The 57,671-nt window shown below is 56.3% G+C and carries 43 protein-coding genes and 1 pseudogene (2 of these 44 running past the window's edge); 21 read left to right on the top strand and 23 right to left on the bottom strand.

Annotated features, from left to right (window positions below; genetic code table 11):
• Both ACOSDR_RS01825 and ACOSDR_RS01820 read right to left on the bottom strand, forming a co-directional pair.
• Nucleotides 1-18,047 carry the 5' portion of a DUF5801 repeats-in-toxin domain-containing protein gene (locus ACOSDR_RS01825; protein WP_420730224.1) on the bottom strand. Its footprint begins 9,724 nt before the window's first position, so the window shows 18,047 of its 27,771 coding nt (coding positions 1-18,047); the start codon lies at nt 18,045-18,047; its stop codon lies beyond the left edge, outside the window.
• A 689-nt stretch (nt 18,048-18,736) separates the two neighbouring features.
• A complete protein-coding gene (locus tag ACOSDR_RS01820; RefSeq protein WP_420723118.1) occupies nt 18,737-20,617 on the bottom strand; it encodes a TolC family outer membrane protein in 1,881 nt (626 codons plus the stop codon).
• 564 nt (nt 20,618-21,181) lie between these two features.
• On the opposite strand from ACOSDR_RS01820, the gene ACOSDR_RS01815 reads away from it, so the two are divergent.
• The 5 genes from ACOSDR_RS01815 (at nt 21,182) to ACOSDR_RS01795 (ending at nt 24,993) form a co-directional block, all read left to right on the top strand.
• The gene (locus ACOSDR_RS01815) at nt 21,182-21,958 is read left to right on the top strand and encodes an ABC transporter ATP-binding protein (RefSeq protein WP_420723117.1); all 777 of its coding nucleotides are present in this window, start codon (nt 21,182-21,184) and stop codon (nt 21,956-21,958) included.
• Between the two features lie 152 nt (nt 21,959-22,110).
• Nucleotides 22,111-22,872, top strand: a complete 762-nt coding sequence (locus ACOSDR_RS01810) for an ABC transporter substrate-binding protein (protein WP_420723130.1) — start codon at nt 22,111-22,113, stop codon at nt 22,870-22,872.
• An 85-nt stretch (nt 22,873-22,957) separates the two neighbouring features.
• Entirely contained in the window at nt 22,958-23,650 is a 693-nt protein-coding gene (locus tag ACOSDR_RS01805) for an ABC transporter permease (RefSeq protein WP_420723116.1), read from the top strand.
• A gap of 9 nt (nt 23,651-23,659) precedes the next feature.
• On the top strand, nt 23,660-24,376 hold the full coding sequence (locus ACOSDR_RS01800; protein ID WP_420723115.1) for an ABC transporter permease: 717 nt from the start codon (nt 23,660-23,662) through the stop codon (nt 24,374-24,376).
• A 260-nt stretch (nt 24,377-24,636) separates the two neighbouring features.
• On the top strand, nt 24,637-24,993 hold the full coding sequence (locus tag ACOSDR_RS01795; RefSeq protein WP_420723114.1) for a hypothetical protein: 357 nt from the start codon (nt 24,637-24,639) through the stop codon (nt 24,991-24,993).
• Nucleotide 24,994: 1 nt separating this feature from the next.
• Here the strand turns inward: ACOSDR_RS01795 and ACOSDR_RS01790 are convergent, their stop codons facing one another.
• From ACOSDR_RS01790 to ACOSDR_RS01780, 3 genes are all read right to left on the bottom strand, one after another.
• Nucleotides 24,995-26,176 (bottom strand): MFS transporter, encoded by a 1,182-nt coding sequence (locus ACOSDR_RS01790; RefSeq protein ID WP_420730223.1) that lies wholly within the window; start codon nt 26,174-26,176, stop codon nt 24,995-24,997.
• 39 nt (nt 26,177-26,215) lie between these two features.
• Entirely contained in the window at nt 26,216-26,926 is a 711-nt protein-coding gene (locus tag ACOSDR_RS01785; RefSeq protein WP_420730222.1) for a FadR/GntR family transcriptional regulator, read from the bottom strand.
• Nucleotides 26,927-27,020: 94 nt separating this feature from the next.
• Nucleotides 27,021-27,572, bottom strand: coding sequence for a hypothetical protein (locus tag ACOSDR_RS01780; RefSeq protein WP_420723111.1), 552 nt, complete (start codon nt 27,570-27,572; stop codon nt 27,021-27,023).
• Between the two features lie 108 nt (nt 27,573-27,680).
• On the opposite strand from ACOSDR_RS01780, the gene ACOSDR_RS01775 reads away from it, so the two are divergent.
• The 3 genes from ACOSDR_RS01775 (at nt 27,681) to ACOSDR_RS01765 (ending at nt 30,319) form a co-directional block, all read left to right on the top strand.
• On the top strand, nt 27,681-28,499 hold the full coding sequence (locus ACOSDR_RS01775; protein ID WP_420730221.1) for an N-formylglutamate amidohydrolase: 819 nt from the start codon (nt 27,681-27,683) through the stop codon (nt 28,497-28,499).
• Nucleotides 28,500-28,512: 13 nt separating this feature from the next.
• Nucleotides 28,513-29,670, top strand: a complete 1,158-nt coding sequence (locus ACOSDR_RS01770; protein ID WP_420730220.1) for a carboxylate-amine ligase — start codon at nt 28,513-28,515, stop codon at nt 29,668-29,670.
• Nucleotides 29,671-30,022: 352 nt separating this feature from the next.
• Nucleotides 30,023-30,319 carry a DUF1244 domain-containing protein gene (locus ACOSDR_RS01765; RefSeq protein WP_420730480.1) on the top strand — a complete coding sequence of 99 codons (297 nt, stop codon included), beginning with the start codon at nt 30,023-30,025 and terminating at the stop codon, nt 30,317-30,319.
• Between the two features lie 10 nt (nt 30,320-30,329).
• Here the strand turns inward: ACOSDR_RS01765 and ACOSDR_RS01760 are convergent, their stop codons facing one another.
• The 3 genes from ACOSDR_RS01760 to ACOSDR_RS01750 all read right to left on the bottom strand — a co-directional run bounded on the left by ACOSDR_RS01760 (nt 30,330) and on the right by ACOSDR_RS01750 (nt 33,668).
• A complete protein-coding gene (locus ACOSDR_RS01760) occupies nt 30,330-31,649 on the bottom strand; it encodes an MFS transporter (protein WP_420730219.1) in 1,320 nt (439 codons plus the stop codon).
• Between the two features lie 105 nt (nt 31,650-31,754).
• On the bottom strand, nt 31,755-33,200 hold the full coding sequence (locus ACOSDR_RS01755; RefSeq protein ID WP_420730218.1) for an aldehyde dehydrogenase family protein: 1,446 nt from the start codon (nt 33,198-33,200) through the stop codon (nt 31,755-31,757).
• Between the two features lie 117 nt (nt 33,201-33,317).
• Entirely contained in the window at nt 33,318-33,668 is a 351-nt protein-coding gene (locus ACOSDR_RS01750) for a DMT family protein (RefSeq protein ID WP_420730217.1), read from the bottom strand.
• Between the two features lie 599 nt (nt 33,669-34,267).
• Here ACOSDR_RS01750 and dapD point away from each other — a divergent pair.
• The 3 genes from dapD to ACOSDR_RS01735 are packed head-to-tail and all read left to right on the top strand — an operon-like array spanning nt 34,268 to nt 36,867.
• On the top strand, nt 34,268-35,113 hold the full coding sequence (gene dapD, locus ACOSDR_RS01745; RefSeq protein WP_420723105.1) for a 2,3,4,5-tetrahydropyridine-2,6-dicarboxylate N-succinyltransferase: 846 nt from the start codon (nt 34,268-34,270) through the stop codon (nt 35,111-35,113).
• A gap of 6 nt (nt 35,114-35,119) precedes the next feature.
• Nucleotides 35,120-36,292: a succinyl-diaminopimelate desuccinylase gene (gene dapE / locus ACOSDR_RS01740; protein ID WP_420730215.1), complete on the top strand. Its 1,173-nt coding sequence runs from the start codon at nt 35,120-35,122 to the stop codon at nt 36,290-36,292.
• Nucleotides 36,289-36,867, top strand: coding sequence for a hypothetical protein (locus tag ACOSDR_RS01735; RefSeq protein WP_420730214.1), 579 nt, complete (start codon nt 36,289-36,291; stop codon nt 36,865-36,867). The genes dapE and ACOSDR_RS01735 overlap by 4 nt, the downstream gene beginning before the upstream one ends.
• Here the strand turns inward: ACOSDR_RS01735 and truA are convergent.
• The 3 genes from truA to ACOSDR_RS01720 all read right to left on the bottom strand — a co-directional run bounded on the left by truA (nt 36,864) and on the right by ACOSDR_RS01720 (nt 39,551).
• Complete coding sequence (gene truA / locus ACOSDR_RS01730; RefSeq protein ID WP_420730213.1) at nt 36,864-37,607, bottom strand: tRNA pseudouridine(38-40) synthase TruA; 744 nt, start codon at nt 37,605-37,607, stop codon at nt 36,864-36,866. The two genes, ACOSDR_RS01735 and truA, sit on opposite strands and share 4 nt — an antisense overlap.
• 65 nt (nt 37,608-37,672) lie before the next feature.
• Nucleotides 37,673-38,179 (bottom strand): copper chaperone PCu(A)C, encoded by a 507-nt coding sequence (locus tag ACOSDR_RS01725; RefSeq protein WP_420723101.1) that lies wholly within the window; start codon nt 38,177-38,179, stop codon nt 37,673-37,675.
• Between the two features lie 451 nt (nt 38,180-38,630).
• Nucleotides 38,631-39,551, bottom strand: coding sequence for a homoserine O-succinyltransferase (locus ACOSDR_RS01720; RefSeq protein ID WP_420723100.1), 921 nt, complete (start codon nt 39,549-39,551; stop codon nt 38,631-38,633).
• A gap of 237 nt (nt 39,552-39,788) precedes the next feature.
• Between ACOSDR_RS01720 and ACOSDR_RS01715 the strand changes: the two genes are divergently transcribed.
• Nucleotides 39,789-40,673, top strand: coding sequence for a chorismate mutase (locus ACOSDR_RS01715; protein ID WP_420723099.1), 885 nt, complete (start codon nt 39,789-39,791; stop codon nt 40,671-40,673).
• A complete protein-coding gene (gene hisC / locus ACOSDR_RS01710; protein WP_420723098.1) occupies nt 40,670-41,767 on the top strand; it encodes a histidinol-phosphate transaminase in 1,098 nt (365 codons plus the stop codon). Before ACOSDR_RS01715 ends, hisC begins: the two co-directional genes overlap by 4 nt.
• A gap of 12 nt (nt 41,768-41,779) precedes the next feature.
• Here hisC and ACOSDR_RS01705 read toward each other — a convergent pair whose 3' ends face one another.
• The gene (locus tag ACOSDR_RS01705) at nt 41,780-42,961 is read right to left on the bottom strand and encodes a DUF2125 domain-containing protein (RefSeq protein ID WP_420730211.1); all 1,182 of its coding nucleotides are present in this window, start codon (nt 42,959-42,961) and stop codon (nt 41,780-41,782) included.
• A gap of 67 nt (nt 42,962-43,028) precedes the next feature.
• On the opposite strand from ACOSDR_RS01705, the gene ACOSDR_RS01700 reads away from it, so the two are divergent.
• Both ACOSDR_RS01700 and ACOSDR_RS01695 read left to right on the top strand, forming a co-directional pair.
• Nucleotides 43,029-43,685, top strand: coding sequence for a gamma-glutamylcyclotransferase (locus ACOSDR_RS01700; protein WP_420730210.1), 657 nt, complete (start codon nt 43,029-43,031; stop codon nt 43,683-43,685).
• Complete coding sequence (locus ACOSDR_RS01695) at nt 43,682-43,975, top strand: cupin domain-containing protein (RefSeq protein WP_420723095.1); 294 nt, start codon at nt 43,682-43,684, stop codon at nt 43,973-43,975. The genes ACOSDR_RS01700 and ACOSDR_RS01695 overlap by 4 nt, the downstream gene beginning before the upstream one ends.
• Nucleotides 43,976-43,978: 3 nt before the next feature.
• Here the strand turns inward: ACOSDR_RS01695 and leuD are convergent, their stop codons facing one another.
• The 8 genes and pseudogenes from leuD to ffh form a co-directional block, all read right to left on the bottom strand.
• Nucleotides 43,979-44,602, bottom strand: a complete 624-nt coding sequence (leuD, locus tag ACOSDR_RS01690; RefSeq protein WP_420723094.1) for a 3-isopropylmalate dehydratase small subunit — start codon at nt 44,600-44,602, stop codon at nt 43,979-43,981.
• A gap of 17 nt (nt 44,603-44,619) precedes the next feature.
• Nucleotides 44,620-44,790 (bottom strand): hypothetical protein, encoded by a 171-nt coding sequence (locus ACOSDR_RS01685; RefSeq protein WP_420723093.1) that lies wholly within the window; start codon nt 44,788-44,790, stop codon nt 44,620-44,622.
• Entirely contained in the window at nt 44,787-46,193 is a 1,407-nt protein-coding gene (gene leuC, locus ACOSDR_RS01680) for a 3-isopropylmalate dehydratase large subunit (protein ID WP_420723092.1), read from the bottom strand. Before leuC ends, ACOSDR_RS01685 begins: the two co-directional genes overlap by 4 nt.
• A gap of 255 nt (nt 46,194-46,448) precedes the next feature.
• On the bottom strand, nt 46,449-46,847 hold the full coding sequence (gene rplS, locus ACOSDR_RS01675) for a 50S ribosomal protein L19 (protein WP_420723091.1): 399 nt from the start codon (nt 46,845-46,847) through the stop codon (nt 46,449-46,451).
• 33 nt (nt 46,848-46,880) lie between these two features.
• Complete coding sequence (trmD, locus tag ACOSDR_RS01670) at nt 46,881-47,612, bottom strand: tRNA (guanosine(37)-N1)-methyltransferase TrmD (RefSeq protein WP_420723090.1); 732 nt, start codon at nt 47,610-47,612, stop codon at nt 46,881-46,883.
• Nucleotides 47,613-47,616: 4 nt separating this feature from the next.
• Nucleotides 47,617-48,153, bottom strand: a complete 537-nt coding sequence (rimM, locus tag ACOSDR_RS01665; protein WP_420723089.1) for a ribosome maturation factor RimM — start codon at nt 48,151-48,153, stop codon at nt 47,617-47,619.
• A 198-nt stretch (nt 48,154-48,351) separates the two neighbouring features.
• Nucleotides 48,352-48,720: pseudogene (rpsP, locus tag ACOSDR_RS01660) on the bottom strand (30S ribosomal protein S16); the annotation flags it as partial.
• 86 nt (nt 48,721-48,806) lie between these two features.
• A complete protein-coding gene (gene ffh, locus ACOSDR_RS01655) occupies nt 48,807-50,270 on the bottom strand; it encodes a signal recognition particle protein (protein ID WP_420723088.1) in 1,464 nt (487 codons plus the stop codon).
• Nucleotides 50,271-50,572: 302 nt separating this feature from the next.
• Here ffh and ACOSDR_RS01650 point away from each other — a divergent pair, with 302 nt between their 5' ends.
• From ACOSDR_RS01650 to ftsY, 4 genes are all read left to right on the top strand, one after another.
• Nucleotides 50,573-50,959, top strand: a complete 387-nt coding sequence (locus ACOSDR_RS01650) for a helix-turn-helix domain-containing protein (protein ID WP_420723087.1) — start codon at nt 50,573-50,575, stop codon at nt 50,957-50,959.
• A gap of 147 nt (nt 50,960-51,106) precedes the next feature.
• Nucleotides 51,107-51,931 carry a diaminopimelate epimerase gene (gene dapF / locus ACOSDR_RS01645; RefSeq protein ID WP_420730209.1) on the top strand — a complete coding sequence of 275 codons (825 nt, stop codon included), beginning with the start codon at nt 51,107-51,109 and terminating at the stop codon, nt 51,929-51,931.
• Nucleotides 51,928-53,214 carry a tRNA (N(6)-L-threonylcarbamoyladenosine(37)-C(2))-methylthiotransferase MtaB gene (gene mtaB, locus ACOSDR_RS01640; RefSeq protein WP_420723085.1) on the top strand — a complete coding sequence of 429 codons (1,287 nt, stop codon included), beginning with the start codon at nt 51,928-51,930 and terminating at the stop codon, nt 53,212-53,214. Before dapF ends, mtaB begins: the two co-directional genes overlap by 4 nt.
• 162 nt (nt 53,215-53,376) lie before the next feature.
• Entirely contained in the window at nt 53,377-54,309 is a 933-nt protein-coding gene (gene ftsY / locus ACOSDR_RS01635; protein WP_420723084.1) for a signal recognition particle-docking protein FtsY, read from the top strand.
• Here ftsY and ACOSDR_RS01630 read toward each other — a convergent pair.
• Nucleotides 54,306-54,773: a GNAT family N-acetyltransferase gene (locus ACOSDR_RS01630; protein WP_420730208.1), complete on the bottom strand. Its 468-nt coding sequence runs from the start codon at nt 54,771-54,773 to the stop codon at nt 54,306-54,308. The genes ftsY and ACOSDR_RS01630 overlap by 4 nt on opposite strands.
• A gap of 109 nt (nt 54,774-54,882) precedes the next feature.
• Nucleotides 54,883-55,902, bottom strand: coding sequence for a ketol-acid reductoisomerase (ilvC, locus tag ACOSDR_RS01625; protein WP_420723082.1), 1,020 nt, complete (start codon nt 55,900-55,902; stop codon nt 54,883-54,885).
• 234 nt (nt 55,903-56,136) lie between these two features.
• Here ilvC and ACOSDR_RS01620 point away from each other — a divergent pair, with 234 nt between their 5' ends.
• Complete coding sequence (locus ACOSDR_RS01620) at nt 56,137-57,183, top strand: alcohol dehydrogenase family protein (protein ID WP_420730207.1); 1,047 nt, start codon at nt 56,137-56,139, stop codon at nt 57,181-57,183.
• An 11-nt stretch (nt 57,184-57,194) separates the two neighbouring features.
• Here ACOSDR_RS01620 and ACOSDR_RS01615 read toward each other — a convergent pair whose 3' ends face one another.
• Nucleotides 57,195-57,455: a hypothetical protein gene (locus tag ACOSDR_RS01615; protein WP_420723080.1), complete on the bottom strand. Its 261-nt coding sequence runs from the start codon at nt 57,453-57,455 to the stop codon at nt 57,195-57,197.
• Nucleotides 57,456-57,554: 99 nt separating this feature from the next.
• On the opposite strand from ACOSDR_RS01615, the gene ACOSDR_RS01610 reads away from it, so the two are divergent.
• On the top strand, nt 57,555-57,671 hold the start of the coding sequence (locus tag ACOSDR_RS01610; protein ID WP_420730206.1) for an inner membrane-spanning protein YciB. The gene runs 492 nt beyond the window's last position; 117 of the gene's 609 nt are visible here — the first part of the coding sequence; the start codon lies at nt 57,555-57,557; the stop codon falls past the right edge of the window.

Below are 57,671 nucleotides of genomic sequence, written 5' to 3'. Positions count from 1 at the left end.
TTCATCCAGGAATAGGAAATCGTGACTTCGGTGATCGGCTGGTCAAAGTCGATATGGAGCTCTTCCGAGATCATATCCGAGTCGCTGTAGCCGATTTCAGAATTGTCACCCGATGCCGCACCGGTCACTCCAAATCCTGGAGGATTTGCATGGGTCGAGACCAAATCGGTCGACTTATCAGTCAGCGTGCCGTTCGAGTCGATCTGACGCCCAGTGACCGTAAAGCCTGCCCCGGTTTCGCTGTAATTCTCGGCGGTGATCGTTACTGTAACGACTTCCGGCTCGCCAGTCAGATCGTTGGCCGTAGCAACGGGAACGTCATCGACAACGGAAACCGAGAAACTCTGCGTCACAGAGGCATCCGACAACCCGGAAACCGCATCCCCGTCGCCATCAACTGCCGCAGCAAGCACATCCGCATTCGGTGTACCGGTAATCGTGAAGCCCAGATCCATCGCATTTTCGCCTGCGCCATCGGCATGATCCAGACTATCCATCAGATTGAAGGTATAGGATCCATCCCCGTTCAGCGTCACGGTGAACACGTCACGACCATCTTCAGATGTCGCCGTCAGCACATTTCCTGTCTGGCTGTACCCAATCTCTTTGCCTTGCGAAGTCAGACCCGCCGGACCATTGATTGTGAAGTCCAGATCGCCATAGGACACACCGCTTGGTGCGCCGTCTGCGGCACCATCCGCGCCATAATCGATTGCGATGACATCCCCAGACCCAAAGCCCAGATTACCAGACACACTGGTCGTATCGGAGCCATCTGTACCATCGGCCAGATCATCTTCATCGACCGAGACGGAGTCCGCCTGTCCAACGACAATCGCATCGGTCAGCGCGACCGGCACGTCGTCGATCACATCAACCTTAATCGTTGCATCGGTGGCGTCGCCATCAGCATCGGTCACCGTCACGCCAAAGGGCAGGCCGGAGATGACATTCGCGCCATCGCCTGTCGGGTGATCAATCTGACCCGTCAGGTCAAACGTCCAGCCAAAGCCGTCCGCTTCATTCCCGGTCACACTGACCGTGAAGACCTGCGACCCATCTGCCATGGCGGTGATCGTCTGACCATCCGTCGAGACGCTGTAGCTGATCGCTTCACCGCCGGACGTCAGCGCCATGTTTTCCAGTGCCTGCGGCACCGTCAGGGCAATCGACCCAAAGCCATCATCACCGGTATCAATGCCAATCGTGCCACTGACCGAAGATGCACCGCTCTGATCACTGCCAGACGCGACGTCCCCATCTTCGCTGCCCAGGTCATCTTCATTCACAACACCCGCCGTCGCATTCGCGCCCGGATACTCAATCGTCACCGTCGGGACATCATCATCGGTCACTTCGATGCTCAGCACCGCCGTATCCTGATCGCCATCCCCATCGGTCAGCGTATAGGTGAAGTTCTCGAAGACAGACTCCGAGCCTGTAACCGCATCGTCACCCGTCGTGAAGGTATAGCTGCCATCGGCTGCAATCGTCAGAACGCCGGTATCCACCGTGATCGTCGCGCCCGTCACCGGATCAACCGTATAGCTTACGGTGTTGCCCGACCCATCCGTATACTCCACCGACGTCACGCTGGCACCATCGGCACCAACCGTATCATTGGCATCAACAACATTGCCGCTGACAGACTGGCCCTCTTCTACAGGACCCGCACTGTCATCAATCGCGGTGGGCACGTCATCGACGACCGAGATGTGGAAGGTTGTGCTGGCCGTCGAGCCATCGCCATCGGTCACTTCAACTGTGAACGGCAGGTCGATCTCGTTCTCGCCCTCGCCCACCGGCTGGTCCAACGTGCCCTGCAGCGTGAAGCTGTAGCCCGTGCCACCATCCGTCAGTTCCATCGTAAACACCGGCACACCATCAGCCGTCCCGGTGATCGTCTGACCATCCGTGCTGGGCGTCAGGGTCACTGGCACACCGCCAGAGGTCAGGGTCGGCATCAAGCCGCTGTCGGTGAAGGCAACAGAGCCCAGGCCATCATCGCCCGCATCAATCGTCAGCGTCCCGGTAACCGTTGTCGGTTCCTTATCCGCATCAGACCCATCGGCCAGATCGTCTTCATCCACACGACCCGCATTCACGCCCAGTTCGGGGTGATCCGGATCTTCGCCACCAACAGGCGGCTCACCCGGAGGGGGCGGTTCCGTGCCAGGAGGGGGCATCGGGACCGGTGGCTGTGGCCCATCATCGGTGATCGTGAAGGCCTGCGTCGCAGAGGACGTATCGCCATCCCCATCCGTGATCGTATAGGTGAACGCATCCAACAGCGGCGTGCCATCCGTATGCGTCTCGCCCGCGTCACTGGTATAGGTGAACGACCCGTCCGCCTGAACCGTCAGCGCGCCATATTGCGTGTTGACCTCAACACCAACCGCACCGGTCTGTTCTGCGCCCGTCTCGTCGGTATAGGTGAAGGATGTCACTTCAGCGCCATCGGCCCCTTCCGTGTCATTGCCCATCACATTACCGGTGACGGTGTTGCCACCCTCTTCCAGCGTCAGCGTCGCATCATCCACCGCAACCGGCACGTCGTCGACGACCGAGATGTGGAAGGTGGTGCTGGCCGTCGAGCCATCGCCATCGGTCACTTCAACTGTGAACGGCAGGTCGATCTCGTTCTCGCCCTCGCCCACCGGCTGGTCCAACGTGCCCTGCAGCGTGAAGCTGTAGCCCGTGCCACCATCCGTCAGTTCCATCGTAAACACCGGCACACCATCAGCCGTCCCGGTGATCGTCTGACCATCCGTGCTGGGCGTCAGGGTCACTGGCACACCGCCAGAGGTCAGGGTCGGCATCAAGCCGCTGTCGGTGAACGCAACAGAGCCCAGACCATCATCGCCCGCATCAATCGTCAGCGTCCCGGTAACCGTTGTCGGTTCCTTATCCGCATCAGACCCATCGGTCAGATCGTCTTCATCCACACGACCTGCATTCACGCCCAGTTCAGGGTGATCCGGATCTTCGCCACCAACAGGCGGCTCGCCCGGAGGCGGTGGTTCCGTGCCAGGAGGGGGCATCGGGACCGGTGGCTGTGGCCCATCATCAGTGATCTCAAAGGCCTGCGTCGCAGAGGACGTATCGCCATCCCCATCCGTGATCGTATAGGTGAACGCATCCAACAGCGGCGCACCATCCGTATGCGTCTCGCCCGCGTCACTGGTATAGGTGAACGACCCGTCCGCCTGTACCGTCAGCGCACCATACTGCGTGTTGACCTCAACACCAACCGCACCGGTCTGTTCTGCGCCCGTCTCATCGGTATAGGTGAACGATGTCACTTCAGCGCCATCAGCCCCTTCCGTGTCGTTGCCCATCACATTGCCGGTGACCGTGTTGCCACCTTCTTCCAGCGTCAGCGTCGCATCATCCACCGCAACCGGCACATCATCGACGACATCGACATTAATCGTTGCATCGGTGGCGTCGCCATCAGCATCGGTCACCGTCACGCCAAAGGGCAGGCCGGAGATGACATTCGCGCCATCACCCGTCGGGTGATCAATCTGACCCGTCAGGTCAAACGTCCAGCCAAAGCCGTCCGCTTCATTCCCGGTCACACTGACCGTGAAGACCTGCGATCCATCCGCCATGGCGGTGATCGTCTGACCATCCGTCGAGACGCTGTAGCTGATCGCTTCACCGCCGGACGTCAGCGCCATGTCTTCCAGTGCCTGCGGCACCGTCAGGGCAATCGACCCAAAGCCATCATCACCGGTATCAATGCCAATCGTGCCACTGACCGAAGATGCACCGCTCTGATCACTGCCAGACGCCCCGTCCCCATCTTCGCTGCCCAGGTCATCTTCATTCACAACACCCGCCGTCGCATTCGCGCCCGGATACTCAATCGTCACCGTCGGGACATCATCATCGGTCACTTCGATGCTCAGCACCGCCGTATCCTGATCGCCATCCCCATCGGTCAGCGTATAGGTGAAGTTCTCGAAGACAGACTCCGAGCCTGTAACCGCATCGTCACCCGTCGTGAAGGTATAGCTGCCATCGGCTGCAATCGTCAGAACGCCGGTATCCACCGTGATCGTCGCGCCCGTCACCGGATCAACCGTATAGCTTACGGTGTTGCCCGACCCATCCGTATACTCCACCGACGTCACGCTGGCACCATCGGCACCAACCGTGTCATTGGCATCAACAACATTGCCGCTGACAGACTGGCCCTCTTCTACAGGACCCGCACTGTCATCCACCGCAACCGGAACGTCATCGACGATCTGAACCCCGAATTCATGCTGGAAGACCAGACCATCCAAAGCAGCCGGATCAAGGTCATAGTCGGTTCCGGCACCGTCTTTCGGCGTTCCCAGAATATCGAAGTTCAGCGTAATCGTGTCTTCCGCCGTCGCCTGCGGATGATCCAGCGTATCGATCAGTTGGAACGTATAGCTGGCATCCGGATTCAGGGTAACTGTAAAGACCGGGCGCGTCGCACCAAGATCATCGGTCGCAATTGCTGTCAGGACACCGTTATCCTGAGTGAAGGTAATTGCATCGCCCGCTGAGGTCAGATCCGTCGGCAGCGTGGATTCATCGAAGCTGAAGTCCAGATCATCGTATTGCAGCGCTGTCGGGGCGCCATCAGCAGGGCCATCGGCACCATAATCAATGGTGATCAGATCTTCACCTGCCAGGTTCAAATCGCCATTCGCGGACAGACCTTCCTTATCGGTATCCGACCCATCGGCCAGATCATCTTCGTCCAGAATGACGGTCTCGCCGGTGACAGTGGTTTCTCCGGTACCGCCACTATTCGGATCGATATAGGTGTAATCAATCCCAGTGATCCAGTAGTCAGAACTGTCTACGGTCGTGGTCTGTCCGTCGTCTGCATCCGGAATGCCCTGAGCATAAGGATTGGCGCTGAACACCAACTGATTGATCGTCACGCCTTCTGGCAGGTCCAGCGTATAGCTGCCCTGATTGTTACCCACATTTGCAGTGAAATCGCCCTCTGCGACCAACTGACCGTCATTATAGGCGGCCCAATGGCCTTCCTCGACACCTTCGCCCTGCTTGAACTCGTTATTATACAAGTTGGCGACGGTGAAGCTGACACCGGTCACCGCACTGTCAAAGTCCACAACCAGTTGCTCAGAGATAACTTCGGTCGGGTCATACCCCAACTGACCCGCAACACCGGATTCCGGCGTTGCCTTAACACCAAGGCCTGGCCCCGCTGTTGAATTCCCAACCGAAACATTGTCAATCGACTGGGAGGTCAGATTACCACTGGCATCGATCTGGCGCGCCGAAACGGTAAAGCCCGTACCCGGGTCATTATAGGTTTCAGTATCAATGCGCCCGGTCAGAATGGTTGGTTCACCACCAGTCGTCAGGTCATTGACAGTTGCCACCGGCACGTCGTCAACAACCGAGACCGAGAAGGTCTGCGAGACGCTGGCATCAGACAAGCCGGAAATTGCATCCTGATCATAATCGGTCGATGCCAGAGCTTCCGCACTGGGCACACCGGTGACGGTAAAGCCCAGATCCATCGCGTTTTCACCCTGGGCGTCAGTATGATCCAGGCTGTCCTTCAACGTGAAGGTATAGCCACCCTGACCGTCCAGACTGACGGTAAAGACTTCGCGGCCCCCCGCCGTACCCGTCAAGGTATCGGTACCTGCATCATAGCTATAGGTTACCGGCTCACCCTGGCTGGTCAGATTTTCCGGTCCAGAGATAGTAAAGTCCAGATCCGCAACACCCAAGCCCGTCGACGCCGCTCCTGCAGCCGCGCCATCCGCGCCATAGTCAATGGTGATCAGATCCCCTGAGCCAAAGCCCAGATCGCCAGAGGCACTGAGACCTTCCTTGGTGTCATCCGTCCCATCGGCAAGATCGTCTTCGTCAACAATCGCATTGGTCGCCTGACCAACGCCACTGACATCAACAATCGCTTCAGGCACATCGTCGGTGACATCCACCCCAAAGGTCTGGGTGATCTGCGCAGAGGCCAAGCCATCGGCGGCATCGGCATCATAGTCACGCACCGCATCCAGTGCCGCCTGATCCGGCGTGCCGGTCAGGGTGAAGCTCAACTGGTCAACATTCTCCCCATTGGCATCGGTATGATCGATGGCGTCCTTCAGTTCGAAGGTATAGGAGCCGTCTTCATTCAGCGTCACCGTGAACACGTCACGACCACCGGCCGTTGCCGTCAGGACATCGCCAACCTGGTTGTACGTCACCGCATCACCATGGCTGGTCAGGCCCGCAGGACCATCAATCGTATAGGTCAGATCGTCATAGCCCAGACCCGTCGGGGCCCCGGCAGCTGCACCATCCGCGCCGTAATCGATGGAAACCAGATCGCCATTGCTGAGACCCAGATCACCGCCCGTCGTCAGGCCCTCCTTGGTCTCATCCGTGCCGTCGCCCAGATCGTCTTCATCAACCGAGCCAGTAACAGCCGTGCCAACCGCATCCTGATTGACCACTGCAACCGGGACATCATCGGTGACATCCACCCCAAAGGTCTGGGTGATCTGTGCTGACGCCAGGCCATCGGCGGCATCGGCATCATAGTCACGCACCGCATCCAGTGCCGCCTGATCCGGCGTGCCGGTCAGGGTAAAGCTTAACTGGTCAACATTCTCCCCATTGGCATCGGTATGATCGATGGCGTCTTTCAGTTCGAAGGTGTAGGAGCCGTCTTCATTCAGCGTCACCGTGAACACGTCACGGCCGCCGGCCGTTGCCGTCAGGACATCGCCAACCTGGTTGTACGTCACCGCATCGCCATGGCTGGTCAGGCCCGCAGGACCATCAATCGTATAGGTCAGATCGTCATAGCCCAGACCCGTCGGGGCCCCGGCAGCTGCACCATCCGCGCCGTAATCGATGGAAACCAGATCGCCATTGCTGAGACCCAGATCACCGCCCGTCGTCAGGCCCTCCTTGGTCTCATCCGTGCCGTCGCCCAGATCGTCTTCATCAACCGAGCCCGTAACAGCCGTGCCAACCGCATCCTGATTGACCACTGCAACCGGGACATCATCGGTGACATCCACCCCAAAGGTCTGGGTGATCTGTGCTGACGCCAGGCCATCGGCGGCATCGGCATCATAGTCACGCACCGCATCCAGTGCCGCCTGATCCGGCGTGCCGGTCAGGGTAAAGCTTAACTGGTCAACATTCTCCCCATTGGCATCGGTATGATCAATGGCGTCCTTCAGTTCGAAGGTGTAGGAGCCGTCTTCATTCAGCGTCACCGTGAACACGTCACGACCACCGGCCGTTGCCGTCAGGACATCGCCAACCTGGTTGTACGTCACCGCATCGCCATGGCTGGTCAGGCCCGCAGGACCATCAATCGTATAGGTCAGATCGTCATAGCCCAGACCCGTCGGGGCCCCGGCAGCTGCACCATCCGCACCATAATCGATGGAGACCAGATCGCCATTGCTGAGACCCAGATCACCGCCCGTCGTCAGGCTTTCCTTGGTCTCATCCGTGCCATCGCCCAGATCGTCTTCATCAACCGCACCCGTAACAGCCGTACCAACCGCATCCTGATTGACCACTGCAACCGGCACATCGTCGGTGACGACTACCTGAAAACCATGATTGATTGTAACGGCACCAGCAGACGTTGTGTCGCCGTCGCCATCGGTCGCTTCAAAGGTGGTGTTGACTGTGCCAGTCAAACCAAAGTCGAGCGTGGTTGCGTTTTCATCCAGACCCGCCGGGTGATCGATGCTACCGATTAATTCAAAGGTGTAGCTGTCATCGCCATTCAGGGTAACAGTGAAGACCGGCTGTCCGTCGGCAGACGCCGTCAGAACATTGCCAACCTGATCATAGGTAATCATTTCCCCATTTGAGGTCAGACCGGTCGGCCCGGTAATCGTCAGGCCCGACGGATCCAAATCCACGCCGCCCGTGACGGTCGCGCCATCGGAATCCGCGCCTGCATTAGACGTGAACGTAATGCCGCTGAGACCCAATGCACCAATCGCGATGGGCAATTGGCTGCCATCTGTACCTTCTGTGGTATCGTCTTCATCTACCGTTACAGTGGTCGCAACAGACGGACCTGTGGCCTGGGTAACGGTCGGGACATCGTCAACAACATCGATATTAATGACGCCTGTGGCAACAGAACCATTGCCATCGGTGACAACGACATTGATCGGAATATCATTGATTATGTTCTCACCATTACCGGTGGGATGATCCAGATTTCCAGTCAGATCAAAGGTATAGCTATAGCCATCAACCGGATTGCCCGACAGCGAAACGGTAAAGATATCTTCCGTACCATTCGACGCCGTGATCACCTGGCCATCGGATGAAACCGTATAGCTGAGTTCCTGATCGTCAGACTTCAGGTGCATGTCTTCCAGCGCTTGTGGCACTTGCAAGACGACCGGGTTGGTCGCAGCGGGTCCGTCATCGCCAAAATCAATCGTCATGCCCTGAGAAACAGAGGATGTGCCGGTGCCATCTGTACCCGTTTCCACATCGCCTGCTTCCAACCCCAGATCGTCTTCGTCGACAGCGCGGTTGCCGGTAGGAGAATCCGGCTGACCTGGTTCTTCCTTAAAGCTGATCGTCGGGACATCTTCGCCCACTTCGATCCGCTGGCTTGCGAAGTCTGTATCGCCATCCCCATCGACGATGGTGTAGGTGAACCCGTCCGCAACATTTGTTGCTTCGTTGTTGGGGATATCGCTGTCTGCCTGATAGGTCCAACTGCCATCTGAATTGACCGTCAGTGTCCCAAACTCAGTCTTTACAGTGGTTCCAGCGGCGGCACTTTGGGGCGTCCCGGCTGCGTCGTTATAAGTGAAACCGGTCAGTGTGATGCCATCGGCCCCGGCGCTGTCATTGGTCAGCACGTTACCCGTGACGGCATCGCCACCTTCCTGAGCAACAACGGTTCCATCATCAACTGCATTGGGCACGTCATCGCGCACATCAATTTCGATGGAGCCCTTAGCAACAGACCCGTCACCATCGGTCGCCACCAGTCCGAATGGGATATTCTCGATCAGGTTTTCAGCTTGACCCTGGGCGTGATCCAACGGTCCGACCAGATCGAATGTATAGCCAAATCCGTCCGTCGCATTGCCAGACAGAGACATGGTCAGAACCGTCGCGCCGTTGGCCGAACCGGTAATCGTCATACCATCGTTTGACAGGGTATATGTGACCGTCTCGCCGCCCGATTTCAGGCCGAAATTGGTCAATTCCGGTGTAATTTCCAGTTGAACCGGATCGGTTGTCGCCGGCCCATCTTCGCCAAAATCGATATCGACCGGGCGCGTGATTGACGAGGCCGAAGATCCATCCGATCCATCAACGCTGTCACCCGCGTCCATGGACAAATCATCTTCATCCACAAGGCCAGAGCCAATTGCCTGAGGTCCCTCATCCGTCGGGAAGGAGATTTCAGGCCCGTCATCACCGATCACCAGATGGACCGTCGCTGTATCGGAATCCCCATCCCCATCAGTCAACGTATACGTGAAGTCATCGCTGACATCCGCACCGCCGACATTCTGCACATCGCTGTCGGCAGTATAGCTCCAGGAGCCATCCGCATTGACGGTCAACGTCCCATTTTCGGTATCGACCGTGACACCATTGATCGGATCGACAAGAGCAGAGACAGCCGCACCGCCGCCTTCCGGCGTATAGCTGATTTCTGTGATAGATGACTTCGCCGCATCGGCGCCGGTGACATCATTTTCCGTCAACAGATTGCCGGTAACGGTATTGTCTACCGTTTCACCCGCCTGCTGCAGGCGGTACTCACCATCGTCGATCGCGTCAGGAACATCATCCCGAACATCGATATTGATCAGACCGGAGGTTACCGATCCATCGCCATCTGTCACGACCACAGCGAAGGGAATATCTTCAATCAGGTTATCCGATTGACCCGGGGCATGATCCAAATTGCCTTGCAGATCAAACTGATAGCTGTAGCCATCTGTTGGATTTCCAGATAAGGTCATGGTAAAGACCGGCGTGCCGCTGGGATCTGTAACAGCTGTTATCGTCGACCCATCGGTAGACAGTGTATAGGTCAGCCCTTCGCCATTCGATGTCAGCCCACGATCTTCCAGCGCCTGGGGAATTTCCAGAACGACAGGATTGGTCGCAGCAGGTCCATCCTCGCCAAAATCAATCGCAACTGGCCGGGTTACGCTGGACGCGCCTGTACCGACAGATCCGGTTGTGACATCCCCTGCTTCGCCGCCCAATGCAGCCTCATCCACCAGGCCATCGCCGGTGACCTGCGGGCCATCATCCGTCGGGAAGGAGATTTCAGGTCCGTCATCCCCAACCACCAGATGCACCGTTGCGGTATCTGTATCGCCATCGCGATCCTGCAATGTATAGGTGAAATCGTCTTCAACATCCTGACCGCTGACATTCACAATGTCTGTATCAGCGGTATAGCTCCAGGAGCCATCCGGCCCAACGGTCAATTCGCCATACTGGGTATCAACCGTGACGCCATTAACCGGATCAACAACCGCGCTGACCATCGCACCGCCGCCTTCAGGCGTATAGGTGATGGCCGTGATCGTGGCCCCATCAGAATCCGCCCCAACCGTATCATTGTCGGTCAGCAGATTGCCGGTGACGGAATTGCCGATGGAATCCCCGGCCTGATCCAGGCGATATTCGCCATCGTCCTTAGCATCCGGCACATCGTCCTGAACGTCGATCTTGATGTCGCCCTTGGTGACCGTGCCATCGCCATCGGTCGCAACCAGGGTAAAGGGAATATCTTCGATCAGATTGGTTCCCTGGCCTGACGCATGGTCCAGATTGCCCAACAGATCAAACTGATAGCTGTAGCCATCTGTTGGATTTCCAGACAGAGACATCGTGAACACAGCCTCTGTCCCCGCCAATGCGGTAATCGTTGATCCGTCGGTTGACAGCGCATAGGTCAAGGTCACGCCATTCGACGTGAGGCCCATATTCTCCAACGCTGGTGGAATTTCCAATACCAACGCGTCGCTGGCTGCCGGGCCATCCTGACCAAAGTCGACAGTAATCGGCCGGGTTACACTAGAATCGGGGGTTGGATCGGAACCGGTGACAGTATCACCGGATTCCAAGCCCAGATTGGCTTCATCAACCAAGCCATCGCCAACGGCCTGCGGGCCGTCATCGGTCGGGAAGGAGATTTCGGGGCCATCATCGCCAATAGAGACCGAAACATTGGCGGTGGATTGATCACCATCGCCATCCTGAAGGGTGTAGGTGAAGTCATCATGGACATCCGCGCCGCCGACATTCTGTACATCGTCGTCTGCGGTATAGCTCCAAGTCCCATCGGCATTGACCGTCAACGTGCCGCTTTCGGTATCAACGGTCACACCATTAACGGGATCAACCACCGCCGAGACAGCAGCCCCGCCGCCTTCGGGCGTATAGGTGATGGATACGACCGCGGCCCCTTCACTGTCGGCGCCCACAGTATCATTGTCGGTCAGCAGATTGCCTGTCACCGTGCTGTCGGTTGTGCCACCGGCCTGTTGAACACGGTATTCACCATCGTCCCGCGCGGTTGGTACATCATCAATGACATCCACTTCCAGCGTCGCAGACGCCTGAGAGCCGTCATTATCCGTCACTGTTACCGTGAACGGGATATTGTTGATCACATCTTCCGCGGTTGCCGTTGGATGATCCAGATTGTCCTTCAGATCAAAGGTCCAGCCATAGCCATCCGTCGCATTGCCGGTCAGCGCCACGGTGAAGACCGTAACCGTTCCCGCCATCGCGGTGATGGTCTGACCATCGGTGGAATAGGTCAGCGGCACGCCGCCGGACTTCAGTCCCATATCGGTCAGTTCGGTTGGAATAGACAGGGCAACACCACTGATTCCATCCTGTCCGCCATCAATCGTCAGCGTACCGGAAACGGCGCTGCTGCCGGTTCCATCGCTGCCAATCGCCGTATCACCCTGAGCAGCGGTGAGGTCATCTTCATCCACGAAGGCGCCGTTGACGTCCACATTCGGGTCGCCACTGGGCGGTGGGTTGATGGTAATCGTCGGCTTATCATCGCGGACGCGGATCGGCTGATCCGCCGTCGCCGTATCGCCATCCCCATCAACAATGGTGTAGCTGAAATTATCATTCAGCGCGGCACCACCTGTCGCGGTATGGTCGGCATCTTCATTGGGTGTATAGGACCAGGTTCCATCGGCCTGAACATTCAACTGTCCATACTGCGTATCGACGGTTGATCCGGCAGGCGCGGTGGCTGAATCGCCATTCACATCGGTATAACTGAAAGCGGTAACCTTGCCGCCTGCGCTGTCTGCACCAAAAGAGTCATTGGCCAGCAGGTTGCCACCAACTTCCGCGCCGCCTTCTGTTGCAAAGACAAGCGGATCACTGTTGGCGACAGGAATATCATCGGTGACATCAACAGAGAAACTCTGTGTGACCGTCGCGCCCGACAGACCCTCCACCGCATCACCATCATAGTCAGTCAGCGCCAGTGCATCTGCATTGGGAACGCCAGACAGGCTAAACTGCAGGTTCTGGGTGTTCTGACCATTGCCCGGCGCATGATCCAGCGTATCCTTCAATTCGAAGGTGTAACCGCCATTGCCGTCCAGGGTAACGGTGAAGACTTCGCGGCCATCAGCCGTTGCGGTCAGCACATCGCCGGTCTGACTGTAGGTAATTTCTTCACCCTGGCTGGTTAGACCTGTGGGGCCAGTGATCGTATAGGTGAAGTCATCATATTGCAGAGCCGTCGGCGCGCCCGCAGCAGGACCATCGGCACCATAGTTGATGCTGACCAGATCGCGGCCCGCAAGCCCCAGATCGCCGCTGGACACCAAATCATTGCCATCGCCATCGGCAACATCAACGGTCTGAGAATCCACGCCTGCAATAATGTCATTACCACCCGACAGATCATCTTCATTCACCGTTGCGGTCGTGGCCGTGCCAATGGCGTCATTGTTGACGGTCGCGACCGGCACGTCATCAACAACGGTGACGCCAAATGTCTGACTGACTGTTGCGGAAGACAGATCAACCGCATCGCCATCCCCATCGACAATTTCAACACCGTCTTTAACGGTGCCAGACAGACTGAAAGTCAGATCGGTCTGGTTTTCGCCCTGGGCGGTATCGTGATCAATATTGCCTTGCAGATCAAACGTATAGGTTCCGTCAGAATTCAGCGTGACGGTAAAGACAGTCTCGCTCCCCGCACTGGCGGTCAAGACATCGCCAACCTGATTATAGGTAATCGCAACCCCATTGGAGGTCAGATCCGTCGGCCCCGAAATGGTGTAGTCAAAATCACCATAGGTCAGCGTGGTTCCGCCCGTTGCGGAGTCAGAATCCGCCCCTGTATCGACCGTGAACAGATCTTTGCCAATCAGCCCAAGATCGCCGGTTGCAGAAGAAGAATCGGCGCCATCAGTGCCCCCCGTCGCATCGTCTTCATCGACCGTGACGGCGGTGGCAAGGCTGGGCGCGTCGCCCATTGCCAGAACTGGCACATCATCGACAACATCCACCTGAATGATATCAGATACCGCTGTGCCATCGCCATCCGTCAGCGTAACAGTAAAGGGCAGATTGTTAATGACATTCTGACCTGCACCGTCTGGATGATCCAGATTGCCAACCAGATCGAAGGTCCAGCCGAAACCAGAGGATTCATCACCAGTGATCGATACGGTGAAGACAGTCGGACCGCCAGCACCCGCAGTCGCGGTCAGAACGTCACCATCTGAGGTATAGACCAGACCAACGCCATCAGAAGACAGAGTCATGGCATCCAGCGCAGCAGATCCCGCAATGGTCAGTGACCCGAAACCAGCATTACCAACATCGATATCAATCGTACCAGATACAGCGGAGCTGCCGGTTCCATCCGTACCAACATCGCTGTCGCCTTGCGCAGCAGTCAGGTCGTCTTCATCAACAAATGCACCATTTGCACCCAGATTCGGATCACCCGATGGGGGTAGATTAACCGTGACACCGGGACCGGAAACAACTGTCAGGTCCAGAACGGCACTGTCCGTGTCGCCGTCATCATCGGTGATCGTATAGGTGATGCCCTCGGTCAGGGAGGTTCCGCCAGCGAAATCAACACTGTCGGACGGATCAAACGTCCAGGACCCATCGCTGTTCAGCGTGAAGGAACCGTATTGCGTATCAGCAGCCTCACCGATTGTACCAGTCTGGGTTGCCCCATTCTCATCGGTATAGGTGAAACTGGTGACTTCCAGGGTCGCGCCATCATCATCGGCACCGACCGTATCGTTCGTCAGGACATTTCCAGACAGCGTGCCATCAACTTTCGTCTGGCCCCCATCGTCATCCAACGCAACGGGCACATCATCAACGATTTCAACAGCAAAGCCCTTGCTGACCGTCACATTCGACAGGTCAACCGGATCGCCATCACCATCCAGAATTTCCACACCGTCCTTCACTGTCCCAGACAGGCTGAACGACAGATTCTGGGTATTTTCCCCCGCGCCGGTTGGATGATCAATCTGGTCCAGCAGGGCAACTGTATATGTCCCGTCCGCATTCAGCGTCACGGTCATGACATCGTTGCCACCGGCAACACCCGTCAATGTATCCCCACTTTGGGTAAACACGATTGGTTGACCATTGGAGGTCAGGTCGGTTGGGCCCGTGATGGTATAATCAAAATCATCGTAATTCAGGCTTGTCGGACCAGTCGATCCGGCGGCATCCGCGCCAAGATCGATGGTATAGAGCGCATGCCCGGCCAAGCCCAGGCTTCCGCTTGCAGACGCCGGCCCCGTCCCATCGGACCCATTGCCCAAATCGTCTTCGTCCAACGATACCGTATCGGCCGCAACGACCGTATCGGTTACGATGGCGACAGGCACATCATCGGTGACATCAACCGCCAGAGTCTGCGTAATCTGCTGGGACGCCAGACCATTGGCGGCATCCTGATCATAATCCGCGATATCCGCAATGGCATCAGCAGACGGCGTACCGGTCACGCTGAAGGACAATGCCTCAACATTCTGTCCATCAGCGGTTTCGTGGTCGATCTGATCCAACAGTTCGAAGGTATAGCTGCCATCGGAATTCAGCGTAACCGTGAAGATATCACGCCCGCCCGCCGTCGCGGTCAGCACATCGCCAGCCGGATCATTATAGGTGATCGCCTCCCCACCGGAGGTAAGACCCGCAGGACCTGTAACAACCCAGTCCATATCGTCATATTGCAAGGCCGTTGGCGCATTATCCGCCGCGCCATCCGCACCATAATCAATCGTGACCAGATCGCGGCCACCGGCCAGGCCCATATCGCCACCGGTTGTCAGGCTTTCCTTGGTCGCGTCGGTGCCATCGGTCAGATCGTCTTCATCGACCGCACCGGTGACAGCCGCACCAACGGCATCCTGATTATTCTGAACCTGGGGAACATCGTCGACAACGGCGACGCGGAATTCCTGCGTGACAGTCATCCCGTCCAGATTGCTAACAGCATCCTGGTCATAATCGGTCGACGCTAAGGCAGCCGCGTTCGGCTCCCCCGTCACCCGGAAGCCAAGTTCCGTGATGTTCTGACCCGAGCCATCCTGATGATCGATGCTGTCGAGCAGGTTAAAGGTAAATCCACCAGACCCATCCAGGGAAACAGTGAACACATCGCGACCATCCGCCGTGCCGGTCAGCGTATCTGTTGTTTCGTCATAACTGTAGGTTATCTCTTCACCCTGGCTGGTCAGACCAACCGGTCCTTCTATGGTGAAGTCCATATCATCGAAGCCAAGTCCGGTCGGAGAGCCGGCGGCAGGCCCATCGGCACCATAATCAATGGTGATCAAATCGCCCGCGTCGAACCCGATGCTACCAGAAACAGAGGGTGAGTCGGACTGATCCGTACCATCGTTCAGATCATCTTCATCCACTGTTCCGGCCAGTTCAGACGGATTCGTGGTATGGGCTACTTCCGCGACCGGTACATCATCGGCAATGCCGACATTGAACGATTGCGTAACAAGAACGCCATCAATCCCCGTTGCCGGGTCGCCATCGCCATCAATCGCAGCGGCTTGAGTGGCCGCATTTGGCGTCCCATTGATCGTGAAGGTCAGGGTCTCAGAGTTATAAGAATCGCCCGCGTCGTGATCAATGGTATCTTTCAGCTCGAACGTATAGGTTCCGTCTGAATTCACCGTCACGGTAAAGACATCACGGCCATCCGCCGTTGCGGTCAAAACGTCGCCGGTCTGGCTATAAGTGATCGCGTCGCCCTGACTGGTCAGCCCCGTTGGGCCGACAATGGCAAAATCGAAGTCTTCGTACGACAATGTTGCCGGCGCGCCCGCGGCCGGACCGTCTGCACCATAATCGATTGTCGCCAGAACGCCGCCTGACAGGCCCAGATCTGCCGAAGCAGACAAGGAATCCGACTGATCGCTGCCATCGGGCAGATCGTCTTCACTGACAGCAACAGAGGTCGACTGAACAATCGACCCGGACTCCAGCGTGATCTGAGGTACATCATCGCGGATACCGATTGCGAAACTGGCATTCGCGGTGGACCCATCACCATCGGTGACGACCAGGGTCAAAACGCCCTGTCCGGAACCGTTCACATAGCTCAGGACATCCTGCTCACCCGCTGTGGGATGATCCACTGTCCCAACAAGGTCGAACTCAATGTTGTAATTGCCAACTGTGCCGGAAACGCCGGTCGGAACCAGCGTAACCGTAAATACCGTGCCTTCAGACGTGCTGGCGGTCAGAACCGTGCCATTGTTTGAAAGCGCATAAGTCAATGCCTCCCCATCGGACGTTACGCCCAGGGCGGTCATTGCAGACGGAGTCCCAGTGCTGAACACAAGCGCATTCGCAGCAGCAGGGCCATCCGCGCCGAAGTTCACATTAACCGGCAATGTGCCCTGGCTGATCTGGTCAGCCGCTGTATTGGCAGCATCTGTGCCATCCACAAGGTCGCCATCTGCAATCGCCAGATCATCTTCATCCACGGTCAGACGGGGTACCGTCAAATCACCAGGCGCGGTATCCGCTGGCGGCAGCGGGGGCGGCGTGGGGATAGGGGGCGGCGCCGGAATCGGGGGCGGCGGCGGCGGGGGTGGTGGCGGTGGGGGCGGTGGTGGGGGCGGCGGAGGCGGTGGGGGCGATGACAGGAATCGCGGCACATCCGCAATGTCGCCTAGACCAATACCGCTGAAATCTTCTGCACTGCCATCGCCGTAATGGGTCACGGGACCGACCGACGAATTCCCAGCTGCAGAATCAACACCTTGCAAGGCATCTGCCAGGGCATTGATATCTGACCCCAGGCTCAACAATTCCTGCGCCGAGACAAGGCCCCCATCGGGCATCAACAAGATTGGCGGCGCATCAGAGAAGGCCGCCTCTACCATCGACTGGAATCGAACCTCTTCCCCGGTGGGGAACACAAGAACGATATCATTGTCGGTTTGCAGGATTTCTGAAACGTCATCCAGGCTGAAAGTCAATTGCAGCGGCTGCCCGGGCAGAATTTCATAGAAGGCTGTACCGCCAGCCTCAGGGCGATCAACCGTGATCGCATCTCCTGCCAAAACGGCGTCATCTGACGACCCGAACTGGAATACATTATCGCCCGCAGCCTGCGTAAATTGCGCCTGATTGCCATTGCCATCCACGCCAAAGGTCTGCAGCGCCTGCTCAAAAGACCCTTGGGGTGTTAACAGTACCGGCGGATCCGCCGTGAAAGCGCCCGGCGTGGGTGACTGCAAGACAATCGTGCCGCCATTGGCAAGCGTCATGGTGATTTGAGAGCCATCCCCGGACACCTGCGCGCTTTCGACATCGAAATCGACCTGCAAGGCTTGCCCTGGAGTAACCGTCATTGTCTGCGTTTGACCGGGCCCGGGTTCTGGTACCGTCACCGCAGAGGAGGCTATGGGATTTTCGTCGCTAACGAAGTTGAACTGATCGTCCGCGCCGTTTTCGTAGCCCATTTTTGGGATTTCGCCATCAACAGCCATGTTGCTTCCGTCCTTTGCAGTTCGCGCCAAGTCAGATCATTCTGTATCGCGCGTAGATCAAAATTTACTTTGGTTACTTGCACTCAATCTTCTCTCGGCAGACCAAAACCCTGTATTCTCAACGCCAATTCGACCCAATCTCAAATCCAGCCTCTCAACCGGCAAACGCCCCTGGCGCTTCTTGAAATCAGACCTGACATCAGACAGACTTGTGGCCCGCGTACATCTCTCCATGCATAGAGTGCACACAGGTACAGGAAGATTTCCAGAAAAACATACAAATATTTAATTAAAAATTATCTAAAATTGTTACTATTTTGATAATACTAAGAAATTCGCACAGAACCTAAGTCATACAGGGACGCATGAAGCCCCATTGAAAGCTTGAACGAAAGGAGAATTTCGCAAAACAGACTCTCCATTCAGAGATCGCTGAGGCCTGAAAGCCATCAGAAACGAACTCTAAAGAAAGTGTTTGGAAACGCCCCCGGAATAGAAGGAAATGATCCAAGCACAGCACCATAACGGATGCCACGCACCGAATTCACCATTAGCCATTAGTATACCGGGGAATGATCTTATTCGACTAAAGAGCATCATACACTGGCATGAGCTCACACCTGATGTTCTTACATTTATTTTTTCAGCAAGAACGTCGTCGCACCGACTCCTTGTGCAACCTATATGCTCTAGTCAAACAGGCCGTAGGGCGTTCCCGTAACTTTTCGCGGCTCAACTGCCACGGGCTGACCAACCGGCTGGTCCGCCACCGTTGCCTGATAGGGCAGTTCCGTATCGCCCATTGCGTCTTCGGTGAAGCCGACACGACGGCTACCAGTAGAAAAAGCGTCATAGGATACGACGGGACCTGACACGGCCTCCATCGGCGGAGGCGGCTGCACATCTTCGGCACGCACCAGAGGAAGTGGCTCTCCACTTTCTGACTGGGATGACGGATCCAAGGGTGCCAAGGGGTCCAACGGCGCCAAAGGATCAAGATTGGGATCCAACGGCGCCATCGGGTCGAGACTGGGAGCCAACGGCGATAAAGGATCCAAGGTTCCAGACGAATCAATCGGTGCTAATGGATCAAGATTTGGATCCAACACCTCACCGCCCGGAACACCAGTACCAGCGCCTGCGCCCAAAGATTTTTCCAGATCAACACCTTCAGGTGGCAACGGATCCAGGACACTGCGCCCTTCCCCAATTTGCGGCACATCCAGAGACGCCAGCAAAACACCACCAGTAGCCAGAATTCGATACACACTGAAAATCTCAAGAAATTCAGTCGTTACCAAATTTCCCTTGGCGATAAACAGTTCATTTTCTGCGTCCAGCAACTCCAAGAGATTGCGACCGCCAACATCAAACTGTTGCTTATAGGTTTGCCGCACCCGGTCATTCGCCTCAACCTCACGCCGTTGGGCCGCCAAGCGATCTCGCGCACTGGTCAAAGCGTTCCACGCCAGGCGCATCTCTTCTTCAGTAAGGCGGATGGCGCGGTTCAGGCGTTGTCGGGACTCCCCAATCCGGTGAACCAGTTCGTTCACCCTGTTGGAATCCCTAAAGCCCCGGAATAAATTGTAATTCACCCGTATCAAAGCGGCCGCACTGAGATCAGCCCCGCGCGTCCCGCTTTCATTTCGCGTCGCATCGGCGTTCAGTTCTAGATTCACCGTTGGCCAGAATGCGGCCTTACCGGCGCGATATTCCTGTCGTGTCGATTCCAGATCTGCCCGCGAAACCGCAATCGTGGGATTGTTTCTCAGCGCAAGCTCAACGGCATCCTCAAGCGTTGCAGGCAAAGCCCAGGTCAGGGGCACCGGCCGCACCAGTTCTGTCGGTGCCTCCCCAATCACGCGGGCATAGGTCGCGTCCGCATCCCGCAGCCGCCCCTCTGCTTCCGTCAAGGTCGCCTGTGCCGCCGCAAGACGCGATTCCGCCTGCTGAACATCCGCCGTCGTCGCAGCCCCACCGGCCGCCTTTTGCTCAACAAGCTGCAAGGTCAATTCATGGCTGCGCACATTATCTTCGGCAATTGCGGCCAACTCCCGCTGCCGCAAGGATTCCAGATAAGCCTCAATCGCATCCTGACCAATGAATTCAGATGATTCCCGGACCCGTCGGGTCGCAGAGATAACGCGCCCCTCTTGCCGGGCCACATCCGCATCGGTCGCACGACCGTCAAACAACATCTGCGTCAACGTCAAACCCGACTGATAGGTCGGCATTCCAAGACTGCCTTCATTGGTACCACGCCCAAACGCAACACCGTCGCGCGTCGCCTCGTATCCGGCAAAGCCTGTATAATCCAAAACCGGAAGGTACTGACCGCGCGCCTGGTCCAACTCATATTCCACGGCACGCTTGTTTTCGGCCACGATCCCGACATCTGGATTGGTCTGCAGCGCAGAGCGAACAGCATCCTTTAGGGACGTCGCAGACGCCGACCCCGCCCCACCAGCAACCAATGCCGCCAGCATGACACCGGTCAACAGACGCGCCCGGAGCAGACCGCCCCGCGACCTGCCCTGCCCGTCGTGATGGTGTTCACTGCCAAGAATCATGTATTCTGCCTCCACCTTGCCGAAAGCCCTGTCGCCTAGCTGGACCACAAGCACTCGACCCCAAAAGCACTGCACGCTCTTTACTTTGAAACACACAGTCTAGCGATTAAACAAAGCAAAATCCGCTACAGCTAGTACTCAATACTAGATACAATAACGGCATTCCGTTTCACATGCAATGAAACCAACGAAGATTTATCAGTATTTAACTCTGGAGACTCGCTCAGCGAGAATACAGTTCTATGTTTACCCCGACCGTTTAAAAACACCCATCCTCAAGTGTCGACATTAACTATAACTGTAACACAAAAGTAAAATTCACCCCATTTTTGTTCCAGGAATGGCCGAATCACTGGTCAATTTCCTATGAACACGCGGTCAATCTGAAATATTTGCGTGTTGTTAGGCTGTTAAAAACATTTCATACTCTGATCAAGGGTGACACACGAAGTTCATATTTAGACCTATAAATATGACTTCACCAAATGGCCTATCGCCAAATTAAAGAGCCGAACAAGCGGCCAAAGGCGGGGGCAAGAACAGGGCCAGGGGTAATAAACGGGTATGTCTCAAGCCGATGCGACACTCGTCGTGGAAGATATTCATAAGAGCTTCGGGGCAGTTGAGGTTCTGAAAGGCATCTCGCTGACAGCTCAAAAAGGAGATGTGGTCTCCATTCTGGGCTCTTCCGGATCTGGGAAGAGCACGTTCCTGAGATGCATAAACCTGTTGGAAACCCCGAATTCCGGTATCGTCTCGGTGAATGGCGAAGTGATCGAAATGCGCTCTGGCAGCAATGGACAGCCAATGCCTGTCAGCAGAAAACAGGTTGAACGCCTGCGCACACGTCTAGCCATGGTCTTCCAAAGCTTTAATTTATGGTCCCATATGACTGTGCTTCAGAATGTCATAGAAGCCCCTATCCATGTGTTGGGCCTATCAAAAGCGGAAGCCACGGAACAGGCCAAAGCGCTGTTGGATAAGGTCGGGATCCTGGAACGGATGGACTATTATCCCGCGCATTTATCGGGCGGTCAGCAGCAGCGCGCAGCGATTGCGCGCGCTTTGGCAATGAACCCGGATGTAATGCTGTTTGACGAGCCAACCTCTGCCCTGGATCCGGAACTGGTGGGGGAAGTATTGAAAGTCATGCGTGACCTTGCGGATGAGGGACGGACCATGCTGGTCGTCACCCATGAAATGAGCTTCGCACGCGACGTTTCGAATAAGGTCATGTTTCTGCATCAAGGTCGCGTCGAAGAGGAAGGCGATCCGCAGCAAATGTTCAGTGCCCCTAAGACGGAGCGCTTTAAAGGCTTCCTGGCGAATACTCGCGATTAAGCGGTGCATTATTCGCACAGGAAATGCAGGGGACCATTGGGATGGCGGTCAAATACCGTGTCCTTGATGGCCAAAACCGAATCCATTGTTCGATAACCGCGATGGATCGACAGTGGGAAACAAGGGAGTGTGTGATAATGCGTTTTGCAAAAATTGGGTCTTTGGTCCTGGCTGGGGCCTTTTCGTTTGGTTTGGGCACAGCAGCCCAGGCTGAGGATATGCGCATCGGTGTGGAAGGGGCATATCCTCCCTTTTCCGAAAAAACCGCCAGTGGTGAGTTGATCGGTTTCGACATCGACATCGCCAATGCGCTGTGTGAGGAAATGAAAGTCACTTGCACGATGGTTGAACAGGATTGGGACGGAATGATCCCAGCGCTGCAGGCGAAAAAGTTTGATGCCATCGTCGCATCCATGTCGATCACGCCGGATCGCAAGAAAGTCGTCGATTTCTCCAATAAATACTATAACACCCCTGCAAAATTTGTCGCCAAGGAAGGGATGTTTACATCTGATACGCCCGAAGCTTTGGCTGGCAAGCGGATCGGTGTACAACGTGCGACAATCCATGACGATTTCTTGACCACGAAATACACCAACTCTGAAATCGTACGATATGCGACCCAGGATGAGGTTTATCTGGACCTTACCGCCGGTCGGCTGGATGCCATTCTTGCCGACTCACTGGCAATGGAAGAAGGCTTCCTGAGCCGGGATGCAGGCAAGGGCTATGCCTTCTTTGGCGTAGACCACAATGATCCGGAATTCTTCGGTGAAGGTGCTGGTGTGACGGTTCGCAAAGGGGATGATGCCCTGCGTGAGCGCCTGAACAAAGCCATTGCCGCCATTCGTGCCGATGGCACCTATGACAAGATCATGAAGAAATACTTCAAAATTGATATCTACGGCGGCTAATGCTGCTTCCGTTTAGGGCCCCAGGCAGAATACTGCCCGGGGTCCTTTTCTGACTTCCCACCCTTTTCGGACATCGGATCAGCCCATGGAAAACATCTGGGAATACAGGGATCTGATATTTATTAAAGGCGGACTGCTGACCATCCAGGTCGGGCTAGGATCCCTGGTTATTGCCACTATATTTGGCCTGCTGGGGGCGTGGGCAAAGCTTACCACCAATTTTCTTCTGAATTGGTTGGCCATGGGATACACGACGATTATTCGTGGTATTCCCGATCTTGTATTGATGCTGATTATTTTCTTCGAAGGTCAGATCTTTCTGAATTTCGCGGGCGAATGGACGGGGCTTTGGACCTATGTAGAAATCAGCCCGTTAAGCGCCGGGATTGGCACCATCGGTTTCATCATGGGCGCCTATTATACCGAGACATTCCGCGGGGCGTTTTTGTCGATTCCGAATGGTCAGATTGAAGCCGGCATTGCCTGTGGCATGAGCCGCCCCCTGATATTCCGCCGGATCATCTGGCCGCAATTAGTGCGCTATGCCCTGCCCAGCTTCACGAACAACTGGCTGGTGCAGTTGAAAACCACCGCCCTGGTCAGCGTTATCGGCCTTCAGGACATCGTTTATAACGCCAATTCAATTGGCCGCAAATTGCGCGAACCCTTCACCTTTCTTTTTGCCGCGCTGCTGTTCTACCTGGTCCTGACGGCAGTATCGGAAATCGTGCTGCGATCCATGGAAAAGAAATATTCCGCCGGCGTTCGGCGCGTATAGGAGAGGCCCATGGATTTCACCCTGATCAGCGATAATTATGATTTCCTGCTGCTGGGCCTTATCAACACGATCTGTCTGGTATCGCTGGCCTTGCTGTTTGGCGGGATAATATCGATCCCGCTTGCCATTCTCAGTGCGGATCGACATCGCATTTTCGGTCCCATTATTTGGGGATACACTTACTTCTTCCGGGGAACGCCGCTGCTGATCCAGGCCTATCTGATCTATTACGGCATGGGGCAATTTGAATTCGTCCAGAACAGCTTCGCCTGGCCGATTTTGAGGAGCGCCTGGTGGTGCGCCTTAATCGCCTTCTCTTTGAACACAGCGGCCTATACGACAGAGATTTTCCGAGGCGCAATTGAGGCGACCCCGTTGGGAGAAGTCGAAGCTGCCAAAGCCTGTGGCATGTCGCGGTTTACCATGATGCGACGCGTCATCCTGCCCAGCGCCTTTCGTCGCGCCCTTCCCGCCTATTCAAATGAAGTGATCTTCATGCTGCATGGTTCCGTCGTCGCATCCACGATTTCCGTGATTGATATTCTGGGGGCCGGGCGCGTCATCAACGGCAAATTCTATGTGTTTCGGGAAGGTCTCTACAGCGCCGCTGTGATCTATCTGGCGCTTGTCGTTCTGATCACACAGGGGTTCAGGATTTGGGAGAAGCACTGGCATGCCCATTTGCGCGCCCGTCCGACATCCGCCCCTAAACGCGCACCACACTAGAGAGAGGGCGGTCAGGGACTCCAGACTCAAATTGTTGAGTCCCTAGCGCCATATGGTGTTGATGCGGCACATGATGCCCATAATTTGTGGTTAACGACTCTAAAACATTGATTCTGTGACATAATTATCAACTCTCTATGACTCTATTACCTAATTTTTCAGTTTTCCATCGCCTTTGAGGTGAGGGATTCCTATGATTCAGCGTCCCCAGAAGGGGAGCGTTATCTGTCGGATCCACGAGGCCTAGGAGGGGCGCGCCGATGATTTGGAATTATGTCCGTGAGCAGAAGCCACGCGCGACAAACCGCAGGCGGTATCGTCGCCACACAGTCGCCCAGATGCGGGCGGAAATCGATCAAACAAAGGCCCGAATTCAGGATATTTCTGAAGCCTCAGTTCGTGTAATCGGAGCCCCGTCCTGGTTGGTTCCGGGACAAGGCATCGCCATGCGGTTGATCTTTCCGACGCCTAAGAAAGAAATCCGCATTCCGATCTACGGGCAGGTTCTGCGCCGCAGCGAGATCGGCTTGATCGTGATTTATTCACGCCCGCTGGATCACTGGAGCATTTCATTCAAGACGCTGATCGATGCGGGACATAATCTGGTCAGCGCCTGACTCACAGCCCCTTGTTTGCCCGAACGGGAGCAACAGTGCGATCAAACACTGAAATCACCCCGGTGAGCAGGAACAGCAGTGACAAGCCATAAGGCAAGGCCGTGCTGCCCAATTCCTGCATCGCGACGCCAAAACCCATTGGACCAACGGTGCCGCCAATACCCCACATAATGGCGAACAAGGCGCTGCCTGCAGCCAGTTTCTGACCCCGATACCGTTCCCCCAGGATGGATAAGGCCAATGTATAAGGCGCGAAAGAAACGCCTCCAAACAAGGCCATTATGACCAGTCCGTGCCATTTGGTCAGATCCAGTTCCGGCACCACCAGGCCAAAGCCAACCACGATGAACAAGATGATGGTCAAAAGTCTGGTTCGGGACATCCGGTCGCTTAGATATCCCAATGGAAACTGGAACAACACGACCCCCGCTGCCATGGCTGCCATTGGCAGGGAGGCATTGCCATCCCCAACCCCCTGTGACAGCGCATAGGACGGCATCAAGCCCAGCATCACCCCATCCAGAACGCCAAACAGCCCGACCACGACCATCAGAATCACGGCTTCGTAAAAGACACGGACCAAAACGCCCTTCCGGCCCGCAGTATCTCCTTCTTCCAACAAAGGGTCACGGCGATGAAAAGGAAGAATGGGTATAAAACAGACCAGGATCACTAAACTTGCCAGGATATAGGGGGTATATCCCTGATACCCAACCGCCTTTACCGCCAAAGAACCCGCAGCAAAGCTGGACGCCATCGCCGCGACATAAATCGCGACCGTGCGGCCCCGACTGTCATCCTCTGCAACGGCATTGATCCAAGCCTCGCCCGCACAAAACAGCGCGGTAACCGCTGCCCCAAGAAAGAAACGAAGGCATAGCCACAGGGTGAAATTGTCGACCAGAGGAAACAACAGAAGACAGAAGACTGCCAGCAACGCACTGCCCGCCAACAGGGAAAATGTTCCATACGCACGGGCCAAACTGGGCACCATCAGGCCCGCGACCAGAACACCAATCCCCGTCGCCGTCGCGCTGATGCCAATCGCCGCCTCATCATAGCCTTTCGCCTCCAGGGCCAGGGCAATCACCGGATAGACGAACCCGACACAGAAAGAAAACGCGCAGATCGTGCCGATCACCGCAACCAGTTCAAAACTTTTGGAATCACTGAGTTTCATCATGCACGCGACTTATCTCAAAGCCGGGGGGCAGGCAATCGGTTATCGATCCCGGTTCGATTTTGAGTAATGATCCCGCGCCCAATTGAGATGTTCACGCATGGCACGGGCGGCCCCTTCCGAATCTTTTGCCTCAATCGCTTCAACAATCGCTATATGCTGGGCAACAACCGTCGCGTCGTCCTGAGCAGACGCAAACAATTCCGTTCGGTGATAGGTCAGCATTTCCGCCAATGTTCCCCGAACAAGGCTGAGCAGATGCCGGTACACAACACTGTCCGACGCCTTAGCCAAAGCCATGTGAAAGGCAACATCCTGCGCCGCCTTGTCAGCCCCTGGCCTGGTCATTGCGACCACAGTTTCCCGCAACATAGAAACTGTTTCCGGGGTCATCGATTCCGCGGCCCGACGCGCGGCCCAGACTTCGATTTCACAGCGCAAATCCATCAAATCCAGCATATTGCTGCGATCCAGGCGCACCAGTTCCGCCAAAGCGGGATCCGCCCCAGACGCACGGCAGACGACGCGCGTGCCGCCCCCTTGCACGGCGTCGATGAATCCCTGCGCCTTCAGCGTCTGCAACGCCGCGCGGACAGAAACGCGGCTGACCCCCAGCATTACCGATAATTTTCGTTCCGCAGGCAGGTTCGATCCGGGTTCAATATCGCCCCCTGCGATCAATTTCAGAATTTCCGCCGCCACACGGTCAGCAACAGATTCCCGGCGATCCGGAACACTCACGGCATCCGACACGATATGCTCCCTTAACCAACCGCCCCAACCAATGAATTCCTCTGAATGGGCAAGAATAGCATCGCTGTCAGGGATATACCGCTTTTTTCGAGGATCAGCGTCGGGCACGCCCTTCCGCGCGCATCAGCATCCAAATCCGCGCGACTTCATTGGTCGAGACATCCGCCAGGTCCGCCGCCCGGCGCAGGCTGGCACCGTCGCGTAACAATCCTGCGACCAACCGGAATCGGTCATCATCGGTCATGCGATAGTAGCTGCGGGTAAAGGTTTCAGGCCGACGTTGCTGGGACGGACGACGCGACGGCGTTTCTTTATCCAGCCCCCTTGCCTCGGCCTCTCGTTTCGCCTGTTCATAGCGATACCGATCGGCGCGCTCCTGCGCCTCTGTCATACGATTGCGCGCGGCTGCCCAGGCGTCGAAATCATCCCTCCGCGCCTTGCGTTCAGCGGCGCTCAGGCGGCCATCATCCCGTTCCGGATGCGATTCTTCGACCGCTTCTTCCAGGGTCATGCCGTGAATGGCGGCCATGCGCACCGCTGCCTCGCGCGCCGCCGCACGTTCGCCCTCAATCGTGGCGCGCTCCATCACGCCAACGATTTTCCGAAATCGCTCCCTATTCTTCTCATCAAAACCTTGCGCAGGCATGCTACTCACTTCCCTAAACAAACTGTATGGAGACCCATACATAATGGGGGATTCGCCCCCCGACCACCGAGCTTTTCAATCCCATCAATCCAACTATACTTCCACCCTATGCGAAGCCTCAGTAACCCTGCTGGAAATGACAATGCCCTGCTGTGTGCGGAAGACCCGCCAGCAGTAACCCTGCGCAATTCCCAAGGCACCGGCCCTGGTGTCATATTATGCGACCATGCGTCAAACGCAGTGCCGAAATCCCTTAATTTTCTGGGCCTTCCTCCCGCCACCCTGAAACGGCACATCGCCTATGACATTGGCGCCCAGGGCATGGCGGAAGTAATCTCAGACCGACTGGACATGCCAGCCGTGATTGCGGGCTATTCCCGCCTGGTGATTGACCTGAACCGCCCCGCCGACGATTTCACCAGTGTGCGGGAAATTTATGACGGTGCCGTGATACCCGGCAACCGCCGCCTTTCCGCACATGCCCTTCAGGCCCGTATCGATGATTTGTTCCATCCCTATCACGATACAATACAGCAAGCGATTGTGCAAAAGTCCAAAAGCCAGCCGCATCCGGCCATCATATCCGTTCACAGTTGCACGGATGTTTATCTGGATCAGAAGCGCCCGTGGCATATCGGTGTCTTATCCAATCGCGACCGGCGCATGGCGGAGCGGGTGCTGTTGCGCCTGGCGGCGCATCGCCCTGACCTGACAATTGGCGACAACAAACCCTATTCGGGCCTTAATCCCTATGGCTTCACGGTGGAAACGCACGCCCTGCCCCAAGGCCGCCCGAATGTCCTGTTCGAGGTACGCCAGGATATTATCGCCAGCCCTGCGGGACAGCGGGAATTTGGCGAATTGATCGCCACCGTCCTGGACGAGGTTTTGGGCGATCCAAGCCTTTTCACCCGCTATCCATCGTAATCAAAGGTGACCCATGGCGCGCTATGAACCACCCCCCTATACCGTTGGCATAGAGGAGGAATATCTACTCGTTGATCCTGCGACCGGCGAATTGGTCAGCGAACAGGAACTACAGGAAGCCATTATCGAAGAAGTGAAGGCCACCGTCTCAGAAGACGATGTTGGGATGGTGACGCCGGAATTCCTGAAGGCACAGGTGGAAGTCGGCACAGCGATCTGTCATTCCATTCAGTCGGCACGGGACCGCCTGCGCATTTTGCGAACCGCCGTCGCGGAAGCCGCTGGCAAGCGCGGTGTCGCCCCCATTGCGTCATCCACCCATCCAACTGCCCGATGGTCCCATCTGCAGCATACCGACAAAGAACGCTATGCGATGCTGGCCAATGATCTGCAGGAAGTCGCAAGGCGGCTGGTCATCAGCGGCATGCATGTTCATGTGGGCGTGGCAGATAATGAACATCGGATCGACCTGCTGGGTCAGATCGCCTATTTCCTGCCCCATCTGTTGGTGCTGACGACCTCTTCCCCGTTTTGGCAGGGCCGCAATACCGGGCTGAAATGTTATCGCCTGGCGGTATTTGATGAATTACCCCGCACCGGATTACCGGAACATTTTGACAGTTGGTCGCATTATGAAAAACACGTCAAATCCCTGGTTGCGGCAGGCGCAATCGAGGATGGATCAAAGCTGTGGTGGGACATTCGTCCCCATTTCAAATTCCCGACCCTGGAAATGCGCATCGCCGATATCTGCACGCGATTGGATGATGGGATCGCCGTGGCGGCGACGTACAGTTGCCTGATTTCCATGCTTCAGCGGTTGCGGCGCAAGAATCAGCGTTGGCGCAATTATTCCAATATGCTGATCCAGGAAAACCGTTGGCGCGCCCAGCGGTATGGGGCGGACAAGGGGCTGATTGATTTCGGTGTCACACAAACTGTGCCGTATCCAGACCTGCTGGATGAGATCCTGGAACTGATTGCCGAAGACGCGGATCGACTGGACTGCACAGAAGAAGTCGCCCATACCCGCACGATCCTGCAACGCGGCACCAGTGCGGACAATCAATTGCGTGTGTTCAATGCGGCTAAGGCCGCCGGAAAGTCAGACAGCGAGACATTCAAGGAAGTTGTCGACTGGCTGATCACAGCGACGGTGGCCGACCTCTAGCAATGACCCGCCATTGAAAATCATTATGCGCCTATCAGATTAGTGTGGTGCGCGGTTATTTGGGATCGACCAGGACGCTGTTTGCGGTGCTCCGGTTAGGAGCGTTTCGCGAAGAGATGCGGGGCATCGCAAGCGGAAGGCGACGCGGCCCGGAGCGCCGCAAACAGCGCCTTTGGTCCCATTATCGGCCCATCGGACGGCGTCGAGAGCGCTTGACGATGAACCACATCGCCTGCACGCTCTCTTCTAGCCGACAGGCCGATAAAGGGATCCTGGCGATCCCAAATAACCGCGCACCACACTAGGCATAGACCCATCATCCGACCGGGAGAATACACTCATGACGCAGCAAATCGACGACCAAACCCGTCTGGAGCTTGAAGCCGCAGCTTTTCGCAGCCTGCGCGACCATCTGCGCGAACGGACAGATGTGCAGAATATCGATCTGATGAACCTGTCGGGCTTCTGCCGCAATTGCCTGAGCCGCTGGTATAACGAAGCTGCGACGGAACGGGGTATCGATATGGACAAGGACGAAGCGCGCGAAATCGTCTATGGCATGCCCTTTGCCGAATGGAAGGCAAAATATCAATCAGAAGCCACACCGGAACAGAAGTCCGCTTTTCAGGATAGCCATAAAGGCCATTGACCAAGCGACTTTATTCGGTTTGAACATCCCGCATCGTCAGGGCTGTGCCTGCGCCCAGCAGCGCCAGAATCGACAGAACCGCAATTCCAAATTCCAGCCCCAGCGCCAGGGTCAGGCCGGAAAAAACGCCAAGGATCAGCAACAGCACGCCAATGATGCTGTTGCTGAGCGCGACATATTCCGCCTTTTTGTCTTTCCCTGCCATATCCACGATATGGGTTTTGCGCCCAATGCGGACGCCGGAATGGGAAACCCCCAGCAAGAAGACCAGACCAGCGTATAAATAAACCGTTCCGGCCACAGCCGGTGCCAGATACAGGATCACCAAAGTAACCCCTCCCAACAGCCCGGCCCCACCGGCCGCATAGGCCATAGTGCGACGGCTGGAGATATCTGAGAACCAGCCCCAAATACTGGAACTGAGCGCGCCCGCCAGGCCTGTTGCCAGCATCAGCCAACCCAGGCTGGACAATTCCGTTCCTGATTCCCGCTGCGCCAGGGCGACGAATAAGGGGCCCATCAGGGCCGTTGAGATCATAAAGGTACGCGCCAACAGAAAACGCTGTAGGTCCCGGTCTGACATCAGGGTTCGCAGCTGATCGCGAAACACATCCTGTAAAGTCTGGCCCCCTTCTGTCGCGCCTTCATGTTCGTGCAGTTGTGCGTAGCTGCCCGCTGCCAAAAGCCAGGTAACACTGGCCCCAAACAGCAAAACATACAGCATCCAATCGGGTCGAATTTCGGTGGGAGCAAATGCAAGATAGAACCCAACCAGACTGGCAGTCACGCCAGACACTGTTGCAGCATAGCCGCTGACGCGACCCCGTCGTGTCTTGGATACCGTCTTCCCCAGAACATCCTTAGCGGCAATGGAGGCAACGCCGCGCGCCAAACTGAACAGGACCAACAAGGCGACAATTGCCCACCCGGCCGCGTGTCCCTGCAAGCCTGAAAGACCCACCAACGCCATGCCAGCAATACAGACGCCTTCTACCAGACTGCTGATGGACCAGAAATGTTTGCGAATGGAAAACCGGCGCAACACGCCGCCGACCAGAATTTGCGGCAACAGCGCCAGGGATTCCCGGATCGGCACCAAAAATCCGATCAGATAGACCGGTGCCCCTACGGCCCCGATCAGCCAGGGTAACACAACCTTTGCATCGGCCAGCGCATCCCCTGTCTTGCTGAGCGCCTGTGATACGATCTGCAACAGGAAATTGATCGGCTGATCATTACACTGACTGTCTGGAATATCCTTACAGAATCGCGCGCCATCCTCTCCGGTGGCCAGGGTGTACAGCCGCGTGGCAATTGGCGTGTCGGACATCGAATTTCCTTGAAAGACAAGATCGGTGACTAAGGATATAGCAGATCGACCAAAAAAAAGTGCGGAGCTTTCGCCCCGCACCTGATCTTAATCCTGTTTTAGTGTTTAGGCAGAAGGATCCCAGCCGCTGATGGCTTTCACTTCCAGGAATTCCAACATACCCCAGACGCCGCCTTCACGACCGTTACCGGACTGTTTGTAGCCGCCAAACGGGCTGCCTGCCGGACGGGAGGCCCCGTTCATGATCACCATGCCAGCACGCAATTGGCGGGCAACCTTCTGCGCCCGGGCCTGATTGCCAGACTGAACATACGATGTCAGACCATAGGCCGTATCATTGGCGATGCGGATGGCTTCTTCCTCATCATCAAAGGGCAGCATGGACAGAACCGGACCAAAAATCTCTTCCCGCGCGATGGTCATTTCATTGTTTACATCAGCAAACACTGTCGGGCGCACATAATAGCCCCGATTGACGCCTTCCGGACGACCAACGCCCCCTGCGACCAAACGGGCCCCTTCATCTATACCAGCCTGGATCAGGCCTTGAATCTTTTCAAACTGCGCCGCGCTGACGACGGGGCCGATGTGGCGCCCTTCTTCAGTCGGATCGCCAACCTGTGTTTTCGCTGCCGTGGCCGCAGCAATCTCTACGGCTTGATCATAGACAGAGCGTTCGACCAACATACGTGAGGGCGCGTTACAGGACTGACCGGAGTTATAGAACATGCCGATCGAACCACCCTTCACAGCCTTTTCAACATCCGCATCCGCGAAAATGATATTCGGGCCCTTGCCGCCCAATTCCAGCGAAACCCGCTTGATCGTATCAGCAGCCGCCTTCGTGACCGCAATTCCGGCACGCGCAGATCCCGTCAGGGACATGATATCGATATCGGGGTGCACGCTCATCGCGTTACCAACCGTCGGTCCATCACCATTAACCAGATTGAAAACGCCTTTCGGGAAACCGGCTTCATCCATGAATTCAGCAAACAGCATGGAAGACAAGGGCGCGATTTCGGAAGGTTTGAGCACCATCGTGCAACCAGCCGCCAACGCCGCGCCTACCTTCAACGCAACCTGATTCATGGGCCAGTTCCATGGTGTAATCAGACCGGCAACGCCAATCGGCTCATGCACGATCCTTTCCTGGGGGTTTGCCTCATTCAGGGCATGTTCCCATGTGAAATTCTTCATGACATCGATAAAGGCGCGCAGATGACCGATACCCGCAGCGGCCTGGGCGCTGTTGGCCATAGAGATTGGCGCACCCATTTCTTTTGAAATCGCCTCAGCCATTTCACCGGACCGGCTCTTATAGACTTCAACCAGCTTTTCCATCAGCGCCATGCGTTCCTGGGGTGCCGTATAGCCCCAGGTCGCAAACGCAGCCTTAGCCGCAGCGACTGCCTTGTCCACGTCTGTGGCACTGCCCAGCGCAATTTGTGCACAGGGCTCTTCGGTGGCGGGATTGATGACATCAAACGGCTTCGCATCATTGGGCGAGACCCACGCGCCATCAATATAGAACTTCATCAGATTTGACATGCTGTATCTCCTACAGAGGTAAGGTTTGAGTTGATCGGGGGCGACACTATCAAATGCATCCGCCTTGGAAAGCCTCTTGTTTCCTCAACACCCTTGCCTTGCAGGCACGGGTTATTGCTAGGGCTTAAAGAAGACCAGCGCCGCGCCTCCGGCGATCAGCGCAAACCCCAGCAATTGGCTGGGGGCCATGGGTTCCTTCAAGTACAAAAAGCTGAAAACGACGAATACGCATAATGTCACGACTTCCTGGATGGTTTTCAACTGGGCGGCGGAATAAACCGTGTGACCAATTCGATTGGCCGGGACCGCAAAGCAATATTCAAACAGCGCGATTCCCCAACTGATCACTATCACCAAGATCAGAGGCGCCGCCTTGAATTTCAAGTGACCATACCATGCAAATGTCATGAAAATATTCGAAATGCCCAAAAGAACTGGGACTGCAATATAGGGAAGTAATCCGGTCATGGCATTACATCTTTCTCGCTGAATGCAGGATGGTGACAACATCAAAGCGAGTTAAGCCCCTGTTTGGCAACACTCTATTTTCAGACTGCCTGATGCCAAACCTACCCTCTTATCTGCAATTTCAGAATGATTGTTCCAAAAAATTTCACCATCGGTATGAATTTTTTAAAGGCCATATAAAATGTCACATTTCCCGATTAACATTTTCTTTACGCAAACCTGTCAGTATCCAAACAGTGATACCTTTGGATGAATAGGATCAGGCACAGCAGGAGCCGACGGGCATGGGTAAGGTGGACCGTGATGCCGCAGAATTACTTCGCGACCGGGGCGTCGCAGCAATCGCATTTGCGCAAGCCAGAGCCTTGGAATGCTTGTATTATTGCGACGAGCCGGGTCAGGCCTATTGGTGCGCAATAAGAAGTCGTCTTGCTGCCAACCGATCCTACCCTAACAATTGTCATGCATATCATACCTGACCCTGACAGCATCCAATCTCCGTCATACTTGACCGCCGCGTCGCGGTAGGTATTGTGCCGCTATTCCACGGCCTAGGTCGTGCTGTCTTACTATCCCAAAATATACAGGGGGCCCGGGCCATGGCACATGAAGCATTGCAAGCAACAATCGATACCGCCTTTGACAACCGCGATCAGATCACAACCTCCACCGGGGGCGAGATACGCGATGCTGTTGAAGAAGCATTGAACCTGCTGGACAGCGGACAAGCGCGTGTTGCGGAAAAAGGTGCTGAAGGCTGGACCGTCAATCAATGGCTGAAGAAGGCCGTTCTGCTGAGCTTCCGGCTGAATGACATGACGACAATTGCGGGCGGCCCTGGCGGCAACGCACCTTGGTGGGATAAGGTTCCTTCAAAATTTGAAGGCTGGGGCGAAACGGAATTCCGCGCCGCTGGCTTCCGCGCCGTGCCAAACTGCACCGTGCGCCGGTCGGCCTATATTGCCCCCAATGTCGTGCTGATGCCCAGCTTTGTTAATCTGGGGGCCTATGTCGATAGCGGCGCGATGATTGACACCTGGGCGACCGTTGGGTCCTGTGCCCAGATTGGCAAGAATGTTCACTTGTCTGGCGGTGCTGGCATTGGCGGGGTTCTGGAACCGCTGCAGGCCGGCCCTGTGATCATTGAAGACCATTGCTTCATCGGAGCACGCTCCGAAGTCGTCGAAGGCGTGATTGTTGAAGAAGGCTCCGTCCTGTCCATGGGTGTTTTCATCGGCGCATCCACCAAGATTATCGACCGCACAACGGGCGAAATCTTTATGGGTCGCGTCCCGGCCTTTTCCGTGGTTGTTCCAGGCAGCCTGCCCGGCAAGCCCCTGCCCGATGGCAGCCCCGGCCCGTCGCTTTATTGCGCTGTCATCATCAAGCGCGTGGATGAACGCACCCGGTCCAAAACCTCCATCAATGAATTGCTGCGGACCTAATCACTCATGACTGTTACTGCCCTTGATCCCGTTGCCATGACCCAGGACCTGATCCGCTGTCCCAGTGTGACACCCGCGGATGAGGGGGCTTTGGACCTGCTGCAGCGTGTTTTGGAAGGGCTCGGTTTTGCCTGTACACGTTTGCCGTTTGAAGAAGATGGCACCGATCCAGTAGACAATCTCTATGCCCGTCTGGGCACGGAATCGCCTAATCTGTGTTTCGCTGGCCACACCGATGTGGTGCCGGTCGGCAGTGCCGATCAATGGACCGTCGATCCTTTCGCTGCTGAAATCAAGGATGGCATGCTGGTCGGGCGCGGTGCGTCGGATATGAAAGGCGCAATCGCCGCCTGGGTCGCCGCTGTGTCTCAAAGACTGTCACAGGTCGGCCCTGTTCCGGGGTCGATCAGCCTGTTGATCACCGGGGACGAAGAAGGCCCGTCGATCAACGGGACCCAGAAAATGCTGCCCGCCCTGGCTGCCCGCGGGGAAGTCATCGACCATTGCATCACCGGCGAGCCGACCAACCCAACGGATCTGGGCACGATGATGAAGATCGGTCGCCGAGGCAGCCTGAATGGCTATATCACGGTAGAGGGCGTTCAGGGTCATACCGGTTATCCTCATCTGGCTGACAATGCAGCCCATCGCCTGGCCTTGATGATGGCTGCCCTGGTGAACTGGAAGATTGATGATGGGTCCGATCATTTTGAACCCTCCGTCCTGTCGATCACCCAGGCCCTGGTGGATAATGCGGCTACCAATGTGATCCCGGCCAAGGCAACCGCGCGGTTCAACATACGCTTCAATGATCTGCACAGCGGGGCCAGCCTGACCAAAGATCTGCAAAACCTGCTGACGGACGCTGCCGGTGAAGGGGCGAAGTTCAAACTGGATGTTATCATTTCCGGCGAAAGCTTCCTGACACCGCCGGGTCTATTGTCGGATCTGCTCAGCGAGGCGTGCGAATCCGTCACGGGTCATAAGCCGGACCTCAGCACCACTGGGGGCACATCGGATTCTCGCTTCATTAAGGATTACTGCCCTGTTGTTGACTTTGGCCTTGTTGGACAAACCATGCATCAGGTGGACGAACGTGTCGCCGTTTCCGACATCGCAGCCCTCTCTGAGATTTATGCCAGGGTCATAGATCGTTACTTCGCTCAAGGTGCAGCATGAAGCCGATCAGCCTTGCCGAAATGGCAGGGCGATTGGCAGCCGGCGCACAGGTTTTCATTGCCCGTAAGCCTGCCCTGTGGACCTTCGGCGATACACGCGATGATTTCCTGAAAAGCTTCTGGTGCGCAGCGCTGCTGTTTCCCTTCTTTCTGTGGGCAATCTATTCTGTCGAGAGCGCGCGCTATGGTGACGCCCAGTTTTTCATCCGCCTTATCAGCCATACGATTTACTACATCATCGCCTGGACCTATTGGCCGCTGATCATGGCCGCCGTATCCCAAAACACCGCCCATCCGGAAAACTGGATACGCTATGTCGTGGCGGTGAATTGGATGATGGCGGCCCCGATCCTGCTGCAATGGATCATTATCCTAACCCTGGCCGACGATGATCCTGTTATGGCGAATGGGCTGCTGACCGGTCTTCGACTGTGGGCCTTGTTGGTGCATGGCTGGATTTTACAAACCCTGTTCAAAACCAAACTGGGCTTGACCATCGGTCTGGTCATTGCCGACTTCCTGATCAATCAGGTACTCAGCAAAATTGAGGATTTCATCATCCTCAGCCACGGCTAAGTGTCGTAAGATACCCGTGTCAGATACAGGCCCTGTGGTGGCGCGGTTGGGCCTGCCACCGCGCGGTCTTTGGCGTTTAGGATGTCGCTGACATCATCAGGGGTCCATTTGCCGCGACCGACCCTTTCCAGGGTTCCTGCGAAATTTCGAATTTGGTGGTGCAGGAAACTGCGCGCCTCTGCAACGATATGGATTTCCTCCCCAACACGGGAAACATCCAGCCTATCCAGCGTTTTGATCGGGCTGGCCGCCTGGCACTCTGCAGCGCGGAAGCTAGTAAAATCATGCAGACCTACCAGCCGCTGGGCAGCCGCGTGCATCGCATCCACATCCAGATCGCGGGGCACCGGCCAGACGCGACCGATATCCAGCGCGGCGGGCGCGCGGCGGTTTAGTATACGATACAAATAGGCGCGCCCCGTCGCGGAAAACCGCGCGTGAAAATCCTCTGTCACCGGCTCAACATGGGTGACGGCAATAGGGTTGGGCTTCAAATGTTGGTTGATTGCATCCCGTACTGTCCGCGCCGTGGTCTGTCGCGCAATATCGACATGGGCGACCTGAGCCAGGGCATGGACGCCGGTATCAGTGCGCCCTGCCCCCTGAACACCTGCTTCCTCACCACAAAAGGCGAACACCGCAGCCTCCAGGGCAGCCTGAATGGTCGGACCGTTTGGTTGCCGTTGCCAGCCCACAAACGGCCCGCCATTGTATTCGATTGTCAGCTTCCAGCGTTGCATCCCTGCGATTTACTGGATTGCGGGGATTAAGGAAAGCATGACAGGCACATCAGCGGTCTGACGGCTTACTGTTTCATCTTGCTGTGGTCCATTTCGCCCATCATGGCGCCTGGGGCCATTACCGGCACATCGACTTCAACCTTGCCTGCCTTTTCGAAAACCAAAGTCAGCGGCAATGTTTCCCCTTCAACCAACGGCGCCTTTAGGCCCATCAGCATCACATGATTGCCACCCGGTTCCAGTTGAATTGTACCACCGGCTGGAATTTCTATTCCGCCTTCTACTTCTTTCATGCTCATCACACCATTCGTCATCTCGGTCATATGGATCTGAACCATCCCGGCGGCATCCCCTTCTACCCCGATCAACCGATCAGGGGATTTACCGGTATTGGTGATGGTGACATAGGCCGCCCCGGATTTTGCAGCCGGAGACGCACTGGCCCGGGCAAAGGAGCTTTCAACATGGATCGGTCCACTATGCGCCTGCACAGGGGCATTGAATGCAAACAGAATGGCCGCAAGCAGGGTTAAGACCGCGCCATGGCGGATCGTCGTTACAGTCTTTATCATGTGATTGTACCTTCTTTGAACGCTGAATGAATAAGCTTAAGGAGCATTCAGGTCTTAAGAGGGGGGGCCCTGACTGGTGGTCGATGCGCCCTATAGGCAGCGATAAACCCGTTATCTACAGAGTCCCATGACACGCGGTACGCAGCGATCTGCACAGACCCCAGGGCGGTCGGAGGGATCGCCAGGACAGGGGCGACACAACACCCGCCTGGCATGGCGCATGTGTGCCAGGGAACAACCGGTTGGTCATCAGGATCGGTCTGAGGGGCCCCGCCTAGACATTGAAAGACGATCTGAGTATCAGAATGACCATCAGACAGGCCCGCTGCGATCGCGGTTCCAAGCGGCAATGTAAACTGAATCAGAAGCGCAAAAAGCGCCAGACATCGGGCAATGCTGCCAAGGGATCGATATCCGCGCCAATGCTGCACCCTAAGGACTCCCCACCCGTCTATACCATGCCAATCAAATCGAGATCGAATGGTGTCGACTGATACATATCATTGATCCAGTTTCCGATAAACAAATGCGCATGACTGCGCCAGATGTTTGCCGGATCCCGGCCTGGATCATTCTGTGGGAAATAATAGCGCGGAGGATCAATTTTCAAACCTTCATCAATATCGCGCTGATATTCATCCCTCAGGGTCCAGGCATCATATTCCAGATGATTGAGCATGTAGATGTGACGGTGGGCCGCATCGTTGATCACGCACAATCCGGCCTCTTCCGACTCAATCAGAACCTCCAGACCTGGCACTTTTGTTATATCTTCAAGCCGCGTTTCTGTATGGCGAGACACCGGAATGGACAATTCATCGGAAAACCCGCGCAACAGGCTGGATGTGCGGTTGACCACACGATGCGGGAAGACACCAAACATTTTCGATGGCAGTTCATGTTTGGGAATGCCATGCAGATGATACATCGCTGCCTGCGCCCCCCAACAGATATCCAGGCTGGAATGCACATTCGATTGCGTCCAATCCAGGATCTGTTCCAATTCGGCCCAGTATTTCACCTGATCGAAGGGCAGTGTTTCCACCGGCGCACCCGTGATGATAAAGCCGTCGAATTTTTCTTCACGGACTTCTTCCCAGGCGCGGTAAAAGGTCGACAGGTGATGGGCCGACACATTCGATGGCACATAGCTGCCGGTCGTCACCAGGGTCAATTCAATCTGCAGCGGTGTTGCCCCGATCAGGCGCGCCAATTGGGTTTCTGTCTTCTGTTTCTGTGGCATCAGGTTCAACAGGCCAATCTTCATCGGGCGAATATCCTGACGAATCGCATTCGCTTCAGACATCACATTCATACCTTCGCGCTCAAGCTCCAGGCGGGCAGGAAGATTATCCGGGATTTTAATTGGCATAACAGATCGCTCTCATTCACTTAAACAGACAGACATAATTTTCCCAGTGGGAGGCGGAGTATTAAACCCCACCGACCGGAATTTCCACAAAAAAGTCGTAAATTAAATCAACCCCGCGAAGTCGATGACGGTTTAGACAAAGACTCTTTTATTTTGATTTCAGGCAGTGGGCGCGCTACGTCCTAGCATCCAACCCTATATTGGTGTTTTAACGAGACGATCAAGCTGGGCAAGACCATGGCAAAACCGACACTGGATGAACTGCGCCAACAGATCGACGAAATCGATGATCAGATCCACGAACTGATCCTGAAACGTTGGGATGTTGTGCAATATGTCGCTGCAGCAAAGGGCAAAGGGGCAAAACTGCCAGTGCGCCCGACGCGCGAAGCATCCATGCTGCGCCGACTGGCGGAACGGCATCGCGGCCCCTTCCCTTTCGCGGCCCTGGCGCGTATGTGGCACGAAATGATCGCCGCTTTTACCATGTTGCAGGCGCATTATTCCGTCGCGGTGCTGGCAAATTCTGAGGAACACACATTGTGGGATCTGGCGCGCGACCAATTTGGCAGCCAGGTACCCATGACCGCCTATCCCACGGTGCGCGATACGCTGGCGCAGGTCTTTGAAGATCGCCACCAGATCGCCGTGTTGCCCGCCCCACGGGAAAGCGACGACGATCCCTGGTGGGTCAAGCTGTCGGGTGCCAACGCACCCAAGGTGATTATGCGCCTTCCCTTTGCCGGTGTCGGCAGCGTGCGCGGTCAAATGCAGGATGCCTTTGCCGTCGCCCGCCTAAAGCTGGAACCAACAGGCAGCGACCGCACCCTGGTCCTGATGGAAACAACGGAACCCCTATCACGCACAGCCCTGAATGCCATATTGCAACGGGCGAAGTTACATCCCCTGTTCACAGCCTCCGCGCCACAGGAAGAAAGCTGGGTCCATCTGATCGAATTAGGGGATTTCATCGACAGCAAAGACTCGCGCCTGGAATTGATCGAAGTGCGCGATTCCGTTGTAAGAGTGGAAATTGTCGGCGGCTATGCAGAGGTTCTAGGCCCTGAAAAGCGGCCCCCACTGCCCCTTCCGAAAGAAAATGAGGATGACAGCGCAAAATGACGAAGAGCCCGCTAATCCTGCGCCCCGGCATTGCGGAAGCGCCTATCTATGTGCCAGGCGCCCATGGCGACGACACAGCCGCCATTCCCCCCGCTGTCCTGTCCGCCAACGAGAACCCGTTGGGGCCCAGCCCAAAGGCAATTGCCGCCTATGGCGAAGCGATCCATCTGAACCGCTATCCCGACGGTGGCGCGACCCAATTGCGTCAGACTTTGGCCACCCAGTTCGGTCTGGATGTGAACCGCATTGTCTGCGGCGCGGGATCCGATGAACTAATCACCCTGCTGATCCGCTGCTATGTGGGGCCAGGGGATGAAGTCCTTCAGACTCAGCATGGCTTTCTGATGTATGGCATTACCGCGAAAACTGTTGGGGCCACGCCGGTTCTGGCACCAGAGACACCGGACCTGCATACGGATGTTGATGCCTTGCTTGCCTGTGTCACCGACAAGACCCGCATTTGCTTTGTCGCCAATCCCAACAATCCAACCGGCACCTATATCCCCGGCAGCGAATTGCGTCGTCTGCGGGATGGGTTGCGAGAAGATATCTTGCTGGTGATCGACGCCGCCTATTCTGAATATGTCGATGCGTCCGACTACTCAGATGGATGTGATTTGGTTGAAGATTACCAGAATGTCGTGATGTTGCGCACATTCTCTAAGCTTTATGGTTTAGCGGCATTGCGGCTGGGCTGGTGCTATGCGCCCGAAGCCGTAGTGGACGCGCTAAACCGTGTGCGCAGCCCGTTTAACGTCAACAACTCTGCTCAGGCAGCCGGTATCGCCGCCCTGGGGGATCAGGACCACGTTGAAATCAGCCTGGCGCAGAATGCAGAACAATTGAAGCGCCTGTGCGGGGCCTTATCCCAATTGGGACTGGGCTTCCCGCCATCCGTCTGCAATTTCGTGCTGATCCGTTTTAACGATGCCGACACCGCCAAACGCGCCCTCAGCCATCTGGCAGATCAAGGCGTTATCGTGCGATCCGTTGCAGGCTATGGGCTGGCCGAAAGCCTGCGCGCCACAATCGGCACCGCGGCGGAAAACGACCGCTTAATCGCCGGGCTGACAGATTTCATGAATAAAGGCTGAAGACCTGTCCGTTTATTGGGCCGGAGCCGGCGCAGCCTGTGGGTCGGTGCCTTGCATTTGATTCGATCCTGCATCCAGGGTCTCGTCACTGACGGTCGGCGGCGGGGCAAGATCGGGAAATGTGGTGATTTCACCCGTCTTTGGCGCGGGCACAGCGGGTGGCAGCGGTCCAGCCCCGGCGACAATGGGCGGTATTTCCGTCAATGCGACAGGTCCCAACGACAAAATGCCATCCTGTATTGTTACCGGAAAGCGGACCATTCCCGCCTGACCGGAGCCCAAGGATAACAGGCCGACCCCCATTTCGATATAACGCCGTATCTGCCGATCGATCAGACCCGCCTCTTCAAATCTTCGCGCGGTTTCAGAAAGCCCGGTCGCCTGCATGCCAAAAGCAGCCAGGGGGCGCAGATACTCATCCAGGCTAATCGTCCCATCACCGGACAGATTAAGGTCCTGCCACGCCAAGGCGATCTTGCTGACCTCAACACCGCCCCCGGCGTCCCGCCAATCAGACAGGCGCTTTGCCATACTGAATTCTGGATTGGGTTGGGGACCAGACACAGTGAAATCAAGGATCGCCGCCTCGATTTGTTCTGACAGGCCCTGCGGCACAAGACCAGGCATCTTAGCGCCGACCAACTCCAGATGCCCTGTCATAATATCCGCATCACGGTCCTGTGGCGCATGGAATGGCATTGTTCCAGAGACGCCAATCGTGTCGATGGTCAAACCATTGGGCCCAGATACATCTGCCGCGATCAGACGCAACTGGTGCTTGGCCCCATCTCTGTGAAACAGATAATCACCGGTTAAATCCTGAATCACCACCGGTGTTTTCTGGCTTTCCGGTATCATCACCGCAGAAAGGCGAAGAGGTTGATCACTGGAGATCTGATATCGATCCAACTGCCAGGGCTTAAACGTGACCGTCAGCGCATCGCCAGAGACTGTCCAGGCCCGCAGGGGGGCCGCGACACCAAATCGGGTCGCCGTTAAGGCCAGGGAGAAGGGGTACCCGCCGGTATCTATCCGCTGAAAGTTGATATCATAGCCTTGGCTACGCTGTTCCGATACCCAGTCCTGAAAGCTGGATATCGCCAGACGCGCGGAATAAAACCACCAAGCACTCCAGGCCCCGACCAGAAGCACCAGAATACCAACCACCGACAGAAGCAAAGATCTTTTTCCCATAAGTCCCGATGTACGCGCCAGAAACCGGCTTGGCAAGCTGGGCGCGCCTTGTCAGGATGAAAGGATCATGACAAAGCGGCCCCAGCATCCGATACCTCCCCTGCCAGATTTCGACCGCGCCTCGGACGACACGATCTGTCAACGGGCGGATGCCTGGATTGCCAGTATGCCGGACCCACAGAATGTTTGGATTTTTGGCACCGCTTCGTTGATCTGGAACCCCGAATTTCCCTATTGTGACCGGCGGCGCGCAGCGGTTCAGGGCTGGCATCGGGCCTTGTGCCTGTTTTCAACCAGGTATCGCGGCACGCGGGAAAAACCGGGCCTGGTCATGGGGTTGGCCCCCGGCGGTACATGCGAAGGCTGTGCATTTAGAATCGATCCAGATCGCTTACAGGAAGCCGCCCGCGCAATTTGGCTGCGTGAAATGGGAAATTCCAGCTATGAAATCATTCAACTGACAGCCCAAACCGATATCGGCGAAATCCAGTGCTACAGCTTTGCCCCAGTATCGGGTCACCCGCAATGCGCCCATGGCCTGCCCATTGATATGATTGAGGCAACCGTGCTGAATGCCTGCGGTCAGCGAGGGACCAACCTGGAATATGTTTTGAAAACGGTTGAGCATTTGGATCAATTGGGAATACACGATCCTGATTTGCATGCGCTGGCCGCCCGATTGATCCACCTGCAAAACCAAAATGAAGAGGAGCCAGAGGCATGAGCGAGCGCCCAAAAGCCATTCCCACGGTCCAGGTTGACGATGATCGCGTCCGCGTCACCCAATGGCATTTCCCACCCGGTGCGGAGACGGGACGGCATCAACATGAAATGGATTATGTCGTCGTCCCCATGACAACGGGGGCCCTGACAATTGAATTTCCGGACGGAAAAATCCTTCAGTCCGACCTGAAGGCAGGCCTGTCTTATGCGCGGCAAACCGGCGTTGACCACAATGTGATCAACGACAACGACTTCCCCTTCACCTTCGTAGAGGTGGAGATCAAGCAATAGACCTTATTCAGCGGCGGCCGGGGTGGTCCAGGGTGCTGTGCGGCTGCGGTCATCTTCGTATCCGTCGATGGCCGCCCCTTTCTGCAAGGTCAACGCGATATCATCCAGGCCGTTCAGCAGACAATGCTTACGGAACGAATCCACTTCGAACGGGATTTCCGTGCCATCGGGATCGACGATAACCTGACGGGGAAGGTCGATTGTGAACTGGGCATTCTGACCGCGCTCTGACTTTTCCATCAGCGACTTTACGGTCTCTTCCGGCAGCCGGATCGGCAGAATCCCGTTCTTGAAACAATTGCCGTGGAAAATATCGGCAAAACTGGGTGCGATGACACAGCGAATGCCAAAATCTTCCAATGCCCACGGCGCATGTTCCCGACTGGACCCACAGCCAAAATTGGCCCCGGCGATCAGGATTTGCGCATGGGTGTAAGGCTCTTTGTTCAGCACGAAATCTGGCTTGGGAGTGCCATTGTCATCAAAGCGCATTTCATCAAACAGGTTCTTGCCAAGGCCGGAACGCTGAATGGTTTTCAAAAACTGCTTGGGGATGATCATATCGGTATCGATGTTGATCATATCCATCGGGGCAGCGATGCCGGTCAATTCGGTGAAGGGTTTCATGACTGTCTGATCCTCTCTTACCGCTTGCGGCGTTTAATCAGGGACATCAGGATGGCGGCATCCATCGCGCTGATCATGGCATCATCATTTGCAGGGGCCGGAACATCGATCTGCCAGGCGCTGTATTGCATATCGCGGCCAAACAGGCGGTCCAGATGATCCTTGGGCAGGGGCATTTGGTGGGTCATGACAGGAACTCCCGAACATCGGCCAGGTGGCCTTTCAAAGCAGCCGCAGCGGCCATGCCTGGGCTGACCAGATGGGTCCGACCACCCCGGCCCTGACGACCTTCAAAATTGCGATTGGACGTTGAAGCACAGCGTTCCTTCGGGGCCAGCTTATCGGCATTCATGGCCAGACACATGGAACAGCCTGGTTCCCGCCAATCAAAACCTGCGGCGATCAGGATTTTATCCAGGCCTTCCGCTTCCGCCTGTTGCTTTACCAGACCAGAGCCTGGGACCACCATGGCGCGGACACCGTCTGCAACCTTGCGACCCTTGGCAATTGCCGCGACCGTGCGCAGGTCTTCAATCCGACCATTGGTGCAGGACCCGATGAAAACCGTATCGATTTTGACATCGGTCATCTTCATGCCCGCCGTCAGCCCCATATAGTCCAGGGAGCGTTGCGCGGCAGCAGCCTTACCCGAACCATAGGATTGCGGATTAGGCACCGTTCCGGTGATCGCAACCACATCTTCCGGGCTGGTGCCCCAGGTGATTTGTGGTGGGATATCAGCGACATCCAGGGTGACTTCCTTGTCATAAAGCGCGCCCTCATCGCTGGGCAGCGTCTTCCAATAGGCCACAGCTTTTTCCCAGGTCTCTCCCTTGGGCGCCATTTCGCGGCCTTTCAGGTAGGCGAATGTCGTCTCATCAGGCGCAATCAGACCAGCGCGTGCACCGCCTTCAATTGCCATGTTACAGACAGTCATACGCCCTTCCATGGACAAATCGCGGATCGCCTGACCGGCAAATTCAATGACATGGCCGGTCCCGCCCGCCGTGCCAATCTTGCCAATGATCGCCAGGATCAGATCCTTTGCCGTAACACCAGTGGGCAATGCGCCATTGACTGTGACACGCATATTCTTTGCCGGGTTCTGCTGCAGCGTCTGGGTCGCCAGAACATGCTCAACTTCCGACGTTCCAATACCAAACGCCAGAGAGCCAAACGCGCCATGGGTCGCGGTGTGACTGTCGCCGCAAACAATCGTCATGCCAGGCAGGGTGAAGCCCTGTTCCGGTCCGATGATATGAACGATGCCCTGGCGAACATCGCTCATTTCAAAAATCGGCACGCCGAATTCTTTCGCATTGGACGACAGGGTTTCGACCTGGATGCGGCTTTCCTCATCCTCGATCCCGCTGGCGCGGTTTGCGGTCGGCACATTGTGATCCGGCACAGCCAGGGTAAGCTCTGGACGCCGCACTTTGCGACCGGAAACACGCAGACCTTCAAAAGCCTGCGGGCTGGTCACTTCATGCACCAAATGGCGGTCGATATAAATCAGGCAGGTACCATCATCCTGTCTATCGACAATGTGGCTATCCCAGATTTTATCAAACAGCGTTCTTGGCTTCGTCATGCTTTCCTTACCCCTTTTCTGCCTCGCTTTGCTCAAGGTCAGCGGATCACGCCACAGCACCAGTTCTGAAAGGCCCTGATCCATTCATGCGACTTGCCACATTTCTGGACAGGTTTGCTACCACCCCGAAAGGCAATCGCATATCCCTTAACGGTCACAAGACTTCATCCGCCTCGTGAAAAGATAAAAGTACTCTTTCCAAAAGGCATCGACCTGCGCCTGTACCGACGTAATCCGGTACAGGCCCGATGGTCTTTAGTCGCCCTGATAGCGGCCGTTCTTCATGCCGCGACCGGTGGTGCGTTCGATGATACGGGCGGACTTACCGGTACGACCACGCAGGAAGTACAGCTTCGCACGGCGGACTTTACCGCGACGCACGACGTCAATGCCTTCGATCCGCGGGCTGTACAGCGGGAACACACGTTCCACGCCTTCACCATAAGAAATCTTGCGGACGGTGAAGTTGGAATTCACGCCAGCATTCTTGCGGCCGATGCAAACGCCTTCGAAAGCCTGGATACGCTCGCGCGTGCCTTCGACAACCTTCACACGGACAACGATCGTGTCACCCGGCGAAAATGTCGGGATCGCCTCGCCAGTGGTCAAACGCTTTTCGACCTGCTCGGCATTGATCTGTTCAATGATATTCATGACCTCGGTTCCTTTCTTCGCAAACCTTTTGCGTTACGCAACATGATTAGCCCCGGCGCTGATATAGCGGGACCATAAATCCGGCCGACGCCGCTGTGTCACGGCTTCGGCTTGGGCCCGTCGCCAGGCCCGGATGTTTTTGTGATGACCAGACAGCAGGACTTCCGGCACGTGCCGTCCCTCCCATTCCGCTGGCCGCGTATAGTGCGGATATTCTAACAATCCGCCTTCAAAACTTTCTTCGTCCAAAGACTCGCGTGACCCCATGACACCCGGCAGCAACCGCAGACAGGCATCCAGCATCGTCAGGGCTGCAGGCTCGCCACCAGACAGAACGAAATCGCCAAGGCTGACCTCTTCGATTTCCCATTTGTCCAGCACCCGCTGATCCACCCCTTCATACCGACCGCATAACACCCGCACCCCTGATCCTGTCGCCAGATCCCGAGCCCGTGCCTGATCAAAGACCCGACCGCGTGGCGACAGATACAGTAAGGGCCCCGGCTTATCAGCCACTGAGGCAATCGCTGCATCCAACACATCAGGGCGCATGACCATACCGGCCCCACCCCCCATTGGCGCATCGTCCACAGTTGCATGACGATCCGTTGCAAAGCCCCGGATATCAACCGTTTCCATCTGCCACAGACCGGATTGCAACGCCTTGCCTGCGATGGAATGACCCAGCACGCCCGGAAACATTTCCGGGAACAGGGTCAAGGCCGTCACATGCCAGGGCGTTGCGGAAGGGATGGTATGCGCCATGATATCAGGCCTCCTCCCCTTCTTCTTCACCCTGTGTCGCTTCGACTTCCGCCGGGGGCAGAATGGTCAGGCGACCGGCATCCAGGTCAACTTCGGGAACAACCGCTTCCATGAAGGGATACAGGACAACTGACCCGTCTGCGCCCACCACTTCCAGCATATCGCCGCTGCCAAAATCAAACACCGCCCGGACTGTTCCCATATGGGTTCCAGCCCCGTCCAGTGCAGCCATTCCGATCAGATCCGCGTGGTAGAATTCTTCCTTATCCGCCTGGGGCAACAAGGCCCGATCCAGATAGAATTCCGTTCCCCGCAAAGCTTCCGCAGCATTCCGATCCGTGCATCCGGCCAGGCTGGCGATCAATTGCCCCTTCACTTCCCCTTTCAGGGTCAGCTTATAGACAGTATCACCGGTCTGATCGGTCAGGGGTCCATATGCCGTTAAATCGGCGGGATCGGCGGTAAAGCTCTTCACGCGCAGTTGTCCGCGCACGCCATGGGCGCCCGTGACAACTCCGACGATCAGTTTGCTTTCTACCATCTGTCCGATTCCATCCGGCATGATGCGACCTCTGGGCCGATGCAATCCGTTACCGGATTACTCGGTCTTTGCTTCCTCGGTCGCTTCTGCAGCCGCTTCTTCAGCAGGGGCTTCTTCAGCCGGGGCTTCTTCAGCAGGGGCAGCAGCAGCTTCCGCCGCTTCTGCTTCCGCAGCAGCAGCAGCTTCGGCAGCTTCAGCCTTGGCAGCTTCCGCAGCTTCAGCAGCTTCCTTGGCCTTCTGTTCACGCTCGCGGATACGTTCCTGTTCCTTGGCGCGCGGCAGATGCTGTTTGGTCTGCTCTGGGATCGACGCCTTTTCCATCACGCCGGCATCGGCCAGGAAACGGTGAACGCGCGGTGACGGCTTCGCGCCGACCGACATCCAATATTTGGCGCGGTCCAGATTGATGCTCAGGCGTTCTGCATGATCGCGGGGCATCATTGGGTTGTGGAAGCCGATCTTCTCGATGAAGCGGCCATCGCGCGGTGCGCGGGTATCCGCAACAACGATACGATAAAAGGGACGCTTTTTGGCGCCACCACGGGACATCCGGATTTTAAGGCTCATTCGTGTTCTCCAGTCCTAATTGAAACGCTGGTACTCGGTTATTATTTGATCGGAAAACGCATCCGACCGGGTTGTAGCTTTAAACGCTATTTCTTCGGAAAGCCGGGGGGGAAACCAGGGGGCATCCCTCCCAATCCTGGAAGCTGACCCGGGCCCTTGCCCATGGATCCGCCCCCCATATTCGCACCGCCCATCAGGGCGCTCATATCTCCACCCATGCCGCCGGGCATACCCATCATGCCCTTTTTGCCCATTTTGGAGACCTGCTTCATCATCTTGGCCATCGTTTGGTGCTGTTTCAGCAGCTTGTTGATGTCCTGAACACTGGTGCCCGACCCAGCAGCCACGCGACGCTTGCGCGAGGCGTGCAATACCTTCGGGTTGCGTCGTTCCTGAGGGGTCATGGAAGAGATGATCGCTTCCTGCCGGATCAACGCCTTCGGGTCCAGATTGGCACCGGCCATTTGCTTTTTCATTTTGGCAATGCCGGGCAACATGCCCATCAGACCTTCCATGCCGCCCATTTTGCGCATCTGTTTGAGCTGCTGGGCCATGTCTTCCAGGTCGTATTCGCCCTTCTGCATTTTGCGGGCGATCTTTTCGGCCTCGGCCTGATCAATAGACTCGGCAGCGCGCTCCACCAGGGAAACGACATCGCCCATCCCCAGAATGCGACCGGCAACGCGATCAGCCTTAAAGGGCTCGATCTCGTCCATCTTTTCGCCGGTGCCCAGGAATTTGATCGGCTTGCCGGTGATCTGACGCATGGACAATGCCGCACCACCGCGGGCATCGCCATCAACGCGCGTCAGGACGATACCACTCAGGCCCACGCGATCCTGGAAGCTTTTAGCGACCGTTACCGCATCCTGACCGGTCATGCTGTCGGCCACCAGCAGGGTCTCGCGCGGGACAGCCGCATCGCGCACGGCGGCGACTTCTCCCATCAATTGTTCATCGACATGCAGGCGACCCGCGGTATCCAACAGGACGATGTCATACCCGCCCAGTCGCGCTGCGTTCAGCGCCCGCTTGGCAATCGCGACGGGCTGTTGCCCTGCTACGATCGGCAAGGTCGCAACGCCGGTCTGTTCGCCCAGAATTTTAAGCTGTTCTTGTGCCGCCGGGCGATACACGTCCAGGGACGCCATCAGCACCTTCTTGCGGTCTTTTTCCGTCAGGCGCTTACCAAGCTTCGCCGTCGTCGTCGTCTTACCAGACCCTTGCAACCCGACCATCAGGATCGCAAAGGGCGGCTCCCCGATCAGGTTCAGGTCCTGATCGTCTGAACTCAGCAACGCAGTCAAGGCATCGCTGACGATCTTGACCACCTGCTGACCCGGCGTCACGGATCGCAGCACAGCCTCGCCAACGGCCTGTTCGCGCACGCTGGCAATGAAGTCTTTCACGACTGGCAGTGCGACATCGGCTTCCAGCAGCGCCACGCGAATGTCACGCATAGCGGCATCAACGTCGCCCGCCTTCAGCGAACCCCGTCGTTTCAGGGCATCGAATACGCCGCCCAGCCGATCTGACAATGACTCAAACATGCACGCTCCTGCTTCAGCAAAGCACACACAACGCAAAACGCGCCGGTGCGCGAAACTCGCGGACCGGCGGGACCCCTTAGGACCTTCTGCAGATGTGACTGCCTGATGTGAGGCGGTTTCTAAGGCGTTCCACCCCGCCGGTCAAGCACAACTGTCACACTTGCTTGGGGGCCGGACGGTTCAGCGGCAAACCCGGTGATTAAATTTCCCCTTTTACGTACAAATAATTTTTTGCGCCATTAAACATTGAATAACCGATTTCGGTGTGCAAATAATAGTTATACCATTAAAGAGGGAAATTCATGGCTCAGCAACACAAAGGCACGCGCCGACAGCCAACAGATGTCGATAAATTGGTTGGGGCGAATGTCAAACGCTTGCGCCGCGCCCAAAAAATCACACAGGCGCAGTTGGGTCAGGATATCGGCCTCAGCTTTAAGCAAATCCGTAAATATGAATCGGGAGAGAACAGAATTTCCGCCAGTGCGTTATTTCTTATCGCGCGCGCCCTGAATCACCCGGTGGAAACGTTCTATGATGGATTGGACTTGGTTGAAGGCACCAATCCGGATTCCGATGATGAAGCGCGCATGCTGGCCGGATATTTCAATGCGATTGAGGCCCCGTATCAACGCCGCGCCTTTTTCAGAATGGTATTGGAAATCAGTGAGAGCGAGCTTTACGCATAACAACCTACCGAGAGTCGCCCCCTGCATTTGCCCTGAAACAACAGTCAAATTGCGTCAGCAGCCAACCCGTCTTATATAGGGCCCTGAAACGGGCACCCTGATTGCGGGTGGCGCAGCTATTTTAAGACTGTTTTGGCGAGGACGACCATGGTGGCGTTCAAGAAGATGCATGGGCTTGGGAACGACTTTGTCGTGCTGGACGCACGGGCAGAGCCGATTGACCTGCCGGAATCCCGCATCCGCCTGATTGGGGATCGACATTTCGGTATCGGTTTTGACCAGTTGATGGTGATACAACCGGCCCAGTCGCAAGACGCCGATATATTCCTGCGAATCTATAATCCAGATGGCAGTGAGGCAGAGGCCTGTGGCAACGGCACGCGCTGTGTCGCCGATCAGGTGATGACCGAACTGGGCAAAGCCACCTGCACCATCGATACGATCAGGGGGCGCCTGTTGGGGCGGCGTCAGGATGACATGGTCACCATCGATATGGGCGCTGCCTTGCTGGACTGGCAGGATGTGCCTTTGGCCTCTGCTATGGACACACTGCATCTCAACATTTCCCAAGGCCCCCTTTCCGACCCGGTCGCCGTGGGAATGGGCAACCCGCATTGTGTGTTTTTTGTTGAAGATGCCGAGGCGATTGACCTGCCAACGCTAGGACCGATCCTGGAACATCATCGGTTGTTCCCAAGGCGCACAAATGTCGAAATCGCATCCCTCTCTCCCGATGGGCAGTTGCGCCTGCGGGTCTGGGAGCGTGGCGCGGGAATCACGCTGGCTTGCGGATCTGGCACCTGCGCAACGGCTGTTGCCGCCCATCGACGCGGGTTGGTCGATGCAGCCTCTGCACCCGTCAAAATTCGCGTGGATGGCGGTGAAATGTCTATCCAGTGGCGGCAGGAGGATGGTCATGTCCTGATGACCGGGCCGACCGCCCTTAGCTTTATCGGGGAGATGGCGCTGTGACCAAGACCCCCGACACAACGAACGCCCTGGAAATCATCACCTTCGGCTGTCGCCTGAATGCCTTTGAGTCAGAGGCGATCCGTAATCTGGCTACGGCAGGCGGTCGTGAGAACCTGATTGTCGTCAATACCTGCGCTGTAACGGCGGAGGCAGAACGCCAGGCGCGCCAGACAATCCGCAAGCTGCGCCGGGACAATCCCGACGCTGAAATCATGGTCACCGGTTGCGCGGCCCAGATCGACCCAGGCACCTATGCCGCCATGCCGGAAGTCAGCCGCGTTGTTGGCAATCAGGAGAAGCTGCGGCCAGAAACCTATGGCGCCGCTGCTGAAGAGCGTGTCGTGGTCAATGACATCATGTCGGTCACCGAAACCGCCGGACATTTGATCGATGGATTTGCCGAGCGCACCCGGGCCTTCGTTCAGGTACAGAATGGCTGTGACCATCGTTGCACCTTCTGCATCATTCCCTATGGGCGCGGCAACAGCCGATCTGTGCCCGCCGGAGAGGTGATTGGGCAGATTCGGACCCTGGTGGAAAATGGCGTACAGGAAGTTGTCATCAGCGGCGTCGACATCACCTCCTATGGCGGGGATCTGCCGGGGGAACAGGGTTTGGGACAACTGGTTCGGCGCATCCTGAAGCTGGTGCCGGACCTACCCAGACTGCGCATTTCTTCGGTGGATTGCATTGAACTGGACCCGGACCTGTTCCGCGCCATGGCCGAAGAAGAACGCCTGATGCCCCACCTGCATCTGTCGCTGCAATCAGGCGATGATATGATCTTAAAACGCATGAAGCGACGGCATTCCCGTGCTGATGCGATCAACCTGATTGAAACCCTGCGCGCCAATCGGCCGGAAATCGTCTTCGGGGCGGATCTGATCGCCGGATTCCCCACCGAAACCGAAGACATGTTCCAGAACAGCCTGAACATCATTGAAGAGGCTGGCCTGACCTGGATGCATATCTTCCCCTATTCGGAACGCCCCGGTACGCCCGCTGCCCGCATTCCCAATCAAGTGCCCAAGGCGGACCGCAAGGCCCGCGCCCGCAAACTGCGCGAAGCAGGGGCGAAGGCAGAGGCGAAGTACCTTTCCTCTCTGCGCGGAACAGAAGCCAATGTTCTGATAGAGCGCAATGGCCTGGGACATAGCGAAGGTTTCGCGCCCGTGCGCCTGATCGGCGATATGCCCGATGGCACCCTGGTCCGCGCGCGATTGGGAGAGATCAAAGATGGTGTTATACGAGGAGAAGTCCTAAGCAAGCTGGCGGCGGCGTAGAACGTATTGATTTGTGCTGGCGGTCCTGGATTCCCGCCTGCGCGGGAATGACGTCTTCAAAAAATGATACCTTCAATGCGTCCCCCCCGGACTTGATCCGGGGTCCAGGGGCAACAAACCAAATGCGGAGCCTGAAATAGTAAAATCGAAAGACAGTGAGACATGGCGTTAGGGTGGTTTGAAAAACTAAAGCAGGGTCTGGCGAAGACCTCCGCACGGCTGACCGATGGTGTTGCCGGTATCTTTACTGGCAAGCGTCGGCTGGATGATGCTGCGCTGGAGGAATTGGAAGACGTCCTGATCGGCTCTGATCTGGGCCCTGGCATGGCGGCGCGCATGACCGCCGAACTGGCGCGCACCCGCTTTGACAAGGAAATCGGCGGCGATGAAGTGCGCGAAGCCTTTGCAGCCCATGTGACCTCTGTCCTGGAACCGGTTGCGAAACCGCTTGTGATCGACAGAACGAAAAAGCCGCATGTCGTTCTGGTTGTCGGGGTGAATGGATCAGGTAAGACCACCACGATCGGAAAATTGGCAAAGCATTATAAAGACCAGGGCCTAACGGTCATGCTGGCTGCCGGGGATACGTTCCGCGCCGCCGCCGTTGAACAATTGAAGATCTGGGGCGAACGCACCGGATGCCCCGTCATTGCCCGCGATACCGGCAGTGACGCCGCCTCCCTGGCGTTTGAGGCGCTGACCGAGGCCAAAGAGGCTGGCGTTGATGTCCTGCTGGTCGACACCGCCGGGCGGCTGCACAACAAGGCCGGCCTGATGCAGGAATTGCAGAAGGTTGTGCGGGTTCTGGGCAAACAGGATGACAGTGCCCCCCATGACACGATCATGGTGCTGGACGCCACCGTTGGCCAAAACGCCCTGCAACAGGTCAAGGTCTTTGGCGAAATGGTGAAAGTGACCGGTCTGGTCGTAACAAAACTGGATGGAACCGCCAAGGGCGGCGTTCTGGTCGCACTGGCCGACACATTCGGCCTGCCGGTACATGCCATTGGGGTTGGCGAACAAGCCGAAGATATGCGCCCCTTCGAAGCCCGCGATTTTGCCCGCAGCCTGATGGGCTTGAGCGTGACTTCCTAGAAGACATGCTCCAGCAAGGGCAGCATTCGGCCCGGAATACTGTCTGACGCAACCTCCCCAATCAGGACCGCGCCTCTGCTTTGATAGAACGGCACAGCATGCGGGTCAGATACGATTGTCATCCGTGTACATGCCTGCGCCTTTGCGCGTATCACAGCATCTGCATACAGGGCAGCCCCGACTCCCATCCCGATTGCGGTATCATCCACAAACAGCTTATCCAAAGACGCATCGGGGGAAGAGCAAATCACATGCTGGACACCCAGCAATCGTGAATCCGCATCAGAAACAGCGACAATCACTGTATCGGTCTCTATCACACGGCGCTCGATAAACAGGGTCGCAAGACAATGTTCCATGAACTCCTTTGAATAGCCCCAATGTGCCTTGGATCGCAGCATCAAGGCCGTGATCTCTTCCGCTTCTTCTGGCGCGGCTTGACGCAGGGTGACCCTGTTTTTCATTCGGATATAATCCCTGAAGGGGCTGGTAACTTGGAGGGGGCATAGTACAAAAAACCCCTCCCCCAGCAAGGCTGAGAGAGGGGCTTTGTAGTCGGTATGTCGGAAAGGCTTAGTTCTTGGTTTTGTCGACCAAGGCCTTTTCAGAAATCCAGGGCATCATGGCGCGCAGCTTGGTGCCGACTTCTTCAATCGGATGCGCGTCATTCAGGCGACGGGTTGCCTTGAAGCTGGTCTGGTTGACCTTGTTTTCCAGCATCCAGTCACGGGTGAATTTGCCCGACTGAATGTCATGCAGAACACGCTTCATTTCCGCCTTGGTGTCATCAGTGATGATGCGCGGACCGGTGACATATTCGCCATATTCCGCCGTGTTGGAAATCGAGTAGTTCATGTTGGCGATGCCGCCTTCATAGATCAGATCGACGATCAGCTTCACTTCGTGCAGGCATTCGAAATAGGCCATTTCCGGTGCATAACCGGCTTCGACCAGGGTTTCAAAACCAGCGCGGATCAGTTCGATCAAACCGCCGCACAGAACAACCTGCTCCCCGAACAAATCGGTTTCACATTCTTCCTTGAAGCTGGTTTCGATGATCCCGGCCTTGCCGCCGCCATTGGCGCACGCATAGGACAGCGCCAGTTCCAGCGCATTACCAGAAGCATCGCGATCGACAGCAACCAGGGTCGGAACCCCGCCGCCCCGCAGATATTCAGAGCGAACCGTGTGGCCTGGGCCTTTCGGGGCGATCATGAATACGTCCAAATCGGCGCGGGCTTCGATCAAGTTGAAATGAATGTTCAGGCCATGGGCGAAAGCAATCGCTGCGCCTTCCTTCATGTTGCCATGCAATTCGTCCCGGTAGATGTCGCCCTGCAATTCGTCAGGGGTCAGCATCATGACCAGATCCGCCCATTTCGCGGCTTCCGTTGCGGTCATGCATTTCAGGCCGGCTGCTTCCGCCTTTTTGCGGGTGGCAGAGCCTTCACGCAGGCCAACAACAATGTCTTTCACTCCGCTGTCCCGCAGGTTCATCGCATGGGCATGGCCCTGGCTTCCGAAACCGATGATCGCGACCTTCTTGGTCTTGATCAGATTAACATCGGCATCACGATCGTAATACACGCGCATGATTGGGCGCTCCCTTTTCAATCTGTCGTTCAAAATAGATGGCATTGACTGCCAAAACCGCGTCTCTCTAGCGGTCTTGGGCGGATGGATCAATGACAGAGTTGTGTCATTGCGATCATAAGGCTTGTGACGCAACAATCTGTCGCGAAAATTGCCGAAAGTTCTGCATCAGGACTCTTAAACCAGGCAATAGAGTCATATGCTAGCAACCGATACACGGCGAAGGAGCGTTACATGACCTTACCGCAGAAAATGAGCGGCGTTGTTCTGACCGGTCACGGCGGGCTGGAAATGCTGGAATGGCGCGACGACCTGACCGTCCCCACGCCCGGAAAAGGGGATGTGATTGTCCGTGTCAGCGCTGCGGGGGTGAACAATACCGACATCAATACCCGCCTTGCCTGGTATTCAAAGGGGGATGGCGATGCAGACGACGCCACATGGTCGGGCGCGCCGATAGCCTTCCCACTGATCCAGGGGATTGATGTCTGCGGTCAGATTGTTGCCACCGGTGAAGGTGTAGACCCCAAGCGCATTGGGGAACAGGTCCTGATCGAACCCTGCTTGCTGGAAGCCAATGGGGAAAGGTTGAAAACGCCGTGGTTTCTGGGCTCTGAATGCAATGGCGGCTTTGCCGACTACACCCGCGTGGCGTCCCGTCATGCCTATCGGATTGTGAGCGATTTAACGGATGCGCAATTGGCGTCATTTCCATGCTCCTATTCAACGGCGGAAAATATGCTGACGCGCACCAATGTTGGTCCGGATGACACCGTGTTGATCACCGGCGCATCCGGCGGTGTCGGCTCTGCTGCCATTCAACTGGCCCGCGCCAGAGGGGCCACAGTGATTGCCGTCACAAGCCCGTCAAAAGCCGAGACTCTTAAATCCCTGGGCGCGATCAGAACCGTTGATCGCAGCAATGATCTGATCGCCGAATTGGGTCGAAACAGTATGGATGTCGTGATTGATCTGGTCGCCGGTCAGAAATGGCCCAGCCTGCTGGACGTGTTGCGCCCGGCTGGGCGGTATGCGGTTGCAGGGGCCGTCGCTGGCCCGATTGTGGAACTGGATGTTCGGACCCTGTATCTTAAGGATTTGAGCTTTTACGGATGTACGGTTCTGGAGCCACAGGTCTTTGGCAATCTGGTACAGCGAATCGAGCGCAAGGAAATAGCCCCCCTGGTCGCGGAAACCTATCCATTGCGCGATATTGCCGCCGCTCAAAAGGCTTTTGGAGAAAAAGGCTATGTCGGGAAAATCGTGTTAACGGTGCGTTGAAACAAGAACCATCAGACAACGATATTCAGGTAAAACCCGCGCCGCACACCTTCGCGCGGGCCTTTGTCCCCATCGAAAGCCAACAAGGTGCGCAATCGATTGAAGGCGCCTTCCAGAACGGATGTCGAATCAACGGACCGCCCATCGCCTGGCGACGCATCCGAATTGCCCGACCGACCAGCGCCAGGACGAGTCAGCCCAACGCCACCGCCGATGCCTTCCTGCGGGCGCGGTTGAATGCGGGTACCAATGCCTGATCCAAAATCGCTCATACACAGAGTATACCGATAGAAACCCCCTTTTTGCAATGATTGGAAAAGGCTGAAATCGGAAGGGTGACGGCACTGGAACAATCGCTTATATAGGGTGCCATGACAGATCAACGCCCCCCTTCTTCGCGCACGCCCCAGGATGCCAAGGCTCCAAAAGCCCCGGCCTGGCTGAAGCCAACAATCGAATTTGCCCCATTGGGGGCATTTTTAGTGACC

Source organism: Hwanghaeella sp. 1Z406 (assembly GCF_048892425.1).
Classification (GTDB): Bacteria; Pseudomonadota; Alphaproteobacteria; order UBA8366; family Aestuariispiraceae; genus Pacificispira.
Note: the sequence above shows the minus strand (reverse complement) of the source record. Positions and strands in the feature narration are given on the sequence as shown.

What these genes read in the sequence shown, in the direction of transcription:
- ACOSDR_RS01820 (WP_420723118.1), bottom strand. Translation starts at nt 20,617, where the DNA reads ATGATTCTTGGCAGTGAACACCATCACGACGGGCAGGGCAGGTCGCGG.
- ACOSDR_RS01815 (WP_420723117.1), top strand. Translation starts at nt 21,182, where the DNA reads ATGTCTCAAGCCGATGCGACACTCGTCGTGGAAGATATTCATAAGAGC.
- ACOSDR_RS01805 (WP_420723116.1), top strand. Translation starts at nt 22,958, where the DNA reads ATGGAAAACATCTGGGAATACAGGGATCTGATATTTATTAAAGGCGGA.
- ACOSDR_RS01800 (WP_420723115.1), top strand. Translation starts at nt 23,660, where the DNA reads ATGGATTTCACCCTGATCAGCGATAATTATGATTTCCTGCTGCTGGGC.
- ACOSDR_RS01795 (WP_420723114.1), top strand. Translation starts at nt 24,637, where the DNA reads ATGATTTGGAATTATGTCCGTGAGCAGAAGCCACGCGCGACAAACCGC.
- ACOSDR_RS01790 (WP_420730223.1), bottom strand. Translation starts at nt 26,176, where the DNA reads ATGATGAAACTCAGTGATTCCAAAAGTTTTGAACTGGTTGCGGTGATC.
- ACOSDR_RS01780 (WP_420723111.1), bottom strand. Translation starts at nt 27,572, where the DNA reads ATGCCTGCGCAAGGTTTTGATGAGAAGAATAGGGAGCGATTTCGGAAA.
- ACOSDR_RS01775 (WP_420730221.1), top strand. Translation starts at nt 27,681, where the DNA reads ATGCGAAGCCTCAGTAACCCTGCTGGAAATGACAATGCCCTGCTGTGT.
- ACOSDR_RS01770 (WP_420730220.1), top strand. Translation starts at nt 28,513, where the DNA reads ATGGCGCGCTATGAACCACCCCCCTATACCGTTGGCATAGAGGAGGAA.
- ACOSDR_RS01760 (WP_420730219.1), bottom strand. Translation starts at nt 31,649, where the DNA reads ATGTCCGACACGCCAATTGCCACGCGGCTGTACACCCTGGCCACCGGA.
- ACOSDR_RS01755 (WP_420730218.1), bottom strand. Translation starts at nt 33,200, where the DNA reads ATGTCAAATCTGATGAAGTTCTATATTGATGGCGCGTGGGTCTCGCCC.
- ACOSDR_RS01750 (WP_420730217.1), bottom strand. Translation starts at nt 33,668, where the DNA reads ATGACCGGATTACTTCCCTATATTGCAGTCCCAGTTCTTTTGGGCATT.
- dapD (WP_420723105.1), top strand. Translation starts at nt 34,268, where the DNA reads ATGGCACATGAAGCATTGCAAGCAACAATCGATACCGCCTTTGACAAC.
- dapE (WP_420730215.1), top strand. Translation starts at nt 35,120, where the DNA reads ATGACTGTTACTGCCCTTGATCCCGTTGCCATGACCCAGGACCTGATC.
- ACOSDR_RS01735 (WP_420730214.1), top strand. Translation starts at nt 36,289, where the DNA reads ATGAAGCCGATCAGCCTTGCCGAAATGGCAGGGCGATTGGCAGCCGGC.
- truA (WP_420730213.1), bottom strand. Translation starts at nt 37,607, where the DNA reads ATGCAACGCTGGAAGCTGACAATCGAATACAATGGCGGGCCGTTTGTG.
- ACOSDR_RS01725 (WP_420723101.1), bottom strand. Translation starts at nt 38,179, where the DNA reads ATGATAAAGACTGTAACGACGATCCGCCATGGCGCGGTCTTAACCCTG.
- ACOSDR_RS01720 (WP_420723100.1), bottom strand. Translation starts at nt 39,551, where the DNA reads ATGCCAATTAAAATCCCGGATAATCTTCCTGCCCGCCTGGAGCTTGAG.
- ACOSDR_RS01715 (WP_420723099.1), top strand. Translation starts at nt 39,789, where the DNA reads ATGGCAAAACCGACACTGGATGAACTGCGCCAACAGATCGACGAAATC.
- hisC (WP_420723098.1), top strand. Translation starts at nt 40,670, where the DNA reads ATGACGAAGAGCCCGCTAATCCTGCGCCCCGGCATTGCGGAAGCGCCT.
- ACOSDR_RS01705 (WP_420730211.1), bottom strand. Translation starts at nt 42,961, where the DNA reads ATGGGAAAAAGATCTTTGCTTCTGTCGGTGGTTGGTATTCTGGTGCTT.
- ACOSDR_RS01700 (WP_420730210.1), top strand. Translation starts at nt 43,029, where the DNA reads ATGACAAAGCGGCCCCAGCATCCGATACCTCCCCTGCCAGATTTCGAC.
- ACOSDR_RS01695 (WP_420723095.1), top strand. Translation starts at nt 43,682, where the DNA reads ATGAGCGAGCGCCCAAAAGCCATTCCCACGGTCCAGGTTGACGATGAT.
- leuD (WP_420723094.1), bottom strand. Translation starts at nt 44,602, where the DNA reads ATGAAACCCTTCACCGAATTGACCGGCATCGCTGCCCCGATGGATATG.
- ACOSDR_RS01685 (WP_420723093.1), bottom strand. Translation starts at nt 44,790, where the DNA reads ATGACCCACCAAATGCCCCTGCCCAAGGATCATCTGGACCGCCTGTTT.
- leuC (WP_420723092.1), bottom strand. Translation starts at nt 46,193, where the DNA reads ATGACGAAGCCAAGAACGCTGTTTGATAAAATCTGGGATAGCCACATT.
- rplS (WP_420723091.1), bottom strand. Translation starts at nt 46,847, where the DNA reads ATGAATATCATTGAACAGATCAATGCCGAGCAGGTCGAAAAGCGTTTG.
- trmD (WP_420723090.1), bottom strand. Translation starts at nt 47,612, where the DNA reads ATGGCGCATACCATCCCTTCCGCAACGCCCTGGCATGTGACGGCCTTG.
- rimM (WP_420723089.1), bottom strand. Translation starts at nt 48,153, where the DNA reads ATGGTAGAAAGCAAACTGATCGTCGGAGTTGTCACGGGCGCCCATGGC.
- ffh (WP_420723088.1), bottom strand. Translation starts at nt 50,270, where the DNA reads ATGTTTGAGTCATTGTCAGATCGGCTGGGCGGCGTATTCGATGCCCTG.
- ACOSDR_RS01650 (WP_420723087.1), top strand. Translation starts at nt 50,573, where the DNA reads ATGGCTCAGCAACACAAAGGCACGCGCCGACAGCCAACAGATGTCGAT.
- dapF (WP_420730209.1), top strand. Translation starts at nt 51,107, where the DNA reads ATGGTGGCGTTCAAGAAGATGCATGGGCTTGGGAACGACTTTGTCGTG.
- ftsY (WP_420723084.1), top strand. Translation starts at nt 53,377, where the DNA reads ATGGCGTTAGGGTGGTTTGAAAAACTAAAGCAGGGTCTGGCGAAGACC.
- ACOSDR_RS01630 (WP_420730208.1), bottom strand. Translation starts at nt 54,773, where the DNA reads ATGAAAAACAGGGTCACCCTGCGTCAAGCCGCGCCAGAAGAAGCGGAA.
- ilvC (WP_420723082.1), bottom strand. Translation starts at nt 55,902, where the DNA reads ATGCGCGTGTATTACGATCGTGATGCCGATGTTAATCTGATCAAGACC.
- ACOSDR_RS01620 (WP_420730207.1), top strand. Translation starts at nt 56,137, where the DNA reads ATGACCTTACCGCAGAAAATGAGCGGCGTTGTTCTGACCGGTCACGGC.
- ACOSDR_RS01615 (WP_420723080.1), bottom strand. Translation starts at nt 57,455, where the DNA reads ATGAGCGATTTTGGATCAGGCATTGGTACCCGCATTCAACCGCGCCCG.